The organism is Caulobacter sp. BE254 (assembly GCF_031457295.1).
Taxonomy (GTDB): domain Bacteria; phylum Pseudomonadota; class Alphaproteobacteria; order Caulobacterales; family Caulobacteraceae; genus Caulobacter.
In genome coordinates, this window is the sequence record NZ_JAVDWJ010000001.1 from 397,274 (window position 1) to 452,124 (window position 54,851).

Below are 54,851 nucleotides of genomic sequence, written 5' to 3' on the forward strand. Positions count from 1 at the left end.
CGCCGGGGAAGATGTAGCGGGTGATCCACGGATTGGTGACGCTAGGCGCGTCCGAACAGCCGATCGTGTGCAGCAGCATCACCCCGTCGTCGGTCAAACGCTCGCGGCAGGTCTTGAAGAAGGTCTCGTAGGCCCCGAGACCCACATGCTCGAACATGCCCACTGAGACGATCCGGTCGAACAGGCCCTCGACCGCCCGATAGTCGGTCAGGGCGAACCGTGTCCGGTCCGCCAGCCCGGCCGCCTGGGCCCGGCTCCGCGCGCGGGCGATCTGCTCCTCCGAGAGGGTGACACCCAGCACCTCGGCGACACCGGCCAACCCCGCCAGGTACAGCGCCAGTCCGCCCCAGCCGCAGCCGATATCCAGCACGCGGTGATGGGGCTCCAGCAGCAGCTTGGCGGCGACGTGCCGCTTCTTGGCCAATTGGGCGTCGGCCAGGCCCTGACCGGGATGTTCGAAATAGGCGCAGGAATATTGCCAGTCCGGATCCAGGAAGAGGGCGTAGAGGGCGTCGCCCAGGTCGTAGTGATGGGCCACGTTGCGGCGCGAGCGGCCCGGGTCGTTGCGCTGGCGCCAAAGCTGAGTGGCCGTGCGAAAGCGATCGAACGCCTGGACGATCGGCGACGGGTTCGCCTCGCCGCCGTTGTCGAGGATCAGGCTGAGAAACTCGTAGATCGTTCCCCGCTCCATCGCCAGCCGGCCGTCGGTGAACAGCTCGCCGGTCTTGAGGTCGGGATCGAGCAGCAGCGCCCAGACGGCGGCGTTGTCGGTCAAGCGGGCGACGATCAGCTCGCCCGCGCCGTCGCCGAACGCCAGGCGCTCGCCAGACGGCATGATCAGCGTCAGGGCGCCGCGCCGGACCAGCGGCGTCAACGCCTTGCCAAGCGCCCAGACGGCGAAACTCACGAGGCTGGGCTCGCGACCGCCGGGACGATGGCCGCCCGCCGCACCGGCAGACGGGCGAAGATCTCCGCGCCCGTGGCGGCGAAGCGCGCCTGGCCGAACCGCTCCAGCACCCGCGACCGCGCGAGCTGGCCCATCGTCGCCAGCCTGTCGGGCGTCCGCAGCAGGCATTCCAGCGCCTTGGCCAGCGCCTCAGGATCGTCGGGCGGAACCACCCGTCCCGTCAGTCCGTGCACCACGCTGTAGGGCATCTCCCCCACGGCGGTGGCCAGGACCGGAAGACCAGCCTGCATCGCCTCATGCACCGCGACGCACAGGCCTTCGCGGCGCGACGGCTGCAGATAGAGGTGCAACCCGGCAAGAAACTCGCGTGGCGTGTCGCAGAAGCCGGTGAGATGGACGTTCTCCAGGCCCGCCAGATGGAGCATGGCCTGCAGCCGCTCTCGCTGCGCGCCCTCCCCCGCGATCTTGAGCTCGAACGGCGCGGGCGGGATGAAGCCGTTGGCCCGCATGTGGGCCAGCGCCCTGATCAGCACGTCGTAGCCCTTGGCCGTGTGCAGGCGCCCCAGCGTTCCCAGTCGCAGCGTCTCGCCCGGCCGCCAGGGCACGGCCTGAGGCGCGGCCGCGTCGGCGGCGAACAGCGGCCAGGCGGCCAGGCGTTCCGGCTTCACCTTCAGACGCGCGGCGGTCAGGGCCGTGACGCTATAGGAGTCGCCGATCCATAGGCCCGACAATCTTCGGGTCGCGCGCAGCAGCAGCCGGTTGGCCGGCTTGAGGAAGGCGTTGTGCTGCCAGCTGACGACGGGCACGCGACGCCGCAGGCCGACGAGCTGGCCCAGCAGGGTGGCGCGGGTCAGCGAGGTCCACAGCAGGTCGGGCTGCTCCTCGGCGACGATCCGGTCCAGCCAGCGCAGGGCGTCGACGTGATCGCGCTCGCCGCCGGGCCGGACGCGGACATCCAGCCCCTGACGGATCATCGGCGGCAAGGCCCGACCATCCCGGCGCGTCAGGGCCAGAACCTCGACCCTGGCGCCCTGGTCGGCCAGCACCTTGGCCACGGCCGGAACCGGCAAGGCCGCGCCGCCGCCTTCGAGGGAATTGATCACGTAAAGGATGCGCATCAGAACGCCCCTGTTCCGGTCCACGCCAGGTCGGGCGTGTCGACCACCAGCTGCACCGGCGGGTCCGCCCAGGCCCGCCCCGCGAACCGCGCCACGGCGCGCGCCGCGCGCTGGGCCGAGGGCTCGCCGGTCAGGTCGAAACGTTCGTCGAACAGGGCCTCCTGCACCGGCCGCCAGACGGTCGCGTGCTCCTGACGGGAGCGGTCGATGGCCGGGCCCAGGTCGGCGGCGTCCTCGATCACCGGACCGGCGCGCCAGTGGCCGAAGTTCGGGTCGCCGGCCCAGTCGAAGTGGTGGCTGTTGAGGAAGACGCACGGCCTGGGCTTGCGCAGGAACTCGTAGATCTGACTGCTGACGTCACCCAGATAGAGGTCGGCGCGCTGGGTGTAGACCATGGTGGTCGAGGCCCGGCTGCCCAGGTCGATATGGATGTTGGGCGCGCGAAGATAGCGCTCCTCGATCCGCCCGGCGCGGTCCAGCCGCAGCTTGTCGATCGTCGCCACGAACGGCCGCTCGAACAACATTACATGGGGGGCGAAGATCAGGTGGTGGTCGTCATGCTCGACGAACCAGTCCAGCACCTGGCGGCCGGCCTCGTACCAGGACGACAGGTGCGGCGAGACGTGCGGGTTGTACAAGGTCACCGGCCGGCCGTCGTCGAGGAGCGGGTGGGTCGTAACCCCCGCCGGCAGCAGATCGAACTTCGGGTAGCCGACGATCGAGATCTTGGCCGGATCGACGCCGGTCTCGTGGATCAGCCGGTCGCGGATCTTGCGACCGGAGACCAGCACGTGGTCGAAACCGGCGCTGGCCTTGTCGAAGCCGATGGCGCGGTCGCCGGCTCCGTGGCGGGTGTGGACGATCTTCAGGTCCTTGAGCCTGTAGCGGGTCTTGAGGATCAGCGAGGTCTTCTCGGCCACCACCAGGATGTCGAGCGACCGGAAGAATTCGAGGTTGTCGCCGTAGACCAGCAACTTGATGGCCGGCAGCACCGCCTCGGCGGTGGCGGCCAGGATCTTCGACGAGCGCCGGGTCAGGCCCAGCTCGACCAGGCTGACGCCGTGGCCGATCAGGCCGCCGCTCAGGCGGATCACCTCAGCGGTCAGCCGCCGACTGGTGGTGGCGACGACGATCTCCAGGTCGCGGTCGCCACCGGCCAGGGCCAGGGCGATCGGCAGGCTGTGCGCCACCTGATGGACCTGGTCATGGTTGAAGAGAAATCCGATGCGCATGGCCCAACGACGCCACGCCCGCAAATGCCCCTCACCGATTCCTAACCGTGGGTCGGACGCTGATCAGGCCGCCCGCCGCGGCAGGACCGTGGGACGGGCGACGCGAGCCTTGAGGCGGTCCATCAGGGTTCCGAGCGTATCGCAGTCGGCGCCCACCATGTCGTCGATCTCGATGTGGAAGTGATCCTCGATCTCGACCAGCACCGCCTCGTAGGCCTCCAGCGAAAGGCGGAGATCGCAGATCCGCGTCGGACGCTGCAGCACGTCGCGGGCCAATCCCGCCTTGGTCGAGATCAGGTCGGCGACGTCGTCGTCGGTGAGAAAGGCATGCGCGAAAAGGGCGTCGATCATGGCGCGAAGCTCCCGTGAGGTCTGGTCCAATGACGCCGCGCGGCGAGCACCTCCTCACCGATTTGACGCGCCTTACGCCAGCATCCGGCCGTCCTCCATCCGCAGCACCTGGTCGGCTTGGTCGGCCAGCCGCGCGTCGTGGGTGACACAGACCACGGTGGCGCCGCTGGCGTGGGCCTCGGCCCGCAACAGGGCCGCGATCTGCCGCCCGTTCTCGGAATCCAGGGCCGAGGTCGGCTCGTCGGCGAAGATCAGGGCCGGCCGCTTGGCCAGGGCCCGGGCGATAGCCACGCGCTGCTTCTCGCCTCCCGACAGCTCACCGGGCCGGTTGGACATCCTTCGCTCCAGCCCCACCGCCGCCAGGGCCTGGACGGCCCGGGACCGCGCCTCCCGCGCCGAAGCGCCCAGCCGCCGCAGCACGATCTCGACCTGCTCGCTGGCGGTCAGGGCGGGCAGCAGGTGGAAGCCTTGGAAGATGAAGCCGGAATGAGCCAGCCGGAAGCGATCACGCTGGTCGGCGCTCATCGGGACCAAGGCGCGGCCCAGGGCCTCGACCGAACCGGCGTCGGGGCTCAGCAGGCCTGACAGGATCGCCAGCAGGGTCGACTTCCCCGAGCCGGACGGACCGGTGATCATCACCAGCTCGCCGGGCCTCAGGCTCAGGCTGACGGGATGCAGGGCGTCGATCCTTAGAGCGCCCTCGCCGTAGTGCTTCCGCACCGCCTCGGCGCGCAGGGAAATGGTCACGTCGCGTGTCCGCCCAAAGCCAGCAGCAGGTCGACATAGGCCTGGGCGCGGGCGGCCTGGGCGTTGGTCAGGGCCACGTCGGCGTCGGCGGCCCCGGCCTCCAGGGCGGCCAGGGCCAGTCCGTCGATGTCGCCGTCATCGTGCCGCATCTGGCCGGTTCCGAAGGCCCGGACGGCCCGGGTCCAGGACGTCTTCGCCATGGCTTCGGCGGTGGCGGCGTCCTGCAAGGCCGCCAGGTTCAGCCGAGCCTGGCCCCAGGCCTCGCCAACTGTCTTTCGGTAGGCCAGTTCGGCCAGCTGCGCCTCGGCCTCGGCGCCGCGCTTGCGAGCCTTGGCGGCGCCGCCGTCCAGCAGTTCGTGGGTCAGCCCGCCGGCGACCGCCCAGGCCAGCGCCCGCACGTCCAGCAGATAGAGCAGATCGGTGTCGCCGGACCCGACGCCGGCGGTCAGCGTGAATCTCGGACGCGACGCGGCGACGGCCTCGGCCCGACGGGCGTCGGCGGCCTGCAGGCGGGCGAACGCGGCCTGAATGTCGGGACGCGCCTGGACGGCTTCGGACGCGACCGTGGTCATCGATGGCGTGGCCGGAATCTCGTCGCCCGCATAGGCCGGCTCGTCGATGAGCTTGTCCTGTCCCAGCAACAAGCCCAGCCGCATCCGGCCAGCCTCCACGGCGTGCTCGGCGCGCTGGACCTCGGCGCGCGCCCGCGTCTGGGCCGTCCGCGCCGACGTCAGCTCCTCGTCACGGGCCGAGCCCTCCACCGTCTTGCGGCGGATCAGGTCCTCGATTTGTCCCGCCAGGCTCGCCCGGAGTTCGGCGGCCGCGCGATGCTCCTGATCGGCCCGCAGGCCCACATAGGTCCGAGCCACCTCGGCCAGCACCAGTTGGCGCGCGGCGGCGACGTCCTGCAGGGCGGCGGCCTCGTCCGACTTGGCCGCCTCCTGGCCGTGCTTCAAGCGATGAAAAAGATCGACCTCGTAGCCGCCCAGCACGGGCGCGCCGGCCCCGGCGCTGCTCGACGAGAAGTCGGCCCCGCCGATCGCGGCCTCGGCGCCGATCGTCAGGCGCGGCCTGCCGCCGGCCCGGGCCAGATCGACATCGGCCCGCGCCTTCTCCAGCCGCGCCAGGGCCATGCGGATGTCCAAGGAACCCAGCTCCGCGTGGGCCAGCAGGTTGGCCAGGACGGGATCGTCGAGGGTCGGCGACCAAGGGTTCGCCGCGAGCGACGCGGCGGCCGGCGCTGGTGTCGGGGCGCGCGGCGACACGGCCGACGCCGTCGCGGGCGTCACGGCCAGGACGGCGGCAAGCGCGAACCTGATCATCCGCCGATCCTCGCCAACACGCGCTGACCCAGGCGCAGGGTGTTGGGCTCGTCGAACGCCAGGACCAGGCGCAGCACCCGGCCATCGGCCCGGCCGCCGGGCTGGTCGTCCAGGGCCGCGGCCTCGAAGGACGGCGAGATTCGAAGCACCCGCGCCTTCAGCACGCGCCCCCCGCCGGCGGCGTCGGTGACCCAGGCGACAGCGCCGGGCGTGACCCGGTCGACAAAGGCCTCGTCCAGTTCGGCGCGGACGATCCGGGGTCCGTCGGGCGCCAGGATGAACAGGGGTGTTCCCGAAGCAGCCACCGCCGCCGCGCCCACCGCCGCCGTGCGGCGCAGGATCAGGCCCGACGCCGGGGCTCGAACCGTGCGGACGGTCCGTTCCAACTCGGCCAGGCGCTGGCGAGCTCGCGCTACGTCCACGGCGCGAGCCGCCTCGTCGGTCTGGGCGGCCGCCACCGCCGCCGCCTGCTTGGCCTGTTCGGCTTCGCGCCGGGTGGCGGCGTCGGCCAAGGCCAATCGCATCAGGCGCGCGGCTTCGATCGCCGCCGCCGAGGACCGCGCCTGAGCGCCTCGCCAGGCTGCCACCTGCTGGGCGGTCTCCGCCGCCGCCTGGGCCGCCAGCAAGGCGCTGCGGTCGGTGTCGAGCTCAGCCATCACCGCGCCGCGCTCGACATGCGCGCCCTCCTCGACACTGACCTGGGCGATCAGCCCGTCGCGCGGCGCGGCGATCGGGATCAGACCGCCCTCGACGGCGACTACGCCTCGGGCCACGGCGACCGGCGCGGGACGGTTCTGGGCGTCGGCGACGTCGGGGCCCTTCTGGCAGGCGGCCAGCAGCACCCCGGTCGCCAGCAGGACCGGAATCAGGACGCGGCCGTTGGGCGCGTGGCGGGGCATCGTCAAAATCCTCACAGAAGCAACACGGCCGGATCGGCCCGCGCGACTCGGCGCAGCGCCCACAGGCCCGAGCCGAAGGCGACCAGCGCCACCAGGCCGACCGCGGCGGCGACCATCGGCGCGGTCATGACCAGCGGCGTGTCCCCCAGCCGCGCCACTATCGCCAGGATCGCGGCGAAGGCGCCGGCAAGCAGCACGCCGGCCGCCGCGATCCAGGCGGTCTGGGCCAGGACGATGCCGCGCAGGGCGCCGATGGTGAAACCCAGGGCGCGCAAGGCCGCGTAGTCCTTGAGCGAGGCCGCGACCGCCGCCGCCAGGGTCTGGCTTGTGACGATCACCGCCACCAGGATCGCCACGGCGCTGCCGAACACGAAGGCCACCCCGGCCCCGGACTCAGCCAGCCAGTAGCGGACGCTGCGGTCGGCGAAGGTCTGGCTGGTCATCGGCTCGAAGCCGCGCCGGCGCCCCACCTCGCGCAGGCCGGCGGCGACGGCGCCGGCCTGCGATGGATCGTTCAGCCGGGCGGTGAAGTAGGCCGCGCCCTCCCCGACGCCGATCGCGGGATCGAGGCGCCGGGCCGTGGCGGCCGAGGCGATGACGTTGACGCCGCCCAGAGCGCGCAGGCCCTCGGTCACCCCGACGATCCTCACCCGCCGACCGTTGATCTCGGCCAGACCGCCGACGCCGGTCTCCAGCTTGGCGAGGTCGGCGCGGTCGACCAGCACCGCGTCCGGCTCGCCCAGGGCGACGCGCAGGTCGGTCGGCAGAACGTCGGACAACACCATCGCGCCGGGCGTCGGGTCCAGGCCGACGATATAGACATTGACCATGCCGTGGCGACTGGTGCGCCACTCGCCCGAGCCCCAATAGAAAGGCTCGACCCGGGCGATACGCGGGTCGGCGCGCAGAAAGAGCTCGGTCGCCCCGTCGATCGGCCGGCCCAGATCGATGCTCTGCACGCCCGGAAACCCGACCCACAGATCGGCCGAGGACTTGGTTACGTAGACGCTGGCCAGGGAGAACACGCCCAGGATCAGGCCCGCCTGCAGCAGGACCAGCAGGCCCGAGAAGCCCACGGCCACGGCGGCCGGCGCGAACCGGCGCCAGTCAAACAGCAGGGTCTTGAGCGCGACGCCGGTCATGCGATCGGTCCCGGAGGCGTCTCGCGCCCGCCCCGTCCGATCAGCCAGACGCCGACCAGGATGGCCAGGCTGCCCACGACCTGCAGCAAGCCCACGGGCTCGTGAAACACCAGCGCGCTGGCGGCGATGATCAGCACATAGCTGACCGCCGACAGCGGAAAGGCGGCGCTGAGCGGCATCTCGGCCAGCACCGTCATCCAGGCGACGAAACTTGCGACCTCGCAGACCAGCAGAATTTGGACGCTGGACAGGCGCGCGGCCGCCAGCAACCAATCGACGTCGAACCGCATCTGGGCGAGCCGGGCGGCCGAGGCTTTGGCCGCGATCTGGTAGCCCAGGGTCAGCAGTGGCAGGATGGCGAACAACACCATGGGCGCGAGGCGGCGGGGCGCGGGGGCGATGGCGGTCATGCGGCCAGCCCTTCCAGTGGATCGCCCATGACCAGCGGCGCCAGGGCGCGCAGGGCGCCGTTCAGCAGGCCGTTGCGATGGCGAAAATACATCGTCGCCGGGGTCAGCCGGCTGCCCAGCCGCACCTTGTCGCCGAGATTGGCCTGGCCGCTGCGATAGCGCTTGAGGCCCCGCGCCAGGCAGCGCTCGAGGTTGAAGAACCAACTCAGGAAATAGAGGTTGTGGGCCCGGCCGCGCTCGGCCTCCATGCAGAAGAACTTGTCGAGCAGGACCTCGCCGTCCTCCAGCAGCAGGTTGAAGGCCAGCAGGTCGTCGCCGGCGTAGTACAGCACGAAGACCGCCCGGCCGGGCATGCGCGACGCCACCTCGGTGAAGAAGGCCGGGGTCAAGGTCTCCAGCTGAGCCGAGGCCCGAGCCAGGGTCTGGTGGTAGAGCGCCATGGCCCGGGGCAAATCGGCGCCGAGCGAAGACCGCAACTCCACCCGCACGCCGGACCGCGACCTCAGCTTGCGCCGCATGTCGCGCCGCGCGCCGCTGGAGAGGCCGGCGAGATAAGCGTCAAGATCGGAAAAATCGATGGGCAGGTCGGCGATCGGCTGGCCGGGCACGGGGCTGTAGCCGGCGGCGGCGGTGGCCCGCGACCACAGCTCGGCCTGGGCGTGGTCGGCGTCCTTCACACCGGTCAGGACGCAGCCGGATCGCGCCGCGTCGTCCTCGAAGGCGCGGATCAGGGCGGTGAGAACGGCGGCGCGATCCGGCTGCGGCAAGTCGGGCGCGAAGCCGACCGTGGCGGTCTCGGTGCCGGGCGAGCCCAGGCAGGCCAGCTTGGGCGTCATCAGGCCCGGGGCCAGGCTTCTGACCCGCTCGGCGATCCGGCGCCCCTGCCCTTCGAATGTCGTTTCCAGGCGATAATCGGTGATGAAGGCCGGCGCCGCCCCGACCAGCCGGCCGTCGCGATGGACCAGGACATAGCGCCAATCAAAGCCGGCCAAGCCCGCGGCCTCGATGGCGCGCAGGTAGTCGAATCCTTCGAGGGCACCGCCGAACAATGCGTCCCACTGGCCGCGCGGCAGGTCGTCCAGCGTGGTCAGGACCCGGGTCTCAAACATGGGACCTCATCTCGAGACTCTCGACGGCGTACGGGGCGTCCTCGCCGAAGAAGGCCGCCGTCAGCGCCGCCACCCGGTCGCGCTCCTGGTCGACGTGGATCATGTGATAGCTGTCGTCGAGCAGGTGCAGCCGCGTGGGCCCGCCCAGCGCCGTCTCCAGGCGATAGGCGTTGCGCGGATGGCTCATGTCGTCGTCGCTGGCGTGCAGGATCAGGGTCGGCGTCTGGATGGTCTTGCCGATGCGCTCCAGCCGCCGGTTCATGCGGTACATCTGGTAGAGGGCGCCCAGCGGCAAGCGGTCGATGGCGCCCTCGATCAGTCCGCCCGGCGCCCGCTCGGCCAGGCCGCGCAAGCGCTCGTCCTTGAGGCCGAACGGATGGGTCTCGGCCCAGGCCAGACGGCGCACGCCGGGCAGGTTAGCGACCAGCTGGATCACCGGCGCGGCCACGGCGAAGCGCGGCATGTTCCAGCCATCGTATTCGAAGGTCATCGAATAGACCGCCGCGGCGCGGACGCTGGGCCGTTCGGCCGCCAACATCAGCCCCAGGGCGCCGCCCACGCAAATCCCGGCCACCGACACGGTGTCGACCTCTGCCGCGAACCGGTCATAGGCCTCGACCAGGCCGTCAAGCCAGTCACGCCAGGTGGTGCGCAGCAGGGTGGCCTCATCGGCCCCATGGCCGGCCAGCAGCGGCGCGTGGACCTCGAAGCCCCGCCGCGCCAGGCGCTTGGCCAGTGGCTTCATTTCGGCCGGCGCGCCGGTCAGGCCATGGACCAGCAGAACGCCGTGGCCCGAGCGGCCCGCCAGGCGCAGGGGCTGGACGCTCATGGCCGCACCGCCCGTTCCGCGTCGCGCGGCCGGCGATTGGCGCGGGCCAGAAAGCCTAGAGCGTGGGCCGGGCCGATCACGTGAACGCCGTGGGCCGCCTGCTGCTCGACCAGGGCGCGACGCAGGGCCGGGAGCCGGGTCCAGTGGACGGCTGGTCGGTAGTGGTGTTCGGCGTGGTGGCCGTTGTTGAACCAGGTGAGATTGTAGACCGGGTCGTAGCTGGAGACGCCCCAGGCGATCGGGGTCTCCGGATCGCCGTTGAAGTGCTCGTAATAGCCGTTCAGCTGCGAGAGGCATTCGCCCAGATAATAGAACGGCAGCAGGAACAGCACCGCGCGCCAGTCGATCACGGCCATGCCGATCGCGAACACCGCCACGGCGGCGAGCTCGATGCGGCCCCAGCGGGCGTCGGCGTCGCGGCCACGCGCCTTCAGCGCCTGGTAGACCGAGCCGCCGCTGTCGCGGAAGAAGCCCAGGAACACGTAGGACCAGACGCTCTCGGGCTGACCGTCCTTGCCGTGACGATAGATCGACAGCCAGTCGCGGGTCTCGCCGTCCGGGCCGGGTCGATCGCTGTTGCCCTCGTGATGGCGCAGATGGACCCAGGTGTAGAAGGTCTGGGAAAAGCCGATGGCCACTGACTCCAGCAGCGAGAAGGCGCGGTTCAGGGCCTTGGATCGGAAGTATGGCGTGTGCAGGAAGTTGTGAGACACGCCGTTGACGTTCCAGCTGATCGCCAGGGCGTAACCGAAGCCGCACAGCAGTTGGCCCCACCAGGGCCGATTGGCCGAGCCAACCACGATCCAGACCACGAAGGCCAGGTGCGCCAAGGCGGCGGCGACCGGGATCAAGTCCCACCCCGTCCAGGCCATCAGGCCCTTCGCGCGCTTCGGAAGACGGAAATCTCGCGGCGTCATCGCGCTCGCTCCTGGGTTCGAAGAGGTCACAGGCCCGACAGCCCCACGCAGGTGACGCCGGCGGCGACCAGGGCCGCGCCCGCGATCTGGACAGGGGTGAGGCGCTCCTTGAGGATCAGCGTGCCGGCCAGGGGCACGCCGGCGTAGGTCAGGGTCATGATCGGAAAAGCCAGGCCCAGCGGCGTGGTCTCCAGCACCACTACCCAGGCGACCATCTCGACGAACCAGAAGACGATCCCGGCCCACAACAGCGGCTGGGTCGCCAGGGCGGCCAGATAGGCGGGCTTGCCGTCGGCGCCGTCGGAAGCAGCCTTGAAGCACAGCTCGCGGCCGATCTCGGTGACGATGCAAAAGGCCAGCAAGCCCAGGCCAGTGGAGGTCAGGGCCGGGCTCACCGCGCGACCTCCGAAAACAGCGACAACAGGCGCAGGTTGGTCGTCTCGTTGATCCGCGACAGATCGCCCGGAGCCCTGCCGCGCGGTTGGTCGAGGAAGGCTTCGCCGCGTTTCAGCAGGTACGAAAGCAGGTCCGGTCCGTAGCGCGGCGGCGACCAGTCGCCGACCACGTCGGCCCCGATCAACCGCGCCCGTTCCGCCACCGCTCGGACCAGGCGCTCGAGTCCGTCCAGGCGCAATCGACCCTGGTCCCAGTTGGTGACGGCGTCGTCGTCGCAGAGCACGTCCTTGTCGATCGTGACGTAGACGGCGTCGGTTTCGATCCGCGAGGCCAGCAGGTGGAGAAACCCGTCCTGGCCCATCGCCTCCATCGACGGCCAACCGCAGTCGCCGATCCGCAGGATCGGGCCGCCGTCCGGCGCACGATAGGGATAGAGCTCGACCCGCCCTTCGGCGACTAGGCTCAGGTCGGCCCGCTTGGTCTCGGGGCGATCGATGTCGCCGCTGCAGACGCCGACCGTGATCACCTTGGCCACGCCCGGCAGGCGGGCGGCGCGACCGACCCACGACCCGCAGTGCAGGCCGTTCTCGAACCGCACCCAGTCGGGATGGTTGTCGAAATGGACGACCGTCACCGGCCCGGCGCCCGACGCGGCGATCGCGCGCTCGATCAAGAGCGGCGAGACGTGGTGGAAATCGCCCGAGCCGGCGAACACCAGGTCCGGCCCCGCCCCCGCCGGCGCCGCATCGCGCAGCCGGGCGGCCAACGAGGCCAGGGCCGGCGGCCGGCTCCACAGGCGAAGGGCCGGTCCGAGATCCTGGGCCTCGACCGTCAACCCGCCCTGGTCGCGCAACACCGATTGCGAGTCCAAGGCGTTGTCGAGGTTGAGGAAAACCGGGCGCATAGACCAGATCAGTCGACGCAGCGGCGCAGCACGGCGTCCAGGAGCTTCAGGGCCAGGTCGATCTCGTCCCTGCTGATCTCCAGCGAGGGGGCCAGGGTGATGACGTTCTTGTAGTAGCCGCCGACGTCGAGGACCAGGCCGTAGCGCTTGCCGTCGATCTCGATGTCGCCCTTCATCCCCTCGGCCTCCATGCGGTTGAGCAGGGCCTTGTTGGGGGTGAAGCCGTCGGCCTCGCAGATCTCGGCGCGCAGGGCCAGGCCGAGGCCGTCGACGTCGCCGATCTGCGGCCAGCGCGTCTGCAGATCCTTCAGGCCTTCGAGGAAGTAGGCGCCCTTCTCCATGACCTGGGCGCCGTAATCGACCTCGGCGGTCATCCGCAGGGTCTCCAGCGCCACGGCCGTGCCCATCGGGTTGGAATTGAAGGTCGAGTGGGTCGAGCCGGGCGGGAAGATCTCCGGGTTGATCAGCTCCTCGCGGGCCCAGACGCCGGACAGCGGATTGAGGCCGTTGGTCAAGGCCTTGCCGAACACCAACACATCAGGTTGCACGCCGAAGTGCTCGATCGACCACAGTTTTCCGGTCCGGTACATGCCCATCTGGATCTCGTCGACCACCAGCAGGATGCCGTGCTGGTCGAGGACCTTCTTCAGCTCGATGAAGAAGTTGGGCGGCGGGATCACATAGCCGCCGGTGCCCTGGATGGGTTCGATATAGAAAGCGGCGTATTCGGCCTGGCCGGTCTTGGTGTCGAGCACGCCGTTGTATTCGGTCTCGAACAGGCGGGCGAACTTGGCCACGCAGGCCGCGCCGTACTCTTCCTTGCTCATGCCCTTGGGACCGCGGAAATGGTAGGGAAATTCAATGAACTGGGCGCGGTCGCTAAAGTGGCCGAAGCGCCGGCGATAGCGGTACGACGAAGTGATCGCCGAAGCGCCGAGGGTACGGCCGTGATAGCCGCCCTCGAAGGCGAACATCAGCTGCTTGCCGTTTGATGCGTTGCGCACCAGCTTCAGCGAGTCCTCGACCGCCTGGGCGCCGCCGACGTTGAAGTGGACCCGGCCCTTGCGGCCGAACTTCCTCTCGGCGTCCTGGGCGATCAGCGCGGCGAGCTCGACCTTCTCGCGGTGCAGGTATTGGCTGGCCACCTGCGGCAGGGTGTCGAGCTGGCGGTGGGCGACGGCGTTCAGGCGCGGATTGCGGTAGCCGAAGTTGACGGCCGAGTACCACATCTGCAGGTCCAGGAACTGGCGGCCCTGGGCGTCGTACATGAACGAGCCCTCGCACCCGTCGAAGAACTTGGGATCGGGCAGGTAGTGGACGGTGTCGCCGTAGGAGCAGTACTGGGCCTCGAGCTCGCGCAGGGCCGCTTCATCGAGAATGGGGTGTTCGGCATCATACATTCTGGGAAGGCTCCGGTCAGATGGCGGCGCGACGGACCCGGCGGCCATGGGCCGCGGCGAGCGTCGTGGTGATGGTGTGGAAGTCCGAGAACTCGTGGTGCGGCATGGCGCGCGAGCGGGCGTAGGCGGCCAGCTTGTCGCGGGCGAACAGCAGGTCGGCGCGGCCCGAGACGCAGAAGTCCGAACGCCCGTCGCCGATGAAGACCATGAAGTCGTCGCTCGGCGCCTCGGCGGCGGCGACCTGGCATTTGCAGACGCCGGAACCGGCCGCGCAGCCGGCGCGCGACCAGGGCTGCTCCAGCGACCGCGCCAGCGCCGCCCCGGCCAGGCGATTGGCCACCACCGGCAGATGATCCAGGCCATGGCGACCCAGGATCCGGGCGATGAAACGGTCGACCCCGTCGCTGACCACGGTCAGCGGGACGGCGTTGGCCTGGCACCAGGCGACGAACTCGGCAAAACCGTCGGCCAGTTCGACGCTGTCCAGCACCGCGTCCAGCGCCGCCTCGTCGCCGCCGATCAAGGCGATCTGGCCGCGCATGCACGCGGCGGCCGTGATCTCGCCCCGTGTCCACCGCGCCTCGAGGTCTTCCCAGGCCGGGTCGGCCAGGCGGGTCAGCACGAGATCGGTGGTGTCGACCTTGGCGATGGTGCCGTCGAAATCGCAAAAAATCCGCATCGTCCCGACTTGGCTCCAGACGCCCCTGCGCGTTCGAGCCAATGACGCCGCGTGTGTTGGGCCCCCTCACCGATTTTTCCGTGGATGATCGTCAGGCCCGACCAAACCTCGAGTGGTTGCCTTCGCCTTGTCGCCAAGCCATGTCTCTTGAGCCTTCACCGACTCCTTCAGCGGGCCGAACGTCCTGGCCATGACCAGCAACGCCGACATTCAGATCCTCGCCCTACGTCCGAGCGCGCGCCCGTGACGATGGACGCTGCTTCGCACCTTTCGCCGCTCGCGGCCGCCTATCTAGAACGTCGCGAGGACATGCGGCGGTTCTTCCTGGCGCGGCTGGGCGGCGGCGCGGACGTCGAGGATCTGGTCCAGGAGCTCTATCTCAAGGTCCTGGGCGCGGCCGGCGAGACGATCGAGAACCCGCCGGCCTATCTCTATCGCCTGGCCTCGAACCTGATGTTGGATCGCCTGCGCCGGGCCAAGCGCTCGGGCGCCCGAGAGACCGAATGGCGGCGGACCCACCACGCCGCCATCGGCGCGCTCGACGTGGCCGACACCCCGGACGCCGAAAGCGCGGTGATCGCCCGCCAGCGGCTGGAAAAGCTGTCGAAGGCGCTGGAAACGCTGTCGCCGGTCACCCAGCGCGTCTTCCGCCTGCACAAGTTCGAGGGCCTGACCCACGCCGAGACCGCCGAGCGGATGGGCATTTCGCGCAGCGCGGTCGAGAAGCACGTCAGCCTGGCCCTGGGCCACTTGCTCAAGCGGGTGGGCCCATGACCGTGACCGATATGCCTCACCGGACCAGGATATGGGGAGGACCTTACGATCGCGTGGCGTCATTGTGGCAGCCCACGCTCCAGGCCTGGCGCAAAGGAAGCGCGAACCGTCGATGACCGAGTCCGTTCCCCACGATCCGATCCAGCAGGCGGCCGTCGACTGGTTCGCCAAGCTGCAGGGCGAGCCCGCCCTGGAGGACTGGACGACGTTCCAGGCCTGGCTGGAGGCCGATCCCGCCCACGCGGCCGCCTATGACCGGGTCGAGGCGATGTGGATCGAGCTCGATGATGTTCCCGCCAACGATGTCGAGACCGCGCCCACGGCCGAGGCGCGGCTCGCCGCCAATGTGGTTCCGCTGCGCAGCCGCCTGCAGGCCGGCACACGCCGGGGCCTGCTGGCCGGCTTGGGCGTGGCGGCGGCCGCCGCGGTCGTCGCCCTGGCCGTTGCGCCGCAGCTGACCCGTCCGACCTTCACCGACTATTCGACGCGGCGCGGCGAGACCCGCGAGGTCGCGCTGGCCGACGGCTCGCGCCTGACCCTCGGAAGCGGCACCACCCTGCGTGTCCATCTGAGCCGTAGACAGCGCGACGTGACCTTGGTCGACGGCCAGGCCAGCTTCGATGTCGCCCATCTCGAGAACCGGCCATTCGTGGTCGCCGTGGGCGAGCGCGAAGTGCGGGTGCTCGGCACGGAGTTCAGCATCCTCAGCCATGCCGAACGCCTGACCGTCACCGTGCGTCGCGGCCTGGTCGCGGTCTCGGGCGGACAGGAGGGCACGGTGCGGCTCGCCAAGGGCCAGCAGTTGATCCACCTCCCGGGCGCGACCACCAAGGTGCGCGACACCGACCCCGACGCCGCCTTCGCCTGGAAGTCCGGCAAGCTGATCTACGACCGCACGCCGCTGATCGAGGTGGTCGCCGACCTCAACCGCTATGTCGCGACGCCGATCCGCGTTGATCCTAGCGCCGCCTCGGTGACAGTCTCCGGCGTCCTGTTGGTCGACGAGGAGACCGCCATGGTCCGGCGTCTGGAATTGTTCGCCCCGGTCGTCGCCGAGACGACGCCGCGCGAGGTGGTCCTCAAGGCCAAGACGGCGCGCCGCTGACCGTGGCGGGCAAGATCGAGCGCGCCGGCGGCCGGGTCTGGGCCGCCGTCCTCGGGGCCAGCCTCGCGGGGCTGGGCTACGCCCTGCCCGTTCAGAGCGCGCCGCGCCTTTTCGCCGGCCGGCTCTCGCCCGTCGTGCGGCTGCAGATCGCCGCCAAGCCGGTCCACGCCGCGCTGATCGATTTGGCTCTGCAGTCGGAGCTTTCGCTGGGCGGTGACCTCGAGGCTTGCCAGGGTCAGGCTACGGCCCTTTCCGGTCGCCTGTCGGTCTCCAGCGCCCTGGATCGCATCCTGGCGGGCAGCGGGTGCGATTATCGCCAACCCGACCCGCGCACGGTGATCATCCACCGTCTGGCGTCCCGCGCCCGCCCCGCGACCGCGCCCTCGACTTCGGATTCGGCGGTCACGCCGCTAGGGCTCGGCGAAGTGGTGGTGACCGCCCAACGCTATCCCAACCTACCAGGCCGCACGCCCTACGCCATCTCGGTGGTCTCCGGCGGCACGCTTGAAAGCGAGTCGGTCAGCAGCCTTTATGAGCTGGCCGGCCAGGTGGCCGGCATGACGGTGACCAACCTGGGCCCGGGGCGCGACAAGGTGCTGCTGCGCGGCCTGTCGGACGGGGCCTTCACCGGCCAGACCCAGTCGATGGTGGCGCTCTATCTCGACGACGTGCCGATCACCTACAGCGCCCCAGACCCCGACTTGCGGCTGGCCGACGTCGAACGGGTGGAGATCATGCGCGGCCCGCAGGGCACGCTCTACGGCGGCGGCTCGCTGGGCGGGGTCATGCGGATCGCCACACGCAAGCCCGACCTCGATCGGTACCAGGCCAACGCCTTGGCCGGCGCGAGCCTAACCGAGGGGGGCGGATATGGCGACGAGCTGGAAGCGATGGCCAACGTGCCGCTCATTCACGGCCGCGTCGCCCTGCGCGCTGTGATTTACCGCGAGAACCAGGACGGCTACATCGCCAACCGCGCTCTTGGCCTCAAGCACGTCAACGGTTCCGAGCGCGCCGGCCTTCGGGCCAGTCTGCGCGCCGCGCTGGTCCCGGGCTGGACGGTGACGGTGGGCCTTACCAATCAGTCGATCAACAACGCCGACACCCAGTACGGCCTGCGACGGTTGGGTCCCAGGGTCCGCGACACCACGGTGCGCGAGCCGCACGAGAACGACTTCGACCACCTGTCGCTGACCCTGGCCGGCGAAGGCGATTGGGGTCGCATGACCGGCTCGATCTCGCGCCTCTCACACCATTTCGGCAGCCGCTACGACGCCACCTCGGCCTCGGCGCTCTATGGCCTGGCCGGCGCCCCCGCAGCGTTCGACGAGGACAAGGGCATTGACCTGACCGTCGCCGAGGCCACCTACGCCACGCCGGGCGAACACCGGTTGCATGGCCTGGTCGGGGCGTTCGCCTCGACAGGCTCGATCCGGCTCGACAGTAGTCTGCACGCCCTGCCCGCCCAATCGCCGGCCGTCTATGCCGAGCGGCGGCGCGACGCCATCAACGAGACCGCTGTCTATGGCGAGGTGACGTACGAGGCGACGCCGCGCCTGTCGGCGACAGCCGGGCTGCGCTGGTTCGACTTCCGGTTCGACACCGACTCGACGGTCGTCCAGCCAGCCGGCCAGCGCGCGACCCGCCAGTCCGACGACGCCACGGGCCTGTCGTCGAAACTTCTCCTCAGCTACGACGCGCGCCCCGGATTGCTCGTCTACGCCCAGGCGGCCGAGGGCTATCGGCCGGGTGGCTTCAACACCGCTGGACGGATCGGTCAGGTGTTCGACGCGCCCGAGACGCCGCCGCGCCGCTACGAAGCCGATGAGCTTTGGAACTACGAACTGGGCGTCAAGCTACACGTCTTCGACGACCGTCTGCAGGGCCGCGCAGCGGTGTTCTACGCCACCTGGGAGTCGGTGCAGAGCGACCAGTATCTGGCCGACGGCGCGGCCTACACGGCCAATATCGGCAACGGTGACAACCGCGGCGTCGAGGCCGAGGCGGCCTTCCGCGTCAGCGAGCGCCTCGACCTGCGCGCGGCGGCCCTGCTCAACGACCCGGAGGTCACCAAGCTCAATCTCGCCTTCAGCTCGCGCAAGGACGCCAGCCTGCCCGGCGTGGCGCGCGCTTCGGCCAGCCTTGGCCTGGACTATCACCGCGACCTCGCCGGCGGCCCCACCCTGCGCCTGCAGGGTCAGGCCTCCTATGTCGGCCCGTCCTACCTGACCTTCGACGCCGACAAGTCCCACGAGATGGGCGAGTATCTGGGCCTGCGCGGCGTCGCTAGCCTGACGACGCCGGGCTGGACGCTCAGCGCCACGTTGGACAATCCGCTGAACAGCCACGCCAACAGCTTCTCATTCGGCAATCCGTTCCTGATCACCCGCGACCAGATCGTCACCCCGCCGCGGCCGCGGACTTTGTCGCTGCGGCTGTCTGCCCGATTCTAGCGCCATTGAAGGACGCCCCCATGCAGACGCACTCGACCTGGCTGATGTGGGCCCTCATGTCGGCGGCCTTTGCCGCGTTGACGGCGGTCTTGGCCAAGGTCGGAGTCTCCCAAATCAACTCCGACTTGGCCACCTTCGTCCGCACCGTGGTGATCCTGATCGTCTTGGCCGCCTTCGTCACCGCCACCGGCCAATGGCAGGCGCCCAGCGCCATCACCGGCCGCACCTGGCTATTCTTGGCGCTCTCCGGCCTTGCGACGGGCGCGTCCTGGGTCTGCTATTTCCGCGCGCTCAAGGTCGGTGACGCGGCGCGGGTGGCGCCGGTCGACAAGCTCAGCGTCGTGCTCGTGGCGGTCTTCGGCGTGGCCTTCCTCGGGGAGCGCCTCAGCGCCGCCAATTGGGCGGGCGTCTGCTTGATCGCCGGCGGGGTGGTGCTGGTGACCTGGCGAGTTTAGGGCCGATAGGCGAGACAGGGGGCCCCTGTGGCCCATTGGCGTGTCCAGGTCCACTCCCCTTCCCAGGCGAGGTCCGATCGCCCGACTGTCACGCGGTCCAATGTCAGTGCTCCCAGACCTTAGAGGCCGGGGGGCGGCGCGATCGGGCGTCCCGGCCCACCCAGATGTCCGGGGTCGACCGCGTGTCCGATCGACCGCGCCAGATAGGGTCCGTATAGCCGTACGCCCTTGCGATAGGTCTTGGGGAGAAGAACCGCAGCCACGGCGAGCAGGATCACGAGGACGACCCACCCCTCCCAAGGCGCTGTCTTCGGGCTCCCCCCGGCCGCAAGCGCTAATCCCGCCACGCCGACGGCGCTGCCCAAGGCAAGGCCGGCCACGACGTCTGAGAACCAGTGGGCGCCGACATAGATCCGTGACAGGCCGGTAAGGCCGATCATCAGCGCGGCCAGGCCGCCGATCAGCCACCTGCCGTTCCTGGAACGCCCTCGGCCACAGATGAAGGCCAGCGTGATGAACAAAGCCGCCGCCGACGTGGCATGGCCGCTCGGAAAGCTGAAAGCGTCGGCTCCGGTGTAGAGCAAGGACGGTCGTGCGAAGTGAAAGGCGGTCTTCAGGCTCGGCACCAGGATCGCCGAGGCAATCATCACCGCCGACAGGGCCAAGGCATCGCGCGCACGACGGCGGTAGAGCAGAAACGTGACGATCAAGACTGTCGCCGTCGTGCGCTCGGACCCGTCCCCTAGCGCCGACACCGCGATCATCAACCTATCCGTCCACGGCGCGCGGTGGGCGAACAGGCCTTCCGATACGACCGCGTCGAGGCGGACGATCGGCCCGTGGGTCAGTATGCCGATGGCCAAGATCAGAATGATCGCGATCGGCAGCAGCATGCCGGTCGCCAGCCACCAAGATCGCCAAGCGGCACGCCCGACGCCACGACCTTGTCGGACGAAGGCCACAACGCCGAGCGTGGCGGCGACAAGCAGGGCTAGGGCGAGCCCGACCTGACACAGGGCAAGAGCGGGGATCACGCGACGCGCGTCCTATGCGGATTGGTCATCAAAGCGCTCTTGGGTCTGGGTGGGAACTGGACAGCTCCGCGGCAGCCTGATGGTCCGCAGGTTAGCGCCCTATCGCCAAAGCTATACAACTTCCCAATCTCGATCGTCTTGGGCATCAGCTCTGGCAGTGACGCCAGCCTGCCGGCGTGGCGCGCGCTTCAGCCAGCCTCGGTTTCGACGATCACTGCAATCTCGCCGGCAGCCCATCCTGCGCCTGCAGGGTCAGGCCTCCTATGTCGGCCCTTCCGAGCTGGCTTTCGACGCCGAACAGCCCACGAAATGGGCGAGTATCTGGGCCTGAGCGGCGTCGTCAGCCTGACTAAGCCGGGCTGGACGCTCAGCGCCGCCGGACAATCCACTGGACAGCCGTGCTAACAGCTTCTCGTCGGCAATCGATTCCTGATCACCACAACCAGATCGTCACCCGCCCCGGCCTCAGACCCTGCTGGCGCGTCTGACGGCCCGGGTCTAGAGCGCGCGCGATCGGCCCATGCGGTAGACGATCTGGCCAGTCAGGTCGCGGAACTCCAGATCCAACTGTTCGGCGTCCAGCCTGAGCGTCGCAAAGCCCGGCCGGGAGAGGCCATAGAGCGTGCCGTCGACCGCCTTGAGCGCATCCCTGGCCTCGGCGCCCGAGCCCGTGCAGACGTAATCGACGCGCCCGCGTCGTATGTGCTGCAAGCTGTGGTCGTGGCCATTGAGATAGACTTGGACGCCATGGGTTTCGAGCAGCGGGGCGACCTGCTCGACCAGTTCGGGGCTGTCGCCATGCCCGCCCGAATAGACCGGATGGTGTCCCATCACGATCTTCCAGGGCGCGCGCGACGCCTTCAATTCGCGCGTGAGCCAGGCGATTTGCCTTGCGGTGTCCTGGTGTTCCACGTGGCCGCGCGCCATCTGCTGCAACATTTCGTCGTAGTTGTCGCCGTCGACGATCGGAGACGTGTCCATCACGAAGATGTCCAGGAGGTCCGTTCCAAGTTCAGCGCCGCCGATCTTGAAATAGCGACTGGGCATCCGCCAGCGATGGCTGAGCGCCGAATAGTCGATCTGGGCCTGTGGCGCGCCGCGGTAGTCGTGATTGCCAAGCGCGACGTACCAGGGGGTTTGCAGAGCCGGCGCAGTGTAGACGTCTTCGAAGGAGCGCCGCCAATGCGGGTCGGCCACCGAGGTCACCCCTGCCGGATAGAAATTGTCTCCGGCCGACAGGACGAGCCGGCTCGCGATCTCTTCGGCCGTCTTCCCCATGGCCTGGGCGACCTGCCGCTGCGATTGCCGACCTTCACGCCCCCAATCGCCAATGGCAACGAACGCGAACTCACCGACCTCTCGCGCCGCCGCCGCCGTGGTCGGCCAAGCGGCGCTGGCCCCGAGGCCTTGCAGGAGCATCCGACGGTCGATGGGAGAGACGGGCAATATAATCTCCTGAACAATCGGCTTGGAGGATCCAGGCCCGTGCGTTCAGAGACGCCACCGTATCAGCCGCACCTCATCGTTTCGCCAGAATCGAAGAATGCTGACGGCGCGAAATCCGAAACATGGTCCTTGCCGAACCGCGTTTGTCAGCCCCGCGCCAGTACCGGACATGGGCGCCCCTCCAGAAACACGACCTTCAGATGGTACCCGCCCCCAACGATTGGCCTGTTGCGGACCGGTGAACCAGTTGCCGCGGTCGTTGCCTGACACGGTGGGTGTTCTATGTCTAACGCACAGCTGGACGCGGATAGCGCGTTTGTTCGCCAAGTCTCCACATTCGCGGCGGATCGAATTTCCTGACTGAGATCATCGCTGGAAGCGACATCTGTATTGCCCAACGAGCCGACCCACCGGACGGGTGAGGAATGCCATTAGTATGGATATGCATACTAAGTGTAGACATTTCATCCTTCTTGCTCAAATCGATCCAAGCCTACATTTCAATCTCTCCAAGCGGGCCGGGCTGATCCGGATTGCTTAGTTCTCGGTTGCCGCAATCCAGCTTGTCCGGATCTAGCCGCCAGGGACGAACACAGATGTTCGACAGGAGAGTTCGATGACACGACTGGATGGAAAGGTCGCCCTTGTGACTGGAGCGGGTCGAGGCATTGGCCGCGCCGTGGCGCACCGGTTCGCGGCCGAGGGCGCGACGGTCGCCGTGGTGTCGCGCACGCCGCGGAACGTCGAGGAGGTCGTCACCGGCATCCGGACCAAGGGCGGAGAGGCTATCGGGGTGATCTGCGACATTTCCGACCCGGCTCAGATCGCCGCCGCCGTCGACCAGGTCGCCAGCGCCTTCGGCCGGATCGATATCCTGGTGAACAACGCGTTCGATCCCTCCGTCGTGATGGCCCCGGTTACGGACCTGACCATCGGGCAGCTCCAGCGCAATTTCGAGGTCGGTCCGATCGCCTACCTGCGCCTGATGCAGGCCTGTTATCCTCACCTGAAGGCCAGCGGCGCGGGCCGGGTGATCAACTTCGCGTCCATCGCCGGGGTTACTGGCATGGCCGGCTACGCGCCCTATGCCATGGCCAAGGAAGCCGTCAGGGCCCTGACCCGTGTCGCCGCCCGCGAGTGGGGAAAGGACGGGATCACCGTCAACAACGTCCTGCCGATCGCCAACACGCTTGAGGAGATCCCCGAGACCGGCGTCCCGAGGGTTCAGTCCCCACTCGAACGGATGGGGTCTCCCGAGGACGATATCGCGCCGGTCGTCCTGTTCCTCGCCAGCGCCGACTCCCGCTTCATCACCGGCTACAGCCTGTCGCCCGACGGCGGGGCGATGATCGACGGCGCGCGCTGACGGGCGATCCGCCCGGCGCCCCGTCGGGCGGCGCTCGTCGAACCCTATGACATTCAGGAGGCCTCATGGCCGATCTGCCCATCACATCCCTGTTCGCCGGGGGCTTCGCGCTGGCCCTGGTCGGCCTTTCGCTCATGGTGACCCTGCGTCGTGTGAAGACGACGATCCTGCTTGGGGAGGGCGATGACATAGGGCTGCGCCGCCGCATCCGGGCGCAGGCAAACTTCATTGAATATGTGCCCCTCGGGATCATCGTGCTGACCCTGATGGAACTGCGGGGCCTGCCTGCCGTCGGCGTCCTCTCGCTGGGAACGGCGCTCGCGGTCGGCCGGCTGTTGCACGCCGTCGGCATGTACAGGGACGCCCCGGTCCTGCGCGGCCTGGGTATCCTGGCGACCTATGCGGTGCTCGCCGGCGGTGGCGTCGCGGTTATCCTTTCGGCCGTCTGATCCCGTTCACGGTCGCGCCTCCGGTCAGGCCGAGCCCTTGCGACCGGGGCCGGCCGACCTCTTGGGAAGGCTTGACCCGTACTCCAGCCACCACGCGGTCAGGGCTTCCATCGTGGGGCCCAGCGCCCGCGCCTTCGGCGTCATTTCGTATTCGACGCGGGGCGGCACCTCGGCGAAGACCGTCCGCGAGACCAGGCCGTCGGCTTCCAGCTCCCGCAGCTGGGCGGTGAGCATGTGCTGGGTGATCCCCGGTATGGCTTTGCGCAGTTCGCCGAAGCGATGGATGCGCTGGCTGAGGAGCCACATGATTTCGAGCTTCCACTTACCTGACAGCATCGCGAAGGCGCGGCGCATCTCGTCCTGCATGGTGGCGACAGTCTCGGACATCGGTCTGGTACTCCATACTTACCGCCGCAAATTCATCCTACTTGCGACGATCCATCATAGCAGACAATTTCGATACATGCTCCCGGACGATGTCGCAATTCGCCGACACGCCGGCCGCATGTTCTGCCGAACAGTCTCGCCAAAGCATAGGCGACAGGAAAAAACCGTATGGCCGTCACTTATACATACTGGATTAGCACCGCGCTCTTGTCGGCGTTGTATCTGTCATCCGCATTTCTTTATCTGATCAAGAAGGACTTCGTCCAAAAGGCGCAGGCCGACCTGGGCTACCCTGCTCCCCATCTCATCCCGCTGATGATCGTGGTGAAAATCCTCGGACCGGCGGCCATTCTGACACGCCTCAGCGTGCCGCTCAGCGACCTGGCCTATGCCGGCATGTTCTATCACCTGATCCTGTCGGGAATGGCCCACCTAGGCGTGCGCAGTTTCAAGAGCGCCGCGCCCGCGGTCATTGGGCTGGTGCTCCTGGCCGCGTCCTTCGCAACGCAGAACGATGCGCGCCAAGCGCCGTCGCCATACGCGCCCGCGGCGGCGGAGCAACCGTAACGTCCCTCGGAATGTCCGCTGGACTGAGGGGCGTCGACCGCCGGCGATGTCAGAGCCGCGCCATCAACGGACATTGGCGCAACTCCAGAAAGGCGCCCCTCCTCGAGAACGCGATTTCGAGCAAAGGTGGTCTACGCGCTCGATGAGTCGACGACCTCGCCGGCAGCAAAAGAACCGAAACATCTATCCAAGCGTCGTTTACAGCCACGGCGCCTCTGCACGGGTGGCGGGGATGTAGATCCGCGGTAAGCACTTGGACTAGACGTGGCTCTCCCGCCCCTCCGTGCTAGCGCGCGGGGGCTCGCCTCCCCTCGCGCAGCAACTCAGGCGCTTATGCCGCCATCAACAAGAATGCCCGAACCAGTAACGTAGGCAGCGCCGGGCCCGGCAAGGAAGGTGACGGCTTCAGCGACTTCTCTCGCCTGACCGTAGCGGGCAATCGACAGGCTCGGGAGGATGGCCAGCGCCAGAGCGCCATCGGCGGGGTTCATGTCGGTGTCGATCGGACCGGGGCGGACCAGATTGACGGTGATCTCCCGCGGTCCCAGTTCACGCGCAAGACCACGCGTGAAGCTTTCCAACGCGGATTTGGTGGCCGCGTAGACGGCTATGCCGGCGAACGGAACAGACAGGCCCGCATTGCTGCCGATACTGATGATGCGGCCGCCGTTCGGAATGTGCTTCAGCGCGGCCTGGGTAATCAGGAAGACGCCGCGCACATTGACGTTCAATTGCAGATCTATCTGCTCAAGCGGCTGCTCGGAAAAGTCACCCGCGAAGAGGACGCCAGCGTTATTGACCAGGATGTCGAGGCCACCGAGATCCGCGACGGTCTGCTCTACCGCCGCCATGGCGGCTTCACTGCTCGCGGCGTCGGCCTGGATGGCGACAGCCTTGCGACCCAGGGCGCGAAGTTCGGCGACCAGAGCCTCGGCCTTTCCTGCGGACTTTTCGTAGGTGATGGCGACGTCTGCGCCGTCCTCGGCCAGCTTCAGCGCTATGGCCGCACCTATGCCGCGGGCCGCACCGGTGATGAGCGCGCGTTTGCCCGCAAGACGAAGAGAGGCGGCGTTCATATGGGTATTCCTGTGTGAAATTGTTTCTGCGGTGCTCTGGAGAGAGCGGGTTACCGGCCGCTGACGTGGAGACGCATTGCGTCGACAGCGACGAGGACTTGAGCGAGGCCTAAACAGCCTGGTCAGGTCATGGCCGACCGCCTTTCCCGGGGATGGCAGGGTCGCTAGATAGCCATCCGGCGATCAGAAGACAGACAGCGATCGCAAGGGCCGCGATGCTGTAGGCATGGCCGAAGGATCCAACGTCGGTCGCCGATCCAAGCACCGAGAAGAACAATCCGCCGATCAACGCGGCCGCCAGCGCCGCACTGATCTGGAACATCGAATTGACCAAGCCAGCCGCCAGTCCCGAATGCCTCTCGTCGATGCCCCGGACAACCGTCTGGACGAGATTGGGAAGCGCGATCCCCTGCCCCACGCCGATGAAGAACAATGCGACGAACAGAAGGCGGGGAGCGCCGACTGAAATCAGAACCGCCGTGGCGACCAGACCCCCAGCTTGCACGCCCATTCCAGCAGCCGCGGCGTATCGCCCGAACACCTTGAGCACCCGCCCGCTGACAAAGGGCCCAAGAAAGAAGCCAGCAGCGGCCGGAAGGATCGCCAACCCGGCGGCGAAAGGCGTCCGGCCCAGCCCCCCTTGCTGGTAGATTGAAAAGATCAGCCAGAAGGCTGCAACGACGTAGAAGAACAGGGCGGCCAGCAGTCCGCGCATGAGTCCGGGAGCCCGAAGCAGGCTTGGCGTCACGATCGGGTCGCCACCGGCGATCTCAAGCTTTCGCTCAGATCGCCAGAACGCGAGCAAAAGCGGGACGGCGGCGGCCAGCATGACGAGCGCCCACCGCGGCCACCCCTGCTCACGACCTTCGATCAGCGGTGCGATGAGTGCGAAAAGGCCAAGCGCAAGCAGCACGGCTCCGCCGACGTCCAGCCTGCTGGGACGATCTGATCGCGTGTCCTTAACCAGGAAGAGCGCCGCCGGCGCGGCGAGTGCGATCACCGGCAGGTTGACGAGGAATATGCTTCGCCAGCCGAGCCCGAAGATATCGAGCGCAATCAGGGCGCCGCCGAGAAACAGCCCCGCCATCGACGCCAGCCCAAAGGTCATCGCATAGAGGCTCAGCGCCTTGGATTTTTCGTCTTCCGGAAAGATCGCATTGATCGAGGCCAGGGCCTGGGGCGCCATGATGGCGGCCGACACCCCCTGAAGGACCCGGCCAATGATCAAGGTCGGGGGAGCCGAGGCCCATCCGCACAAGGCCGATGAGGCCGCAAAGCCCGCCATGCCGATCAGAAAGATATTCCGGCGCCCGTAAAGGTCTCCCAGGCGGCCTCCGGTGACGAGCATCACCGCATAGGCCGTGGCGTAGCCCGAGATGATCAGCTGCATCACGGCTGTGGAGGCCTGCAGGTCCGCCCGGATCGACGGCAAGGCCACATTGACGATGAAGAAATCCAGCGGCGGCAGAAACGCCCCCGCCAGCAGGACGACCAGGGCGATCCATCTGCGAGGGTCGCGATGGGCGTCTGGGGCTAGGGCATGTATCAAGTTCGTCTCCTTCCGGTTCGCCGGCGCCGCGCGACGGTTCCGCGGCCGCGGGACCGCCTTCCCCCTCAAGCTTCCGGGAAGTCGGTGCTGATCGTGAGGTCCTCCCAAATCGCGATCTCCGCCTCGACCGCTGCGAGCTTGGCGCGCGCCCGACGCAAGGCGTCGGAGCCGAGCAGCAGGTGCAGCGGCGGATCAGGCGCATCGACGATGCGCAGCAAGGCCTCGGCCGCGCGATCCGGATCGCCCAGCTGCTGACCGGCCATCGACGAGAAAGCCTGGCTGGCCCTGCCGACCGTCGCGTCATAGCCCCCGGCCCTTGGGGCGCTCAGGCGGATCGAGTGCGTCGACAGGAAGTCCGTCCGGAAAGCGCCCGGCGCAACGGCGGTCAGCTTGATGCCCAGCGGCTCGACTTCCTGGTGCAGCGACGCCGTCAAACCCTCCAACGCGTACTTGGCCGCTGCATACAGCGCCGACGCCGCGCCCGGCGCCCGGCCCGCGATCGAAGTGATGTTGAGGATCCGCGCCTCGCCCTGGGCCCGCAGCCTGGGCAAGACCGCGCGGATCACCTTGAATGGCCCGAAGACGTCGGTTGCGAACAGGCGCTGGGCCTCCTCGTCGCTGGCGTCTTCCAGCGCGCCCAGCAGACCGTAGCCGGCGTTGTTGACCACGACGTCCAACCGCCCTTCCGCTCGGCGGAAGGCCTCAGCGACCACACGCTCGATGGCCAGGCCGTCGGTGACGTCCAATGTCAGGACATGCAGCTTGCCCGGCCCCGCCTCGATGGGGGGCGCGCCCGAGCGGACCGTGCCGACTACGGTGTCGCCCCGCGCCAACGCGGCCCGGGCCAGCGCCAACCCCAGACCGCGCGAAATCCCGGTGATGAACCAATGCTTCGTCATCGCATGCTCCTTGTCAGGCGCGTCTTGTGCGCCTGCTTATGCGACTTCAGAATGGAGCGAATTCTGCGTGAGCTTGTAAGGTGCGCTAAACAATGACCTTAAGCACTGACACACTGTTGAGCAGCGGCGACTTCGCCCATCTGCGTGCGTTCGTGGCCGTGGCCCAGGCGCTCAGCTTTACCCGCGCCGCCGAGACCCTGGGCGTCACGCCCTCGGCGCTCAGTCAAGTCGTGCGCGCCTTCGAGGACCGGATCGGGGTGCGCCTTCTCAACCGCACCACCCGTAGCGTCTCTCTGACCGACGCGGGCGAGACGCTGCTTCACCGCGTCGCCCCCGCTGTCGCCGAACTCAGCCAAGCTGTCGGCCAAGTCCGGCTCTATCAAGAGCAACCTTCGGGGACGGTGCGGGTCCACGTTTTCCGGTCGGCCGCCGACCTGTACGTCCAGCCGATCCTACCCGCATTCCGCCGCGCCTATCCCAAGGTCGTCCTGGACATCACCGTCGATGACGAGGTGGTGGACACGGTCGCGTCGGGTTTCGATGTCGCTATCCGCATCGGCGAGGTCATCGAGCGCGACATGATCGCCGTGCCTCTGGAGCCGCCGGTGCGGCAAGTCCCCGTCGCCGCCCCAAGCTATGTCGCCGAACGCGGTCTACCGGCTCATCCGCGGGACCTACTGGGCCACGACTGCATCCGCTGGCGCTGGCCGGGCCGCACCCAGCCCTATCGCTGGGAGTTCTTCGAGAACGGCGCCTGGTTCGAAGTCGAGGTCGATGGGCCGCTGATTGTCAACAGCAAGGACATGGCGCTGAAGGCCGCCATAGACGGCGCCGGCGTCGCCTTCTCGGTCGAGCGCACCGCTCGCCAGGCCATTGCCGACGGCCGGCTGGTCCCGATGTTGGAGGCTTGGTGCGAACCATTCCCGGGCCATCACCTTTGCTTTGCTCAGCAACGACAGATGAGCCCGGCCCTGCGCGCCTTCATAGACACGGTGCATCAAGGCGCTGCGGCGCCCGACTGAGCTTTCCGCTGGCGGCACAGCGCCATTTGCAGACTCTCGGATCCCTCCAGGAACCGGACAGTCAGAGGGGTGCAACCGATGACGGCCCCTCGTGGGGGAGATGTACAGGGAGGCCCGCAGCGGATCCAGCTCCACAGCGAGCGTAGAGGGCGGGAGGAGATGCCTCTAGGGATCGACAAGCTGGACCTACGGATCTAAGTTTCACCGCGATGCGGCACCTGCTTGCCTTCCTGGCCGTCCTGGCCTTGCTGATCAGCCCGGTGACCGCCGCGGCTGCGCAGGTCGAGTGCGCCAAGGCTGGACCCGAGGCTATGGCCGGCATGGCCAAGCCGATGGCCCAGTCCACGGACGGCGCCAAGGCCAGCCACGATCCTTGCTGCGACGAGAACCAGAAGTCGCCGCATGACGGCAAGGCCTGCGCTCAGATCTGCGCCGCCCTGTGCGCGACGATCGCCGCGCTTCCCACGTCGGACATCCAGCTCCCGGCCATCACGCCCATGCGCCTGACGGCCGCGCCCGCTGATCCGCTGCGCACGCACGCGCCACCGCGCGACGAACGACCACCCAAACTGATCGCCTGATCCTGACCCGCGTCTGACGCGGGTCCATCCCGTGCCGTGTCGCCGGGGTCGCGCACCCGCGCCTGCCTGTCGTCACGCCCGGGATCCGAGCACCGCCTTCGCGCGGTCTCCGAACCCTATCAGGACGTATCAGTATGCAAATCTCCAAGACCCTCGCCGCCGCCTTCGCCGCGGCCGCTCTCACCGCGATGGTGAACTCACCCGCTCTGGCCTCGCCCCTGACCGACGCCGGCGTCACCTATCGGGCCTCGCCCCCGTCATCGAACCCGCATGACGTCTTCCGCCGCAACATCAGGATCGATGACGCGGAGGCCAAGACCGCCGTGGCGATGAAGGACTGTGACTGCCCGATGATGAAGGGCGCCGCCGCGTCCAAGTCGGGCCACGGCGGCTAACGCGCTCATCGTCCGCGCCAAGCCCTGGCGCGGACGATGGAAGCCTGGCGGGGCCCCTCCCCGCCAGGCCTTCGCCTCCAGCCGCCCAAGTTCCACAGTCCATCGTGATCGGATCCCCGATGCGTATCGCCATCACCCTGGCCGCGGCGTTGTTCGCCAGCGCCGCCCAGGCCGCGCCCCTGACCTACGGCCAGGCCCTCGACACCGCCGCCGCCAACGCCCCGGCGTTGCGAGCCGCCGCCTTGCAGATCGAGGCCGCCAAGGCCTCGGCCAAGGCGGCCGGCGCCCTGCCCGACCCCAAGCTGGCCTTGGGCCTGGACAACTTCCCCGTCTCCGGACCGCCGGCCGGCCGGTTCGGCGCCGACGAGATGACCATGGGCCGGGTCGGCTACAGCCAGGACATGCCCAGCGCCGCCAAGCGCCAGGCGCGGATCGGCCGGGCCCAGGCCGACATCGTCGCCGCCGGGGCCGAGGGCGCCGTCGAGGCGCGGCAGGTCCGGGTCGCCGCCGCTCTGGCCTGGATCGAACTGCTCTACGCCCAGCGCAAGCTCGCCGCCCTCGACGGCGTGATCGCCCAGCTTGACCCGCTGTGGACCGCCGCGCCGTCCGGCGTCGCCTCCGGGCGTTCGCGGCCGGCCCAGGCGCTCGAAGCCGCCCAGATGCGCGCGGCCCTGGAGGATCGCCGCAGCGAGGCGGTTTCGGAACTGGGACGGGCGCGCGCGGTCCTCACGCGCTGGACCGGCGATCCTGATCCGCAGGCGGTCGGCCAGGCGCCCGACCTTGATCTGGAGCCCGCGACCTTGAGGGCCGCGATCGACCGCAATCCCACCCTGCTGGCCCGCGACGCCGCCGCCCGCCAGGCCCAGGCCGATGTCGCCCTGGCCAAGGCCGACAAGCGCCCCGACTGGAGCTGGGAGGTGGCCTATCAGCGCCGCGACCCAATGTTCGGCGACATGGTCTCGGCCGGGGTCAGCGTCAGCCTGCCGTTGTGGGGTAAGAGCCGCCAGGACCCGATGATCGCCGCGCGCGCCGCCAGCGCCAGCCGGGCCGACGCCCAGCGCGAAGACGCCCGCCGCGCCTTGGCCGCCCAGCTCGAAGCCGACCTGGCCGATCACGTCATGCACCACGAGCAATGGCTGCGCTCCCGCGACACACTACTGCCGCTGGCCAAGCAGCGCGCCGAGCTGGAAACCGCCGGCTACGGCGCCGGCACGGCCGCCCTGCCCGACGTTCTGACCGCCTTCGCCGGCCTCTCCGACGCCCAACTCACCACCCTCGACCGCGAGGCCGCCGTCGTCCTCGACGCCGCCCGCCTTTCCCTGACCTACGGAAGCGACGACCAATGAGCGCCTCTCCCCCGACGAAGCTTCTCCTGGCCGGCGCCGCGGCGCTGGTCGTGGTCGCCGGCGCTGGCGGCTACGGTCTGGCCCGGCTGACCACCAAGCCGGCGATGTCCGACGCCCCCGCCGACGGCCGCAAGGTCCTCTACTGGTACGACCCGATGGTCCCGGCCCAGCGCTTCGACAAGCCGGGCAAGTCGCCGTTCATGGACATGCAACTGGTCCCCAAATACGCCGGCGAGGCGGACACCAGCGGCTCTTCAGCCGGGGTGCGCATCGATCCGGCCATCGCCCAGAGCCTCGGGGTGCGCACCGTGGAGGCCCGCCAGGGCGTCCTGGCCGGCGGCTTGACCGCCACCGGCGTCGTCGATTTCAACCAGCGCGACGTGGCCGTGGTGCAGGCCCGTTCCGGCGGCTTCGTCCAGAAGGTCTACGGCCGCGCGCCGGGCGACGTGATCGAAGCCGGCGCGCCCCTGGCCGACCTGCTGGTCCCCGAGTGGGGCGGCGCCCAGGCCGAGTATCTGGCGGTCAGGAGAACCGGCGACGCGGCCTTGATCGCCGCCGCCCGCCAGCGCCTGCGGCTGCTGGGGATGTCCGAGGGCGTGATCGCCGCCATCGACCGCGATGGCCGGGCCCGCACGACCATCACGATCAGCACGCCGCTGGGCGGGGTGATCACCAAGCTCGACGTCCGGGCCGGCATGACCGTGACCGCCGGTCAGGGCCTGGCCGAGATCAATGGCCTATCGCGCGTCTGGATCACCGCGGCCGTGCCCGAGGCCCAGGCCGGCCAGCTGCGCCAAGACCAGCCGGTCGGCGTGGCCCTGGCCGCCTATCCCGGCGAGACCCTGCGCGGCGCGGTGCAAGCGATCCTGCCTCAGGCCCAAGGCGACAGCCGAACCCTGCAGGCCCGCATCGAGCTGGCCAATCCCGGCGGCAAGTTGCGCCCCGGCATGTTCGCCACCGTCAGCTTCGACAGCGACGCGCGGCCGGCCCTGCTGCTGCCGTCCGAGGCGGTAATCCGCACCGGGCCGCGCGCGATCGTCATGCTGGCGGGCGAGAACGGCCGCTACCAGGCTGTCGAGGTCAAGATCGGCCGCGAGGCCGGCGGCCAGAGCGAGATCCTGGCGGGCCTGAACGCAGGCCAGAAGGTCGTCGCCTCAGGCCAGTTCCTGATCGACTCCGAAGCCAGCCTGGCGGGCCTGAACGTCCGCCCGCTGCCCGCGACAGGACCCGCGATGTCGACTATGCCGCCCGCCGCCGCCAAGCCCGGCTTGGCCGAGGCCACCGGCCGCGTCGAACAGGTGAACCAGGACAGCGTCACCCTCTCCCACGGGCCGGTGCCGGCGATCGGCTGGCCGGCCATGACCATGGCCTTCCGCGCCGATCCGATGCTGGTCAGGGGCCTCAAGCCCGGAGACCAGGTCAGTTTCGCCTTCGATCAGCCGCCGGCCGGCCCGACGGTGCGTAGGACCGCCAAGACCGGGGGCGGCGCATGATCGCCGCCCTGATCCGCTGGTCGGTCAAGAACCGGTTCTTCGTCCTGCTCGGTGCGATCGGCCTGATCGTCGCCGGCGGCCTGGCGGTGCGCTCGACCTCGATCGACGCCCTGCCCGACCTTTCCGACACCCAGGTGATCATCCGCACCAGCTATCCAGGCCAGGCCCCGCAACTGGTCGAGAACCAGGTCACCTATCCCCTGGCCACCACCATGCTGTCCGTGCCGGGCGCCAAGACGGTGCGCGGCTACTCGTTCTTCGGCGACAGCTTCGTCTATGTGATCTTCGACGACAAAACCGACCTCTATTGGGCCCGCTCGCGGGTCCTGGAATACCTGAACCAGGTCCAGGCCCGCCTGCCCGAAAGCGCCAGGCCCGCGCTCGGCCCCGACGCCACCGGGATCGGCTGGGTCTACGAATACGCCCTGGTCGATAAGACCGGCGGCCATGACCTCAGCCAGCTCCGAAGCCTGCAGGACTGGTTCCTGCGCTATGAGCTCAAGACCCTGACGGGCGTGGCCGAGGTCTCGGCAATCGGCGGCATGGTGCGCCAGTACCAGGTCGTGCTCGATCCGGTGAAACTGGCCAGCTTCGGCGTCACCCACCAGCAGGTTGTCGCGGCCCTGAAGGGCGCCAACGCCGAGACTGGCGGCTCGGTGCTCGAACTGGGCGAGGCCGAATACATGGTCCGCGCCACCGGCTACCTGAAGACCCTGGAGGACTTCCAGGCCGTGCCGCTGAAGACCGCGACCGGCGGCGTCCCGGTGCGGCTGGGCGATATCGCCACCATCCAGATCGGCCCGGAAATGCGGCGCGGCATCGCCGAACTCAATGGCCAGGGCGAAGTGGCCGGCGGGGTAGTGATCCTGCGCTCGGGCGAAAACGCGCGCACCACCATCGCGGCGGTGAAGACCAAGCTGGCCGAACTGCAGAAGAGCCTGCCGCCCGGCGTCGAGGTGGTCACCACCTATGACCGATCTGCCCTGATCGACAGGGCTGTCCACAACCTGACCGGCAAGCTCTTCGAAGAGTTCCTGGTCGTCGCCCTGGTCTGCGCCCTGTTCCTGGGCCACCTGCGCTCGGCGCTGGTGGCGATCATCTCGCTGCCGCTGGGGGTGCTGGCCGCCTTCCTGGTGATGAAGAGCCAGGGCGTCGACGCCAACATCATGTCGCTGGGCGGCATCGCCATCGCCATCGGGGCCATGGTCGACGCGGCCGTGGTGATGATCGAGAACGCCCACAAGAAGCTGGAGCGCTGGGGTCACGACCACCCCGACCAGGTCCTGGTCGGCGAGGCGCGCTGGAAGGTGATCACCGAGGCCGTCGCCGAGGTCGGGCCGGCGCTGTTCTTCAGCCTGCTGATCATCACCCTGTCGTTCATCCCGGTCTTCACCCTGCAGGCCCAGGAAGGCCGCCTGTTCCGCCCGCTGGCTTTCACCAAGACCTACGCCATGGCCGCGGCGGCCATCCTGTCGGTGACTCTGATCCCGGTGCTGATGGGCTATCTGATCCGCGGCAAGATTCCCGACGAAGCGTCCAACCCGATCAATCGCGTCCTGACAGCCGCCTACCGGCCGGCCCTAGAATGGGTGATGCGCAAGCCCAGGACGACCCTGGTCATCGCCGTGCTGGCCTTCGCCACCACGGCCTGGCCGCTGGCCCATCTGGGGGCTGAGTTCATGCCCAACATGGACGAGGGCGACCTGCTCTACATGCCCTCGGCCCTGCCGGGGCTGTCGGCGGCCAAGGCCGGAGCGCTGCTCCAACAGACCGATCGGATGATCAAGACGGTGCCGGAAGTCGACAGTGTGTTCGGCAAGGCCGGCCGCGCCGAAAGCGCCACCGATCCGGCCCCGCTGGAGATGTTCGAGACCACCATCCGCTTCAAGCCGCGCGATCAGTGGCGGCCGGGCATGACGCCCGACAAGCTGGTCGCCGAACTGGACGAGCGGGTGAAGGTCCCGGGCCTGACCAATGTCTGGGTGCCGCCGATCCGTAACCGCATCGACATGCTGGCCACCGGCATCAAGAGCCCGATCGGGGTCAAGGTCTCCGGCGCCAACCTGGCCGAACTGGACCGCATCGCCCGCGAGGTCGAGGGCGTCGCCAAGGGCGTGCCCGGCGTCAGCTCGGCCCTGGCCGAACGGCTGACCGGCGGGCGTTATGTCGACGTCACCATCGACCGGGCCGCCGCCGCCCGGTTCGGCCTCAACATCGACGACGTCCAGTCGATCGTCTCGGGGGCGATCGGCGGCGAAACTATCGGCCAGACGGTCGAGGGTCTGGCCCGCTATCCGATCAGCGTCCGCTATCCGCGCGAACTGCGCGACAGCTTGGAGGGTCTGCGGGCCCTGCCGGTGCTGACGCCGGGCGGCCAGCAGATCACCCTGGGCACGGTCGCCGACGTGCGCATCGCCGACGGGCCGCCGATGCTCAAGAGCGAGAACGGCCGTCCCACGACCTGGGTCTATGTCGATGTCCGGGGCCGCGACCTGGCCTCCGTGGTCGGAGACCTGCGCCAAGCCGTCGATCAGCGCGTGAAGCTCTCGCCCGGCGCCAGCCTCTCCTATTCGGGGCAGTTCGAATATCTGCAGCGGGCCGCCGACCGCCTGAAGGTCGTGGTGCCGGCCACCCTGACGATCATCTTCGTCCTGCTCTACGTGATCTTCCGCCGCTTCGACGAGGCGGGCCTGATCATGGCCACCCTGCCCTTCGCGCTGACCGGCGGCATCTGGACGCTCTATCTAGCTGGCTTCCACCAGTCGGTGGCCACCGGGGTCGGCTTCATCGCCCTGGCCGGGGTCTCGGCGGAGTTCGGGGTGGTGATGCTGATCTACCTCAAGCACGCCATGGAGGCCCTGGGGCCGGACCCGACATCCGTCCAGATCGTGGCGGCGGTGCGCGAAGGCGCCCTGCTGCGCGTGCGGCCCAAGGCCATGACCGTGGCGGTGATCCTGGCGGGCCTGGCCCCCATCCTCTGGGGCCATGGCGCCGGCTCCGAAGTGATGAGCCGCATCGCCGCCCCGATGATCGGCGGAATGCTCACCGCCCCTCTGCTGTCGATGTTCGTCGTCCCGGCCGGCTACCTGCTGCTGCGCCGCCGACGGACCCGGACGTCCCTTTCCACTCCCCCTCAGCCCAAGGAGATTAGCTGATGAAGACCCTGTCCCTGACCCTCGCCGCCCTGCTGGCGACGACAAGCCTGGCCGCCTGCGGCCGCAAGACCGAGGCGCCCGCCGCGCCGGCCGCGCCCGCCCCAGCCGCCGCGCCCGCCCCGACGGCCGGCGGCGACATGGCCGGCATGGACATGGCGCCCGCCGACAAGATGGCCAAAGGCGTCGGCGTCGTGACGGCGATCGACAAGACCGCCGGCACGATCACCCTGGACCACGACGCCATCCCCGAGGCCGGCTGGCCGGCCATGACCATGGGCTTCAAGGCCGCGCCGGCCCTCCTGGACGGCGTGGCGGTCGGCGACAAGGTGGCCTTCGACCTGAAGCTTCATGACGGATCGGGCGAGGTCACGGCGATCGCCAAGCAATAACGCGGCGCGGCGAGCCGCTCGATCCGCCGCTACAACTGCGACAATGCCCCGAGAACGACAGTCCATCTCCCGATGGGCTGTCGTGGCGAGGCCGCGCCAGAACGCCGCATTCCAATTCAACTGCGCGCAGCCGGTGGAATAGCCTGGTCGAGCTTCCGCTCGTCCAAACCGAAAAGGCTAGCGTTGTAGGCCCAAGTAACGAACCGTTCGAGCAATGCGTCGTTTTGATCAGTCAGCCGCCTATTTTCTGCTTCCACACGTTCGATCCGCTCAAGAGCCGTCCTTAGTTCACCCGTAGCTTGGAGCCGCGGACGAGCGGCAGAAAGTTCCTCCCTGCGGCGGCTAAAGGCGTGAGCGATATCGGGATAGCGGTGAAGAGCCTGGCGGACGTAGGTGACGTGAAGCACGCCGGTAATGCGTCGGATCAACGCGCTCCAGGTTAGTGGCGCCGTCGCCCAGCCATCAATGATCCCAAGAACGGCCTTCACGTCCTCTGGCTTTAGGTTCGGTGCCCGTCTTTTCATTGCTGCGGCAACGTTTTGCGCAAGGAGTTCGCACTCAATCCTTCACCGTCAGGGAGGGTGACACCATGGTCGCCGACCAAGGCTCCATCAGGGACACTGGGATCGGAAAGCAGGGCGGCAATTCGCTCGCCACGACGCACGGTCCGTTCCTGATGCGCCTTCCAACGGTCAGCGCCTTCGTACCCCTCGTCGCTTCCTGCTTCCGCGAGGAGAAGGAGCCGCTTCGCATCAGCTAGAAACTCGATCACGAGTGAATATCGACGACGCCGAGCAACTGGTCAGCATCGTCCAGCGCAATAAACTCCTGGTCTCGTAGACGCTCAAAGCGAGGAGGCAGATAAAGTTTATCCGGATGGTGCTCGTACCAGGCAGCGATCCTTCGCGCCTCGGCGGTGACTTCCCTGATCACAGCAACGGCGGTACGGGCGGTCAGGACCATCGGAGGCGGGATCCAACGGACTTCGGGGTCGATGCCCTTCTCCGTCCACCACCTCAAACCATAGGCCGACGTTCCCGACAAAGTGCGATCTTCCACCTCGCAGTTCTCGCGCATCCTTAGGATTTCACCGATGCGGACGGGCGCGCAGCAGAGAAGCGCGGCGGTTGCCGCAGCGAGCCGATCCGCAGGCAGTGAAGCCCGGCGAAAGGCGAGCGCCACTGCATCTAAGGTTGCGCCTGCGGGTAACCGCTCCGCGCGTTTGCGTTCATGTTCTGGCCCCACCCTTACTTGATCACGTGGCCGTCTGATCGGGTTTGCATCATCAGCAAAGCCTCGTTTGAGCGTTTGATGATGTGGCGACGATTGTATCGCTGGGCAGACCCGGTCCAGGTCCAACCTTGAAGGTACATGCGCAGGCGCTGTTCATCGCCTGGCTTCACCCCCTTTGTATCCATCAAGGCTGAAAAGCGGTCGTTCCAGTCGTGCCTTAGCACGTGACTTGTAAGGTCCGCTGGCAAACCGTCGACCGTGCGAAACTGGGTAAAGATCTTATCGAGACCTGAAGCAGAAAGCGGCGCTCCATGTCGGGTGTCGATGAACAGGAACCCATGCTTGCGAGCTGCCGGCAACGCCTGACGAGATGCAAGGATATAGCGGGAAAGATCAGCGGCTAGGTCGGGCTGAATCTCCAGTATCCGCTCTTCGGTTTTCGCAACAGGTTGCCGCCGCCTCGGATCCTTTGGGTTGTCGGGGCGGCGCCTAACGCTCAGGCGGCACTGGCGGACATCGATGTCTTCCAAGCGCACTGCGAGGAGCTCGCCGCGACGAATACCTAAGTCATAAAGCAGCCGGAGGATCAGAAAGTTGCGAGCCCGGCAGGCTGCACTACCCCATGGGTTACTCATGCTCGCAGGCTCGATCGCGCCTAGAAATCGGACGCGCTGTTTTTCCGTAAGGCCGGATCGTTGCCCGCCATTTAGCCGGACGGATGGCACCCGAGCCTTAAGCTCCGCCAGCAGCCGCTCCCGCTCGACCCTATAGCGTCCTGGAAACACGTCGCCGGACGATAGCTGGTGCAGCCGACGGGCCGTGAGCCACGCTAGGTAGGCGCGTATTGCACGCAACCGGTTCGCGCTTGTCTGGCGAGACAAGCGCTGCGGAGTAGACCGTCGTACGCTGCGCTGGCGATGCCGCTCGGTCGAAGAAACAAGCCCGTCGAGCTCCGCAAAGGAAAGAAGCTCGCCGGTCCGAACGCGGTCGGCGAGGTCGATGCGACGTTCCGAACAGAAGTCGAGCAAGACCTGAAGGCCGACAAGGTGCTGCTGCACCGTGTTGGCGGCGCGACCGCGCAGACGGCTTACGACATAGACCAGTGGATCGAACAGCGGCTGTTGTCGAGCGCGATCGAGAAGGACGGGAAGTCGCTCTCCGCCCTTTAGAATGAGCACTCGAATGGTCGTTGAGCCATTCATTTACGGTCGATCCTGGTGGGTTTTACCCACGCTAGTTCGACTAATCGAAAATGGGCAGATGCAATAAAAAAGTGACCGATTCCAAAGGGAAGCGGCCACTTATTTACAACTGATTGTTAGGTAAAAATTAGAACGGAATTTCGTCGTCCAGGTCGGCCGAGAAGCTCTCGCGCGGGCCGCTGGGCTGGCTGCGCGGGGCGCCGCCGCCGAAGTTGCCGCCGCCACCGCCGCCGCCGGCGTAGCCTTCGTCATAGCCGCCGCCCGACGAGGCGCCGGCGTTGTCGCCGCGGCCGCCCAGCATGGTCAGCTCACCGCGGAACTTCTGCAGCACGATCTCGGTCGAATACTTCTCGACGCCCGAGGCGTCGGCCCATTTGCGGGTCTGGATCGCGCCCTCGATATAGACCGTCGAACCCTTGCGCAGATAGCTTTCGGCCACCTTCACCAGGTTGTCGTTGAAGATCACCACCCGGTGCCATTCGGTCTTTTCCTTGCGCTCGCCCGAGGTGCGGTCGCGCCAGCTTTCCGAGGTGGCCAGGCGCAGGTTGGCGACGCGGTCGCCCGAGCTGAGGGTGCGGATCTCGGGATCGGCCCCCAGGTTGCCGACCAGAATGACCTTGTTGACGCTGCCCGCCATGGGGAAGATTCCTTTTCACGCCCGGCGACCAACGCGCCGGCATCTGGGGCGGACGTTAACGGGTTCTTAAGTCGGAACGCAAGCTTTGTTCTCGTAACGTTCCTGTGGACCGAGGCGGTTATCCCCGGGTTTGAAGGCGGCCCTACTGGGCCGGCATCGCCCCCGGCACCGCCAGGCGGCCGTCGCCGGTGCGCACCAGCGACATGAAGCGGGCCCCCTCGTAGGTGTCGCCCAGATAGATGCCTTCCTTCTGCAGGAAGATGAATTTGCCCTGGTAGGCGCCGGTCATTTCGCGGCTGGGACTGCCCAGGCGCGCGAAGCGCAGGCGCATGCCCTCCAGTTCGGCCGCGCAGAGTTCCAGGCTGGGCACGTTCTGGGCCACCGGGTTGAACTTCAGCGTGCCGTCCTTCTGCTCGATCACATGCAGGCAGACGCCGGCCTGGAACGGAGCCTTGGTCTGTTTCTCGCAACCGGTCAGGCCGAGGGCGGCGGTCGCGGCGACGAGCGAGAGGGCGACGATGGGAAGGCGCATGGTCTTGAGCTCTCTCTAGGCCGAGGGGACCGAACAGTTGGGCCCCAGGTCGATGATCGGATGGAAGGTGCGGTTGTCGGACGAGGATTCGACCTTGCCCGGCACCAGGCGGATGGTCTCGTCGCCCCAGCGGCCGTAGGTGGCCCCGCCGGCCTTCTCGCACTTGCCGCTGGAGATCTGCTGGGCGCAGGCGTTGACTGTGATCTCGCCGGGCAGCTTGCGCCACTCGCCGCCCGCGTAGCGCCAGCAGACGGCCAGCGGCGTGCTGGACACGGCCGGGGGCGAGATGGCGGCGGGCGCGGCGGGCGCGGACACGGTCGGCGCCTCGGCGGGCGGCGGCAGCGGCGTCAGCACCAGGCCAGCCTGGTCGGCGGCGGCCAGGGCCCCGGTCTCGTCGACGCCGACGTCCAGGGCCCCGGTCGCCACGCCGTTCTTCTTGGCGCACTCGGCCAGGGTGGTCTCGCCGACGAACTGGCCGCCGACGAAGCAGCGCAGCGGGCGGTTGGCGTCGAGCTTGGTGTCGTCGGCTCTTCCCGTCTCGACGATCAGGCCCGAGCGCGAGGCCGGCGGGTCCTCGGTCGGCGGCTTGGCGCCGTGCATCAGGGCCAGGGCGATGCCGAGACCCGCGACCAGGGCCAGGGCGGCGCCGCCGGCCAGCAACACGCGTCGATCTTTGAGAAGTTCCATGATCCCTGGCTACGACGCGTCGATGACGCTTTCAAGTCCAGGCGCGCAGAAGGCAAGCGAGGCTTGAGGAGGTCGGCGCCGATCGCGCCCTAGCCGCCGCCGGTCAGGCGGTTCAGGGCGGCCTGGTAGTTGGCGATCTGGTTGGTCAGATAGGCCGGGACCGGGCCGTCGACATGGCCGGACGAGGCGGTCGCGTCGGCCCGCTTCACGCCGTTGGCGGTGTCGGCCATCTCGCGGTAGGCGGTGCGCACCGCCGACAGGGCCTTGGTCATGGCGGCCACGGCGGCCTTGCGGCTGACGTCGTCGGTGAGGTCCAGGCCGGTGTCCAGCGAGAAGCCGTAGATCGGCCCCTTGCCGTCGGCCGAGACGGTCTGGCCGTGGTCGATCTTGGTGTTGCGCACGACGCCCGGCTTCAGCCCCAGCGACTCCAGCACGTCGGTGCCGCCCTTGCCGGGCAGGATCTCGACGGTCGAGGTGGTCTGGGAGGGGCTGATCCGCAGGGTGCGATTATTGCCGACGCTGCTGAACTCGACCTTGGCCGCATAGCCGGTGGCCTTGCGGATCTTGTCGGCCAGGGTGTCGAGCGTGTCGTTGGCGGCGATCTTGATCGTGGTCAGGGTTCCGCGCGCTCGCGTGCGGACCTGGAAGGTGTCGCCGGCCCGCGCCGAGGTCGCCGAGACGATCTTGTCGGTCTGGGTGAAGTCCATCTTGCCGCGCGGGATGCCGAAAAGGTCCAGCGCGCTGGAGCCGGAAGCGTCGACCGCGATCGAGGTCGCCGTGGCGTAGCCGTCCTTGCCGGTCAGCCGCTGCTCCCAGGTCGCCGCGCCAGTGGCGACGTCGATCTGGGCGACATAGCCGTCCTTGTCGCCGACGGTCGGCAGGCCCGCCAGGTTCTTGCCGGCCGAGCCCGCCAGCCAGGCCTGGCCGTTGGAGACGGCCATGCCGGTGACCGTGTCGTCGCCCGTGCCGCCGTAATAGGCCAGGGTGTCCTGGCTCTTGTCGGTCAGGTCCAGGGACATGCGGGCCACGAAGCCGTCGGAACCGCCCGACGCGGCCTTGGTCTTGTTGTTGACGTCCAGGGCGCCGTTCGTGGTCGAGCCGCCGATGTAGAGCTGGCCGTTGTCGATCGTCAGGCCGGCGATGTTGCCGCCCTTCAGCGTGCCCAGGTCGCGGGTCGCGCCTGCTGTGAACGTCGCCGCCTTGGTGTAGGTGACCGGCGCTGTGACCCAGACTTCCTTGTCGTTCAGATAGGTGCGGTTCTCGGTCACGACGCTGGTGGCGACGTCGAAGCTGCGAAGCATCGCCTCGCTGCCTTCCTTGCTGGCGACCACCACCTTGCCCCCGTCGACGACGATGCCGGCGACCGTGTCGTCGTTCTCACTGCCGAAATGGGTGGTGAACAGCGCCTTGGGCGTGCCCGAGATGTCGGTGGCGAAACCGGTCAGATAGCTGTCGTAGCCGCCCGCCGTGGCGCCGGTGGCCGAACCTGGGATGTCGGACTTGGCGCGGCCGCCCACATAGACCACCCCGTCATCGCCGAAGGCCACGGCCGTGGCGGCGTCCTCGAGCATGCCACCGCGGCGGACCGTCCAGGTCTCGTCGCCCTTGGCGTCGTAGAGCGTGACGAAGCTGTCGGTCAGCGTGCCGGCCGGGTCGGAATTGATCGGGCCGTTCGTGGCCCCGGAAAGCCCGCCGGCCACCGAGCCGGCGATGGCCACCTGGCCGTCGTCGGAGATGGCCATGTTGTAGCCGGTGGCGGTGTTCGATGCGCCGAGGGTGCGGGCGTAGAGCAGCTTGCCGGACGAGTCGTATTTCAGCAGGGCGACGTCCTGGTCGCCCTTGATGGTCTGGCTGCTGGTCGCGCCGTCGACGTCGGCCAGCACATAGAGCGAGCCGTCGGGCCCGGTCATGGTCTTGTGGACGGTGCTGACCGTGCCTTCCAGCGTGTCGGAAAACACTTTGGTTCCCGGCGTGACGCCCGCGCCCGGCCCGTACTTGGTCAGGGTGTTCTCGATCACCGCGTCGTCGGTGGAGGTGTTCTTGTCCGGATCAGGATTGCCGGCCGCCGTGGTGATGTAGACCGCCGGCTTCGGGGCCGGGGCCGAGAAGGTCAGGGTCTCGGTCAGGTCGCCCTTCACCTGCAGGGCGAAATCGTCGCCCGTGGCCGGCAGCTTGACGGTCTGGCCGTTGACGGTGGTGGTGCGCTCGGCCCCCACCGTGCGCGAGACCGCGAACTGGGTGTCGAAACCGGCGGCGGCCAGCTTGTCGTTGAAGAAGCTGACGACGTTGGCCATCGTCCGCTTCGTCGCGCCCATTTCGGACAGGTCCATGGTCACGTCGGTGGCGACGCCGAACTTCTTGATGTTCATCGTGAAGCTGACGGCGCCCTTGAACGCGGGGACCTCGTCGTCGATCTGGCCGCTGTAGATCTTGTTGGTGACGTAGGTGTAGTTGCTCTTGGGCACGCCGACCGTCGACTTGTCGCTGGTCATGACCGCGCCGGTCGTCAGGCGCATGCCGTCGGTGCTGAGGTTCTGGACGTAGCTGTTGACCTCGTTCAGCCCCTTGCTGAACACCGTCTGCAGCCGCTTGATCTCGCTGTCGGTGACCCCTTTTTCGTCCGACCGGTTGGCGATGGCCGACAGGGTGTTGAGCGCCTGGTAGGCGGCGAAAAGCTTCTTGTAGTCGCCGGAGATGGTCGGGGCGGCGGCGACGGCCGCGCCCTCGTCGACGAACTTGCGGCCGTTCAGGGCGGCCTTGACCAGGTCACTGGGCTCGGTGGCCACGCCGGTCCAGGGCGCGCTGGGCACGGTCTTGGTGGTCGAGGAAGACGAGGACGAGGACGAGACGCCGCTGGTCGACGACGCGGTCGCGTTCGCGGCCAGGCCGGCGGTCTTGGCCTGGTAGTAGCCGAGCAGCAGACTGGAATCGAAAGTGATCACAGCGGGTCCCACCGGGACGCAATACGCCCCTTGAGTCGTTTATCGGCGATGAACGCTGACGTTTCGTTAAGAGGTATGAAGACGCGCCGGATCAGGCGGCGATCAGGTGGGCGTCCGTGAGAGAGCGGCGGACTTCGCCGCGCAGCTCGCGCCATTCCTCGGCCAGTATGCCCAGCAGGACCACGTCGCGCGGCTGGCCGTCCTTGAGGACATGGCCGCGCAGATAGCCTTCGCGCCGGAAGCCGGACGCCGCCTGGGCCTTCAGCGCCGCGTCGTTGTCGGCCATGACCTCGGCGAACACCTTGTGCAGGCCCAGCTCGCCGAAGGCCCGGTCCAGCCCCAGCACCTGGGCGGCGCGACCCACGCCCCTGCCCCGCGCCTCGGCCGAACCGAGGAACCAGTTCCAGCCCGCCCGGCGGTGATGGCTGAGCAGGCCGGTCAGGGTCAGCAGGCCCGACGCCTCGCCCGAGCGGACGATCATCCAGCCGCGCATGTCAGGATCGGTCCGCAGGGCGTGAAACCAGGCGGCATGGGCCTCGCGGCTCGGGAAAGCCGCGTCGGACATCCACCGGTCGACCTCCGGCTCGCCCCGCCATTGGAACAGGACCGCCTCGTCGCCGTCCGTCAGATCGCGAAGCTCGATCATACCGGGTCGATTCTCCCAACGCTGGTGTCGGAAAGTCTAGCGCGCCGGCGGCCTCAGGCCTAGAGCAAGCCGCGCGATAGGAAAATCGCTCGACTTGCCCTAGCTTTTTGTTTTCGCATCGCTTTTGCGGAAAACCGGCATCCACTTTTCCGCGCGATGCTCTTAGTTGCCGCCGTTGAACAGCGACAGGATGATCTGCGGCGCCTGGTTGGCGATCGACAGGGCCTGGGCGCCGAGCTGCTGCTTGACCTGCAAGGCCTGCAGCCTCGCGCTCTCCTTGGCCATGTCGGCGTCGACAAGGTTGCCCACGCCGGTCTCGAGCACGTCGTTCAGCTTGGAGACGAAGGTGTTGTGGGCGTCGATCTGCTTGGCTTGCGAGCCGATCGAACCGACCGCCTGGTTCACCCGCGTCATGGTGGAGTCCAGACGGGTCAGCACGGCGGCCGCCTGGGTCATGGTGAGGATCTTGTCGGTCGTGGACAGGGTGTTGATCGCGCCGCCCAGCGAAAGGTTCTGCAGGTTCAGCGTGATGACCGTCGCGGCGTCGGCGTCGGCCAGGAAGGTGATATTGGCCGGTTCGCTGCCGTTGAGGATGTTGGCGCCGTCGAAGGTGGCGCTGTTGATCACCTGGGTCAGGTTCTTCAGCAACCCCTGGAAGTCGGCGTTCAGGGCGGTGCGCGACGAGGTCGACAGCGAGGTGTCCTTGGCCGCGACCACCTTCTCGCGCATCTGGGTCAGCAGGTCGGAGACCGATTCACCGCCGGCCAGGGCCACATCGGTGATCGAGGTGGCGCGGTCCAGGCTCATCTTCACGGCGTTCAGGGCCGAGCGGTCGGCGCGCTGGTCCTGGGCGATCGACCAGACGGCGGCGTTGTCCTTGGCGCTGGAGATCGCCAGACCGGTGTTGATGCGGGACTGAACGCCCGACATGTCGTCGTTGGTCTTGTTCAGATTTTGCAGGGCGATCAGCGCGGGCTGATTGGTGTTCACGCTCAGCGTCATCACGGTCTCCGAACGGCGGTTCTTGCCAGTTGGGCTCGGGACGCGATTCGGCGGCCGAGCAGGTCGACCGCGAAGATGGGACTGAGGGAGTAAGAATATGGTTAACGCGCGTAAACCATGTTTCGCCTGCGACGCCAGGCCGCGGCGAGCATGGTCCGAGCCCGGCCGGCTCAGGTCAAGCCGTCGAAGACCTCGCCAGGGTCGTAGTGCTCGGCCTGCTTGAAGCGCAGGACCTCCTCGCGCGGAAACTGCTGCAGGATGTCGCCCGTCCGACGGTCCACGGTCTTGTAGACATAGGTGCCGGTCTTGCTGTCCTGCTCGATCACCAGGCGCAGGTCTCCTGGCTGGGGGCCGTCGGCCGCGGCGGGCTTTTCCGCGGGCGCGGCTTCCCGGGGCGACGACGCAAAAAGGCCGCCCGCGGGATGGCCCGGGACGGTGGACGCGGTGTTCGCGGGGAGCGTGGACGGCTCGGGTATGATGGACGTCAACGCGACTTTGTTTTCCATGACTCCTATCGCGGCCGGTTCGCGGCGGCGCCTCTAGTGACCCCTCCTCTCGCGCCCAGGCCCGGGAGAAAGGCGGAGGCGGACCCGAAGGCCCGCCCCCTTCTTCGTTCCTATCGGAACAGGCTGAGAATCGACGACGAAGACTGGTTGGCGATCGACAACGCCTGGATGCCCAGCTGCTGCTTGGTTTGCAGCGACTGCAGCTTGGCGCTTTCCTTGGCCAGGTCGGCGTCGACCAGGTTGCCCACGCCGGCGTCGAGGCTGTCCTGCAGCTTGCCGACGAAGGTCAGGTGGGTGTCCAGGCCGGTCGAGCTGGTGCCCAGCGAGGCCAGCTTGTTGGTCGCCGTGCCCAGGGCCTTGCTGACGAGATCGATCATCGACTTGGCGGTCGCGGCGGTCGTGAACGACGCGTTGGCCGACAGACCGATGCCGACCAGCGACAGGGTCTTGGCGTTGACCGTGAACTGCGAACCATCCGAATTGGCCAGGAAGGCCAGCTTGGTGGTCGTGCCGTCGGCGATCGAGACGCCGTTGAACTTGGCGTTGGTGACGGCCTTGGTGATCTGGTCGCGCAGCGAGGTGAAGTCAGACTTCAGGGCGTTGAACGAGGCGGTGTTCAACGAGGTGTCGGAAGCGGCCAGGGCCTTTTCCTTCATCTTGCCCAGCAGGTCCGTGACCGTGTCGCCGGCGGCCAGGGCCACGTCGATGGTCGACTGGCCGCGTTGCAGCGAGTCCTTGACGGCGTTCAGGGAGTTGGCGGTGGTCGACTGGTTCTTGGCCATCGCCCAGATCGCGCCGTTGTCCTTGGCGTTGCCGACCTTCTTGCCGGTGTTGATCCGTTGCTGGGTGACCTGAAGCTCGCTGTTGGTGGCGTTCAGGTTTTGCAGGGCGATCATCGCGCCAGCGTTCGTGTTGATGCTATTCAGCGGCATCGCGACAGTTCCTATTCAAGGGTTCCGGCGTCATTTTGACGGCCGGGAGCATTTTGCTCGGGGAACTAGGCAGCAAGGATCGGGCCAAAACTGCCCAGTAGGCAGAAATTGCCAAGGCCCTGAAATATCTAGGTTATGCTTTGATTTACCATAAATTCAGCCGGCATTATTTGCCGAGCTCGGCGCGACTGGGAAAATTCTGCCGGGCAAATCCAGGTTGAATTCGGACAATTCAACGAATACGGGACCGCCAAAAAAAGAAATGCCGGACGGTCCTTGGACCGTCCGGCTTTGATCGCTTCTTGAAGCCTAGTCGCCGATCACTTGAACAGCGAAAGGATCGACTGAGGCGTCTGGTTCGCGATCGACAGGGCTTGAACGCCCAGTTGCTGCTTGGTCTGCAGCGATTGCAGCTTGGCGCTTTCCTTGGCCAGGTCCGCATCGACCAGGTTGCCCACACCCGCGTCCAGGCTGTCCTGCAGCTTACCCGTGAAGGTCAGGTGCATGTCCAGGCCCGTGGAGCTGGTGCCCAGGTTCGCCAGTTTGTTCGTCGCCGTCGTCATCGACTTGGTGACGATGTCGATCATCGACTTGGCCGAGGCGGCGGTCGTGAACGACGCGGCGACCGACAGGCCCAGACCGACGAGCGACAGAGTCTTGGCGTTCACCGTGTAGGCGACACCGTCCGAGTTGCTGAGGAACTGCAACTTGGTGGTGGTGCCGTCGACGAGGCTGACGCCGTTGAACTTGGCGTTGGTGACAGCCTTGGTGATCTGGTCGCGCAGCGAGTTGAAATCCGCCTTCAAGGCGTTGAACGAAGCGGTGTTCAGCGAGGTGTCGGAAGCGGCCAGGGCCTTTTCCTTCATCTTGCCGAGCAGGTCGGTGACGGTGTCGCCAGCTGCGAGGCCCACGTCGATCGTCGATTGTCCGCGCTGGAGCGAGTCCTTCACGGCGTTCAACGAGCTCGACGTAGCGCTTTGCATCTTGGCCATCGACCAGATCGCGCCGTCGTCCTTGGCGTTGGAGATCTTCTTGCCGGTGTTGATGCGTTGTTGAGTGCTTTGGAGCTCCGAGTTGGTGGCGTTCAGGTTTTGCAGCGCGATCATGGCGCCGGCATTGGTGTTGATCGAGTTCAGCATGGTGTTTCTCGCCATTTTGGGAGGATTGCCCCGGCGTTTTGCCGGTCGGGCGTTTTGCCCGCGGAACCCATCGCAAGCGGCGGGCCACTCGGCGCCACCTCGGTAGTTTTTATAAAATGCTGATTTTTCTCGTAATTTCCTGGACGACCGCCAGACACGAAACCGCCCGGCGAATGCAGAATTCGCCGGGCGGCAGGTTTTACCGGAAAGGTTTGCCGGAGGGGCCAAGCGCCCTCCCCGCCTGGGTCAGGCGGCGTCGGCGCGGCCGGCCAGGCCTTGCATGATCATGCGGTTGATCTCGATCAACGGCTCGAAATCCTCCTCCTTGCGCATCACGGCGCTGGAGTGGCGTCCGACCCAGAGGCTGAGCGAGATGATGCTGGCGCGCAGCTGCACCGGCAGCGTGTTCTCCGGCAGCGAACAGTCGGTCGCTAGGGCCGACCACACGCGGCGGTTCCAGTCCAACGCGTCGATGCGCGTGGCGATGTCGTCGGCCGGAGCCTCGGACGCCACCATCAGCGCGCGGGTCACCTGACCGAACAGACGGTACTCCATCTCGCGCGGGTTTTCGGTCCGCGTCGCCGTCTGCTGATAGGCCCTAAGAGACATGCCCCAACCTCTGATCTTCGTATTCGATTAGCTTACGGCTCAGCATGAGCGCCTTGTAGTACTCGCGCGCCATCACGTGCTTGGAGATGGCGATGCAGTCGCTCAGCACGTCGGGATTGCGCACCACGCCCATGAACTCTGTCAGGCGGGTGGCGAATTCCTCGTACTGACGCTCGGCGGAGGCCTCGTCCAGGTACATCATCATGACCGGGAAATAGATCCGGCGCGCCGGGGTGGTGGCTTCGTCGGGCTGCATGATGTCCTTCTCACGCAGCACGGAGGCCTTGTTCTGGAGCACCAGGACGCCGCGGCGGTCGCCGTTCTGGACCACCGCGCCGTTCAGCACGAATTTCTCGCCGGGTTTCAGCGACAGCTTCAATGGCACAAGGCCGCTCCCTCTTGCATCGCTGCGTCGCCCCACCCGCCGAGATGACGGTTTCGAAGCAGAAGCTAGGCGGAGGCGGTTAACGTCTCCTTGCCAGGCCTGCGACCGTGAGCCGCAGCTTAGGACTCAATTAAGCATACTACCCCAGAGCTACTGCCTCAGACGATGACTCTCTCAAATCGCCAAGGCCTCAATTGATGTCCCGCAGCAGCGCGCCCCAGATTTCGACCAGCGCCATGATCGCGGCCCAGGAATCGACCGTCCAGCCCGTCCATGCCGGCTTCAGGGATTCGATCGCCGGCGACTCGGCCTCGGCCGCGGCCCTGGCCCGCCTGACCCGCGAGGCGCACGAACTCCGCAGCGACCAGGCCGCCAAGCTTCTCGACCAGACCATCCGCGCCATGCAGAAGGGCGACTTCGCCAAGGGCGAGAAGCTGGCGCTGAAGGCCTTGAAGCACGACGACAAGCTGGCCCTGGCCTGGCACGCCCTGGCCATAGCCCGCGAGAAGATCGGCGACTTCGCCAATTCGATGCACTGCTACGAAGCGGCGCTGAAGCTGATGCCCGAGCACGGCGCCGCCGCCGGCGACCTGGGGCGGCTGGCCCTGCGCATGGGCATGGCGGACATCGCCGCCAAGCTGTTCATCCACTATCTGGAATTCCGCCCCGACGACCTGGAGGCCATCAACAACCTGGCCAGCGCCCTTCGCGACCTGAACCGCAACGAAGAGGCCATCGCGATCCTGCGGCCCGCGATCCAGGACCATCCCGAGGTGCCGTTGCTCTGGAACACCCTGGGCACGGTGATGTGCAGCATGGGCGACGCCAAGACGGCCGTCACCTTCCTGGACGAGACGATCCGGCTGGAGCCGACCTACGGCAAGGGCTACCACAATCGCGCCTACGCCAAGCTCGACCTGGGCGACGTCCAAGGCGCCCTGGACGACGGCGAACTGGCCCTGGCCTACACCACCGCGCCCGAAGAGCTGGCGACCATGAAGTTCGGCCGCGCGACCGCCCTGCTGGCGCTGGGCCGGATCGAGGAGGGCTGGAAGGCCTACGAAGCCCGCTTCTCCAAAGACCTGGTCGAAGCTCCCCGGTTCAACATCCCCGCCCCCCGCTGGACGCCGGGCCAGCCCCTGGCCGGCAAGCACCTGATGATCTGCGCCGAACAGGGCCTGGGCGACGAGGTGATGTTCTCCAACCTGCTGTCGGACGTCGTCGAGGCCCTGGGTCCGGACGGCAAGCTGTCGCTGGCCGTGGAGCGCCGGCTGATCCCGCTGTTCGAGCGCTCCTTCCCCCAGGCGAGCATCACCGCTCACCGGACGATCGCCTTCGAGGGTCGCATCTATCGCGGCGCGCCGTTCATCGAGGACTGGAGCGGCATCGAGCTGTGGGCGCCGATGGGCGCGCTGCTGGAGACCTTCCGGCCCAGCATCGCTTCGTTCCCGAGGCGTCCCAGCTTCCTGGCCGCCGATCCGGACCGGGTGGAGCATTGGCGGCGCGTACTCGAGGACGCGCCCAAGGGCCCCAAGGTCGGCGTGCTGTGGAAGAGCCTCAAGCTGGACGGCGAGCGCGCCCGGCAGTTTTCGCCCTTCCTGCTGTGGCGGCCGGTGTTCGAGACGCCCGGAGTCACCTTCGTCAACATCCAGTACGGCGACTGTTCCGAGGAGATCGCCATGGCCCGCGAAGCGTTCGGGGTGGAGGTCTGGCAGCCGCCGGGCATCGACCTGAAGCAGGACCTCGATGACGTGGCGGCGCTGTGCTGCGCCATGGACCTGGTGGTGGGCTTCTCGAACGCCACGATCAACCTGGCCGGGGCCTGCGGCGCGCCGATCTGGATGCTGGGCGGCGCGGCGGCCTGGCCTCGCCTGGGCCAGCCCGACTTCTATCCCTGGTACCCGCAGGCGCGGTGCTTCGTCACGGCCGACTACAACGACTGGAACCCGACCATGCAGGCGGTCGGCGCGGCCCTGCGCGAGCGCTTCCCGGCCGGTTGACACGCCTGAGCCGTTGAACGGAAAGGCCGCGCCACGCGGACACCGCATTTCGACGCTAGACGAACGCCGGTGTCCGGGCTTCAAAGATCCCGTCCCAACCTCGGATACGCCCTTGCCGCTCGCCATTCTCCAAGCTCGCATGTCGTCGACGCGGCTGCCCGGCAAGGTCCTGGCCGAGGTGGCCGGGGCCCCGATGATCCTGCGGCAGATCGAGCGACTCCAGCGGGCTGCCCGGCTGAACCGGATCGTGGTCGCCACCTCGGACCAGGCCAGCGACGACTCGTTGGCTGTCTGCCTGATCGCCGCGGGCGTGCCGGTGTTTCGTGGACCACTGGACGACGTTCTGGCGCGCTATATCGGGGCGATGGAGGCCTTCGGACCGGTTCGGACCGTGGTGCGGCTGACGGCCGACTGTCCGCTGGCCGATCCGGAGCTGGTCGACCAGACCCTGGACCTGCACCAGCGTTCGGGCGCCGACTACACCTCCAACACCCCGGCCCGGCGCAGTTTCGCCAAGGGTCTGGACGTCGAGGTCTTCGAATCCGTGGCGCTGAAGATCGCCGCCGAGGAAACCGCCGATCCCTACGACCACGAGCACGTCACGCCGTTCCTCTACCGCCATCCCAACCGCTTCAAGGTCGAGGGTCTGGAGCAGGCGGCCGACGAGGGCGCGGTGCGCTGGACGGTCGACCGACCCGACGACCTGGACTTCGTCCGCGCCGTGTACGATGGACTCTACGCCGCCAATCCGGCCTTCACGTCCGACGACGTGCGCGCCTTCGTGCGGAGCCGGCCCGACCTGGCCGCCCTGGGGGGAGATCGCCGCGTATGAGCACCCAAGCCGCGGACAGTCCCGCCCACGCCGTCGTCCTGCGCGACGTGACCGAGGCCGACCGCCAAAGGCTGCTGGACTGGCGCAACAGCCCCGAGGTGGCGGCCTTCATGTATTCCGACCACACGATCGGCCAGGCCGAGCACGACCGCTGGTTCGACGGCATGGCCGGCGACGCCCGCCGGCGCTACTGGGTGATCGAGGTCGACGGCGAGCCGGTGGGCCTGGCCAACCTGGCCGACATCGACGCGCGCAACCGCCGTTGCGCCTGGGCCTACTACCTGGCCAGCCCGTCGGTCCGCGGCCTGGGCGTGGGCTCCTATATCGAGTTCTGGGTCATCGAGTACGTGTTCAAGGTCCTGGGCTTCGACAAGCTGTGGTGCGAGGTGCTGCTGTCCAATGAGGGCGTCTGGAAGCTGCACGAGCGCTATGGCTTCCAGCGCGAGGCCCTGTTCCGCCATCACGTGATCAAGGACGGCGCGCCGGCCGACGTGGTGGGGCTGGGCCTGCTGGCCCAGGACTGGCCGGCCCGGCGCGAGGCGATGGCCCAGCGCCTGATGGACAAGGGCTACGCCCTGCCCTTCGCCTGATCGATCGACGGAACAATCGTCACGGACGACGGGTTGAATCCGGGACCGCGAGGGCGCGCCGCCCTCGCTTCTCGAGTTCAGGGAGCCCGCCATGCCCACCGACATCGACTACGACGACCAGGACGGCGCCGAAGCCCTGGACGAGACCAACCTGACCGACGACGGCGAGGATATCGCCAATTTCGACGAGCTGGACGACGTCTATGACGTCACCCAGGCCGACGGCGACGCGGACGAGGATGACGAGGACGTCGACGACCTGCTCGACGACGAGGACCTCGAAGACATCGACGACGACGTCGAGGGCGAACGCGACGACGAGGGCCTGGACATCGAGCGCGAGCCGCTGGCGGCCATCGCCGGCGACGACGAGGACCTGGAGGACTCGGTCTCGGACGACGACGACAGCGCCGCGGACTTCGAATCCACCGAGCTGGCCGAGGACGACATCGAGTCGCTGGGCTACGCGAAGGAAAGCTGAGATCTTCAAGACCGGCGGCCCGTTGTCGAAGCTGGATCGCTCGACGCCCGAATCCGCCGGGCGACAGGAGCGCGACCATGCCCGACGCCACGCCGAATGCTCACAGCGACGACCAGGCCGAAGATCTCGATGACCAGCTCGAAGAGGGGCTGGAGGACAGCTTTCCGGCCAGTGACCCGCCCTCGGTCGTCCGCCGACGTCGCAAGCCGTCGTCCGGGCAAACCCAGCCGAATGACGAGGACTGACGATAAGCCGGCTTGATCCGGCCGACCCTTGGTCTGTAGGTTAGCCCTGATTTGAACAACTGTTCGAGGCGGCTCGCCGGAGCCGCCGTCAGGAAACCGAATGAGCTCGCGCTTCGAAGGCACCGCCGACTACGTCGCCACCGACGACCTGAAGGTGGCCGTCAACGCCGCCGTGGCCCTGGAACGTCCCCTGCTGATCAAGGGCGAGCCGGGCACCGGCAAGACGGTCCTGGCCTACGAGGTGGCCAAGGCGATGAACGCGCCCCTGCTGACCTGGCACATCAAGTCGACCACCAAGGCCCAGCAGGGCCTCTACGAATACGACGCGGTGACCCGCCTGCGCGACAGCCAGCTGGGCGACGAGCGGGTCAAGGACGTCCGCAACTACATCAAGAAGGGCAAGCTTTGGGAGGCCTTCGAGGCCCCGGTCCGGCCGGTCCTGCTGATCGACGAGATCGACAAGGCCGACATCGAGTTCCCCAACGACCTGCTGCAGGAACTGGATCGCAACGAGTTCTACGTCTACGAGACCAACGAGACGATCGCGGCCAAGGTGCGGCCGATCATCATCATCACGTCCAACAACGAGAAGGAACTGCCGGACGCCTTCCTGCGCCGCTGCTTCTTCCACTACATCCGCTTCCCCGAGGAGGCGACGATGCAGGCCATCGTCGACGTCCACTTCCCGGGCATCAAGCAGAAGCTGGTCGCCGAGGCCCTGCGGATCTTCTACGACATGCGCAAGGTGCCGGGCCTGAAGAAGAAGCCCTCGACATCCGAGCTGCTGGACTGGCTGAAGCTGCTGCTGGTCGAGGACATCGACGAAACCGTCCTGCGCGAGAAGGATCCGACCAAGCTGATCCCGCCGCTGCACGGAGCCCTGCTGAAGAACGAGCAGGACGTCCACCTGTTCGAGCGCCTGGCCTTCCTGGCCCGCCGCGAGGGTTCGGGCCTCCGTCCGGGGCAGTAACGCTCGCCGAAAGATTGCATCTGGACGTCCGCGCCCGGCTCGGCCAACCTCTGGCCGAGTTGGGGGAGCGCGCGGCATGAGATCCTGGATTTGGGTGATACTGGGCCTGGTCATGACGGCGGCGCCGGCGGCGGCGCGCGAGGCCTGCCCGGCGCGACCGCCGGTGCAGGCGATCGCCATGCCCTCGACCAACATGCAGAGTGATCTGGTCACCCTGATCTCCCTGGGTCCGGCGATCGCTGACAAGACGCTTCAGCGCAAGGCGCTGTTGAAGGCCAAGCCCAAGTGCGAGGAGCTCGCCCTGGAGACCGGCGGCGCGACCTATGCGCTCTTCGAGACCTCGGCCGCCTCGCCGGTCCTGGTGGCGCGCACCGCCAATCCCGACGCGCCGGTCTTCTTCGTGGCCCCGTTCGCCGACATCACGGCCGCGGTCATGGCCGAGATCGAGAAACGTCCCGTCCCTCCGGCCAAGGCCAGCTACGTGCTGGGCGTCTCCACCAAGACGGGCGCCTCGGCCTTGCGGCTGTACCCGTCCGTTCCCGACAGCGCGACGTTCAAGGCCGACATCACCACGGCGCTGCTGGGGCGGATCCCGCCGCTGGTCAGTCGCGACGAGCGGACCAGGGCGATCCAGATCAACGTCCAGGCCGACGCCTACGAAGGTCCCAAGTCGACTCCCGGGGCGACGCCTCCGCCCGGCACAGGTCCCGGCTCACCGGCCGTCAGCGCGACGCCACAGAACGACAGCTTCCGCGACCAGCCGGACGGCGGGGCCCTGCACACGGCCTCTGGCTTCACCTGCCCCGCCGCGATCGACGGCTTCAAGCGCGACCGGCTGACCGTCTACGACGCCGCCCAGGGCGGCCGCGACGTCAGTTGCGGCTATGCGTCGTCCCCCGCGACGGCCACGGCGACCCTCTACCTGACCAAGCTGCCCGCCCAGTACACCCTGACCCGTGTGTTCGACACCTATGTCGA

At 67.8% G+C, this 54,851-nt stretch carries 59 protein-coding genes (2 of these 59 running past the window's edge); 23 read left to right on the plus strand and 36 right to left on the minus strand.

Annotated elements, in window-relative coordinates; translation table 11 throughout:
• From J2X41_RS01810 to J2X41_RS01885, 16 genes are all read right to left on the minus strand, one after another.
• Positions 1-907, minus strand: partial view of a cyclopropane-fatty-acyl-phospholipid synthase family protein gene (locus tag J2X41_RS01810; protein ID WP_310079180.1) — the 5' portion only. It extends 350 nt beyond the left edge of the window; the window shows 907 of its 1,257 coding nt (coding positions 1-907); it begins with the start codon at positions 905-907; the stop codon falls past the left edge of the window.
• Positions 904-2,025 (minus strand): glycosyltransferase family 4 protein, encoded by a 1,122-nt coding sequence (locus J2X41_RS01815; RefSeq protein WP_310079181.1) that lies wholly within the window; start codon positions 2,023-2,025, stop codon positions 904-906. The genes J2X41_RS01810 and J2X41_RS01815 overlap by 4 nt, the downstream gene beginning before the upstream one ends.
• A complete protein-coding gene (locus J2X41_RS01820; RefSeq protein ID WP_310079182.1) occupies positions 2,025-3,257 on the minus strand; it encodes a hypothetical protein in 1,233 nt (410 codons plus the stop codon). Before J2X41_RS01820 ends, J2X41_RS01815 begins: the two co-directional genes overlap by 1 nt.
• A gap of 63 nt (positions 3,258-3,320) precedes the next feature.
• Positions 3,321-3,608, minus strand: a complete 288-nt coding sequence (locus J2X41_RS01825; protein WP_310079184.1) for a hypothetical protein — start codon at positions 3,606-3,608, stop codon at positions 3,321-3,323.
• Between the two features lie 72 nt (positions 3,609-3,680).
• Positions 3,681-4,355 carry an ABC transporter ATP-binding protein gene (locus tag J2X41_RS01830; RefSeq protein ID WP_310079186.1) on the minus strand — a complete coding sequence of 225 codons (675 nt, stop codon included), beginning with the start codon at positions 4,353-4,355 and terminating at the stop codon, positions 3,681-3,683.
• On the minus strand, positions 4,352-5,677 hold the full coding sequence (locus J2X41_RS01835) for a TolC family protein (RefSeq protein WP_310079189.1): 1,326 nt from the start codon (positions 5,675-5,677) through the stop codon (positions 4,352-4,354). The genes J2X41_RS01830 and J2X41_RS01835 overlap by 4 nt, the downstream gene beginning before the upstream one ends.
• Positions 5,674-6,576 (minus strand): HlyD family efflux transporter periplasmic adaptor subunit, encoded by a 903-nt coding sequence (locus J2X41_RS01840; RefSeq protein WP_056757732.1) that lies wholly within the window; start codon positions 6,574-6,576, stop codon positions 5,674-5,676. The genes J2X41_RS01835 and J2X41_RS01840 overlap by 4 nt, the downstream gene beginning before the upstream one ends.
• An 11-nt stretch (positions 6,577-6,587) precedes the next feature.
• The gene (locus J2X41_RS01845) at positions 6,588-7,718 is read right to left on the minus strand and encodes an ABC transporter permease (RefSeq protein ID WP_310079191.1); all 1,131 of its coding nucleotides are present in this window, start codon (positions 7,716-7,718) and stop codon (positions 6,588-6,590) included.
• Entirely contained in the window at positions 7,715-8,128 is a 414-nt protein-coding gene (locus J2X41_RS01850; RefSeq protein ID WP_310079192.1) for an EamA family transporter, read from the minus strand. The genes J2X41_RS01845 and J2X41_RS01850 overlap by 4 nt, the downstream gene beginning before the upstream one ends.
• Positions 8,125-9,237: a GNAT family N-acetyltransferase gene (locus J2X41_RS01855; protein ID WP_310079194.1), complete on the minus strand. Its 1,113-nt coding sequence runs from the start codon at positions 9,235-9,237 to the stop codon at positions 8,125-8,127. Before J2X41_RS01855 ends, J2X41_RS01850 begins: the two co-directional genes overlap by 4 nt.
• The gene (locus J2X41_RS01860; protein ID WP_310079195.1) at positions 9,230-10,066 is read right to left on the minus strand and encodes an alpha/beta fold hydrolase; all 837 of its coding nucleotides are present in this window, start codon (positions 10,064-10,066) and stop codon (positions 9,230-9,232) included. The genes J2X41_RS01855 and J2X41_RS01860 overlap by 8 nt, the downstream gene beginning before the upstream one ends.
• Positions 10,063-10,938: a fatty acid desaturase gene (locus J2X41_RS01865; protein WP_310079196.1), complete on the minus strand. Its 876-nt coding sequence runs from the start codon at positions 10,936-10,938 to the stop codon at positions 10,063-10,065. The genes J2X41_RS01860 and J2X41_RS01865 overlap by 4 nt, the downstream gene beginning before the upstream one ends.
• 71 nt (positions 10,939-11,009) lie before the next feature.
• The gene (locus J2X41_RS01870; RefSeq protein WP_310079197.1) at positions 11,010-11,378 is read right to left on the minus strand and encodes a permease; all 369 of its coding nucleotides are present in this window, start codon (positions 11,376-11,378) and stop codon (positions 11,010-11,012) included.
• On the minus strand, positions 11,375-12,283 hold the full coding sequence (locus tag J2X41_RS01875; RefSeq protein WP_310079198.1) for a hypothetical protein: 909 nt from the start codon (positions 12,281-12,283) through the stop codon (positions 11,375-11,377). Before J2X41_RS01875 ends, J2X41_RS01870 begins: the two co-directional genes overlap by 4 nt.
• Before the next feature lie 8 nt (positions 12,284-12,291).
• Positions 12,292-13,683, minus strand: coding sequence for an aminotransferase class III-fold pyridoxal phosphate-dependent enzyme (locus tag J2X41_RS01880; RefSeq protein ID WP_310079199.1), 1,392 nt, complete (start codon positions 13,681-13,683; stop codon positions 12,292-12,294).
• A gap of 16 nt (positions 13,684-13,699) precedes the next feature.
• Entirely contained in the window at positions 13,700-14,362 is a 663-nt protein-coding gene (locus tag J2X41_RS01885; RefSeq protein ID WP_310079200.1) for an MtnX-like HAD-IB family phosphatase, read from the minus strand.
• A gap of 249 nt (positions 14,363-14,611) precedes the next feature.
• Here J2X41_RS01885 and J2X41_RS01890 point away from each other — a divergent pair, with 249 nt between their 5' ends.
• The 4 genes from J2X41_RS01890 to J2X41_RS01905 all read left to right on the plus strand — a co-directional run bounded on the left by J2X41_RS01890 (position 14,612) and on the right by J2X41_RS01905 (position 19,149).
• Positions 14,612-15,136 (plus strand): RNA polymerase sigma factor, encoded by a 525-nt coding sequence (locus J2X41_RS01890; RefSeq protein WP_310079838.1) that lies wholly within the window; start codon positions 14,612-14,614, stop codon positions 15,134-15,136.
• A 112-nt stretch (positions 15,137-15,248) separates the two neighbouring features.
• Positions 15,249-16,241, plus strand: coding sequence for a FecR domain-containing protein (locus J2X41_RS01895; RefSeq protein ID WP_310079201.1), 993 nt, complete (start codon positions 15,249-15,251; stop codon positions 16,239-16,241).
• Positions 16,242-16,243: 2 nt separating this feature from the next.
• The gene (locus J2X41_RS01900; protein WP_310079202.1) at positions 16,244-18,694 is read left to right on the plus strand and encodes a TonB-dependent receptor; all 2,451 of its coding nucleotides are present in this window, start codon (positions 16,244-16,246) and stop codon (positions 18,692-18,694) included.
• Between the two features lie 20 nt (positions 18,695-18,714).
• Positions 18,715-19,149: an EamA family transporter gene (locus J2X41_RS01905; protein WP_310079203.1), complete on the plus strand. Its 435-nt coding sequence runs from the start codon at positions 18,715-18,717 to the stop codon at positions 19,147-19,149.
• A 119-nt stretch (positions 19,150-19,268) separates the two neighbouring features.
• On the opposite strand, the gene J2X41_RS01910 is transcribed toward J2X41_RS01905, so the two are convergent.
• Positions 19,269-20,042, minus strand: a complete 774-nt coding sequence (locus J2X41_RS01910; RefSeq protein ID WP_310079204.1) for a phosphatase PAP2 family protein — start codon at positions 20,040-20,042, stop codon at positions 19,269-19,271.
• A gap of 639 nt (positions 20,043-20,681) precedes the next feature.
• Positions 20,682-21,629, minus strand: coding sequence for a tartrate-resistant acid phosphatase type 5 family protein (locus tag J2X41_RS01915; RefSeq protein WP_310079205.1), 948 nt, complete (start codon positions 21,627-21,629; stop codon positions 20,682-20,684).
• A gap of 616 nt (positions 21,630-22,245) precedes the next feature.
• Here J2X41_RS01915 and J2X41_RS01920 point away from each other — a divergent pair.
• On the plus strand, positions 22,246-22,995 hold the full coding sequence (locus J2X41_RS01920) for an SDR family NAD(P)-dependent oxidoreductase (RefSeq protein ID WP_163232147.1): 750 nt from the start codon (positions 22,246-22,248) through the stop codon (positions 22,993-22,995).
• Between the two features lie 65 nt (positions 22,996-23,060).
• Positions 23,061-23,444: an MAPEG family protein gene (locus J2X41_RS01925; protein ID WP_163232149.1), complete on the plus strand. Its 384-nt coding sequence runs from the start codon at positions 23,061-23,063 to the stop codon at positions 23,442-23,444.
• 24 nt (positions 23,445-23,468) lie between these two features.
• Here J2X41_RS01925 and J2X41_RS01930 read toward each other — a convergent pair whose 3' ends face one another.
• Entirely contained in the window at positions 23,469-23,831 is a 363-nt protein-coding gene (locus tag J2X41_RS01930) for a helix-turn-helix domain-containing protein (RefSeq protein ID WP_163232151.1), read from the minus strand.
• Positions 23,832-23,999: 168 nt separating this feature from the next.
• Between J2X41_RS01930 and J2X41_RS01935 the strand changes: the two genes are divergently transcribed.
• Positions 24,000-24,398 (plus strand): DoxX family protein, encoded by a 399-nt coding sequence (locus J2X41_RS01935; RefSeq protein ID WP_163232153.1) that lies wholly within the window; start codon positions 24,000-24,002, stop codon positions 24,396-24,398.
• Positions 24,399-24,721: 323 nt separating this feature from the next.
• On the opposite strand, the gene J2X41_RS01940 is transcribed toward J2X41_RS01935, so the two are convergent.
• The 3 genes from J2X41_RS01940 to J2X41_RS01950 form a co-directional block, all read right to left on the minus strand.
• On the minus strand, positions 24,722-25,474 hold the full coding sequence (locus J2X41_RS01940; protein ID WP_310079206.1) for an SDR family oxidoreductase: 753 nt from the start codon (positions 25,472-25,474) through the stop codon (positions 24,722-24,724).
• A gap of 127 nt (positions 25,475-25,601) precedes the next feature.
• Positions 25,602-27,023, minus strand: a complete 1,422-nt coding sequence (locus tag J2X41_RS01945) for an MFS transporter (RefSeq protein WP_310079207.1) — start codon at positions 27,021-27,023, stop codon at positions 25,602-25,604.
• A gap of 65 nt (positions 27,024-27,088) precedes the next feature.
• Positions 27,089-27,922 (minus strand): oxidoreductase, encoded by an 834-nt coding sequence (locus J2X41_RS01950; RefSeq protein WP_310079208.1) that lies wholly within the window; start codon positions 27,920-27,922, stop codon positions 27,089-27,091.
• Positions 27,923-28,014: 92 nt separating this feature from the next.
• On the opposite strand from J2X41_RS01950, the gene J2X41_RS01955 reads away from it, so the two are divergent.
• The 7 genes from J2X41_RS01955 (at position 28,015) to J2X41_RS01985 (ending at position 36,303) form a co-directional block, all read left to right on the plus strand.
• Positions 28,015-28,944, plus strand: a complete 930-nt coding sequence (locus J2X41_RS01955; protein WP_310079209.1) for a LysR family transcriptional regulator — start codon at positions 28,015-28,017, stop codon at positions 28,942-28,944.
• Between the two features lie 209 nt (positions 28,945-29,153).
• Entirely contained in the window at positions 29,154-29,525 is a 372-nt protein-coding gene (locus J2X41_RS01960) for a hypothetical protein (RefSeq protein ID WP_310079210.1), read from the plus strand.
• A 134-nt stretch (positions 29,526-29,659) separates the two neighbouring features.
• Positions 29,660-29,920, plus strand: coding sequence for a hypothetical protein (locus tag J2X41_RS01965; RefSeq protein WP_310079211.1), 261 nt, complete (start codon positions 29,660-29,662; stop codon positions 29,918-29,920).
• 119 nt (positions 29,921-30,039) lie between these two features.
• Complete coding sequence (locus J2X41_RS01970; RefSeq protein WP_310079212.1) at positions 30,040-31,266, plus strand: TolC family protein; 1,227 nt, start codon at positions 30,040-30,042, stop codon at positions 31,264-31,266.
• Positions 31,263-32,759: an efflux RND transporter periplasmic adaptor subunit gene (locus tag J2X41_RS01975; protein WP_310079213.1), complete on the plus strand. Its 1,497-nt coding sequence runs from the start codon at positions 31,263-31,265 to the stop codon at positions 32,757-32,759. Before J2X41_RS01970 ends, J2X41_RS01975 begins: the two co-directional genes overlap by 4 nt.
• The gene (locus J2X41_RS01980) at positions 32,756-35,914 is read left to right on the plus strand and encodes an efflux RND transporter permease subunit (RefSeq protein WP_310079214.1); all 3,159 of its coding nucleotides are present in this window, start codon (positions 32,756-32,758) and stop codon (positions 35,912-35,914) included. Before J2X41_RS01975 ends, J2X41_RS01980 begins: the two co-directional genes overlap by 4 nt.
• The gene (locus tag J2X41_RS01985) at positions 35,914-36,303 is read left to right on the plus strand and encodes a copper-binding protein (protein WP_310079215.1); all 390 of its coding nucleotides are present in this window, start codon (positions 35,914-35,916) and stop codon (positions 36,301-36,303) included. Before J2X41_RS01980 ends, J2X41_RS01985 begins: the two co-directional genes overlap by 1 nt.
• 116 nt (positions 36,304-36,419) lie before the next feature.
• Here J2X41_RS01985 and J2X41_RS01990 read toward each other — a convergent pair whose 3' ends face one another.
• Positions 36,420-36,791: a hypothetical protein gene (locus J2X41_RS01990; protein WP_310079216.1), complete on the minus strand. Its 372-nt coding sequence runs from the start codon at positions 36,789-36,791 to the stop codon at positions 36,420-36,422.
• 101 nt (positions 36,792-36,892) lie between these two features.
• On the opposite strand from J2X41_RS01990, the gene J2X41_RS01995 reads away from it, so the two are divergent.
• Positions 36,893-37,063, plus strand: coding sequence for a hypothetical protein (locus J2X41_RS01995; RefSeq protein WP_310079217.1), 171 nt, complete (start codon positions 36,893-36,895; stop codon positions 37,061-37,063).
• Between the two features lie 8 nt (positions 37,064-37,071).
• Here J2X41_RS01995 and J2X41_RS02000 read toward each other — a convergent pair whose 3' ends face one another.
• Both J2X41_RS02000 and J2X41_RS02005 read right to left on the minus strand, forming a co-directional pair.
• Positions 37,072-37,380, minus strand: coding sequence for a hypothetical protein (locus tag J2X41_RS02000; protein ID WP_310079218.1), 309 nt, complete (start codon positions 37,378-37,380; stop codon positions 37,072-37,074).
• A 170-nt stretch (positions 37,381-37,550) separates the two neighbouring features.
• Complete coding sequence (locus J2X41_RS02005) at positions 37,551-38,321, minus strand: site-specific integrase (protein WP_310079839.1); 771 nt, start codon at positions 38,319-38,321, stop codon at positions 37,551-37,553.
• A gap of 132 nt (positions 38,322-38,453) precedes the next feature.
• On the opposite strand from J2X41_RS02005, the gene J2X41_RS02010 reads away from it, so the two are divergent.
• A complete protein-coding gene (locus J2X41_RS02010) occupies positions 38,454-38,705 on the plus strand; it encodes a hypothetical protein (protein ID WP_310079868.1) in 252 nt (83 codons plus the stop codon).
• Positions 38,706-38,865: 160 nt separating this feature from the next.
• Here J2X41_RS02010 and ssb read toward each other — a convergent pair whose 3' ends face one another.
• The 11 genes from ssb to flbT all read right to left on the minus strand — a co-directional run bounded on the left by ssb (position 38,866) and on the right by flbT (position 48,755).
• On the minus strand, positions 38,866-39,375 hold the full coding sequence (gene ssb, locus J2X41_RS02015) for a single-stranded DNA-binding protein (protein WP_310079219.1): 510 nt from the start codon (positions 39,373-39,375) through the stop codon (positions 38,866-38,868).
• A 142-nt stretch (positions 39,376-39,517) separates the two neighbouring features.
• Complete coding sequence (locus J2X41_RS02020) at positions 39,518-39,907, minus strand: hypothetical protein (RefSeq protein WP_310079220.1); 390 nt, start codon at positions 39,905-39,907, stop codon at positions 39,518-39,520.
• A 15-nt stretch (positions 39,908-39,922) separates the two neighbouring features.
• On the minus strand, positions 39,923-40,594 hold the full coding sequence (locus J2X41_RS02025; RefSeq protein ID WP_310079221.1) for a hypothetical protein: 672 nt from the start codon (positions 40,592-40,594) through the stop codon (positions 39,923-39,925).
• A gap of 89 nt (positions 40,595-40,683) precedes the next feature.
• Positions 40,684-43,536, minus strand: coding sequence for a hypothetical protein (locus tag J2X41_RS02030; RefSeq protein ID WP_310079222.1), 2,853 nt, complete (start codon positions 43,534-43,536; stop codon positions 40,684-40,686).
• A gap of 91 nt (positions 43,537-43,627) precedes the next feature.
• Positions 43,628-44,182, minus strand: a complete 555-nt coding sequence (locus J2X41_RS02035) for a GNAT family protein (protein ID WP_310079223.1) — start codon at positions 44,180-44,182, stop codon at positions 43,628-43,630.
• Positions 44,183-44,344: 162 nt separating this feature from the next.
• Positions 44,345-45,184 carry a flagellin gene (locus tag J2X41_RS02040; protein WP_310079224.1) on the minus strand — a complete coding sequence of 280 codons (840 nt, stop codon included), beginning with the start codon at positions 45,182-45,184 and terminating at the stop codon, positions 44,345-44,347.
• Positions 45,185-45,354: 170 nt separating this feature from the next.
• Positions 45,355-45,510: a hypothetical protein gene (locus tag J2X41_RS02045; protein WP_310079225.1), complete on the minus strand. Its 156-nt coding sequence runs from the start codon at positions 45,508-45,510 to the stop codon at positions 45,355-45,357.
• A 290-nt stretch (positions 45,511-45,800) separates the two neighbouring features.
• The gene (locus J2X41_RS02050; RefSeq protein ID WP_310079226.1) at positions 45,801-46,622 is read right to left on the minus strand and encodes a flagellin; all 822 of its coding nucleotides are present in this window, start codon (positions 46,620-46,622) and stop codon (positions 45,801-45,803) included.
• 320 nt (positions 46,623-46,942) lie between these two features.
• Positions 46,943-47,761 (minus strand): flagellin, encoded by an 819-nt coding sequence (locus J2X41_RS02055; protein WP_310079227.1) that lies wholly within the window; start codon positions 47,759-47,761, stop codon positions 46,943-46,945.
• 246 nt (positions 47,762-48,007) lie between these two features.
• A complete protein-coding gene (gene flaF / locus J2X41_RS02060) occupies positions 48,008-48,370 on the minus strand; it encodes a flagellar biosynthesis regulator FlaF (protein WP_310079228.1) in 363 nt (120 codons plus the stop codon).
• Positions 48,360-48,755, minus strand: a complete 396-nt coding sequence (gene flbT / locus J2X41_RS02065; RefSeq protein WP_310079229.1) for a flagellar biosynthesis repressor FlbT — start codon at positions 48,753-48,755, stop codon at positions 48,360-48,362. Before flbT ends, flaF begins: the two co-directional genes overlap by 11 nt.
• Positions 48,756-48,952: 197 nt before the next feature.
• Between flbT and J2X41_RS02070 the strand changes: the two genes are divergently transcribed.
• The 7 genes from J2X41_RS02070 to J2X41_RS02100 all read left to right on the plus strand — a co-directional run.
• A complete protein-coding gene (locus tag J2X41_RS02070) occupies positions 48,953-50,755 on the plus strand; it encodes a tetratricopeptide repeat protein (RefSeq protein ID WP_310079230.1) in 1,803 nt (600 codons plus the stop codon).
• Between the two features lie 112 nt (positions 50,756-50,867).
• Positions 50,868-51,587: a glycosyltransferase family protein gene (locus J2X41_RS02075; protein ID WP_310079232.1), complete on the plus strand. Its 720-nt coding sequence runs from the start codon at positions 50,868-50,870 to the stop codon at positions 51,585-51,587.
• A complete protein-coding gene (gene pseH / locus J2X41_RS02080; RefSeq protein ID WP_310079233.1) occupies positions 51,584-52,177 on the plus strand; it encodes a UDP-4-amino-4,6-dideoxy-N-acetyl-beta-L-altrosamine N-acetyltransferase in 594 nt (197 codons plus the stop codon). The genes J2X41_RS02075 and pseH overlap by 4 nt, the downstream gene beginning before the upstream one ends.
• 91 nt (positions 52,178-52,268) lie before the next feature.
• A complete protein-coding gene (locus J2X41_RS02085) occupies positions 52,269-52,658 on the plus strand; it encodes a primosomal protein (RefSeq protein ID WP_310079234.1) in 390 nt (129 codons plus the stop codon).
• Between the two features lie 77 nt (positions 52,659-52,735).
• On the plus strand, positions 52,736-52,903 hold the full coding sequence (locus tag J2X41_RS02090; RefSeq protein WP_310079235.1) for a hypothetical protein: 168 nt from the start codon (positions 52,736-52,738) through the stop codon (positions 52,901-52,903).
• A 100-nt stretch (positions 52,904-53,003) separates the two neighbouring features.
• Positions 53,004-53,873, plus strand: coding sequence for a MoxR family ATPase (locus J2X41_RS02095; protein ID WP_056752143.1), 870 nt, complete (start codon positions 53,004-53,006; stop codon positions 53,871-53,873).
• 76 nt (positions 53,874-53,949) lie between these two features.
• Positions 53,950-54,851 carry the 5' portion of a hypothetical protein gene (locus J2X41_RS02100; RefSeq protein ID WP_310079236.1) on the plus strand. It continues 256 nt past the right edge of the window, so only the first 902 of its 1,158 coding nucleotides appear in the window; it begins with the start codon at positions 53,950-53,952; the stop codon falls past the right edge of the window.

Excerpts from the sequence above, each read along its gene's own strand:
- ssb (WP_310079219.1), bottom strand. The coding sequence starts at position 39,375 with ATGGCGGGCAGCGTCAACAAGGTCATTCTGGTCGGCAACCTGGGGGCC.
- J2X41_RS02000 (WP_310079218.1), bottom strand. The coding sequence starts at position 37,380 with ATGCGCGAGAACTGCGAGGTGGAAGATCGCACTTTGTCGGGAACGTCG.
- J2X41_RS02095 (WP_056752143.1), top strand. The coding sequence starts at position 53,004 with ATGAGCTCGCGCTTCGAAGGCACCGCCGACTACGTCGCCACCGACGAC.
- J2X41_RS01855 (WP_310079194.1), bottom strand. The coding sequence starts at position 9,237 with ATGTTTGAGACCCGGGTCCTGACCACGCTGGACGACCTGCCGCGCGGC.
- J2X41_RS02090 (WP_310079235.1), top strand. The coding sequence starts at position 52,736 with ATGCCCGACGCCACGCCGAATGCTCACAGCGACGACCAGGCCGAAGAT.
- J2X41_RS01910 (WP_310079204.1), bottom strand. The coding sequence starts at position 20,042 with ATGCTGCTGCCGATCGCGATCATTCTGATCTTGGCCATCGGCATACTG.
- J2X41_RS02020 (WP_310079220.1), bottom strand. The coding sequence starts at position 39,907 with ATGCGCCTTCCCATCGTCGCCCTCTCGCTCGTCGCCGCGACCGCCGCC.
- J2X41_RS02035 (WP_310079223.1), bottom strand. The coding sequence starts at position 44,182 with ATGATCGAGCTTCGCGATCTGACGGACGGCGACGAGGCGGTCCTGTTC.
- J2X41_RS01970 (WP_310079212.1), top strand. The coding sequence starts at position 30,040 with ATGCGTATCGCCATCACCCTGGCCGCGGCGTTGTTCGCCAGCGCCGCC.
- J2X41_RS01955 (WP_310079209.1), top strand. The coding sequence starts at position 28,015 with ATGACCTTAAGCACTGACACACTGTTGAGCAGCGGCGACTTCGCCCAT.
- J2X41_RS01845 (WP_310079191.1), bottom strand. The coding sequence starts at position 7,718 with ATGACCGGCGTCGCGCTCAAGACCCTGCTGTTTGACTGGCGCCGGTTC.
- J2X41_RS02025 (WP_310079221.1), bottom strand. The coding sequence starts at position 40,594 with ATGGAACTTCTCAAAGATCGACGCGTGTTGCTGGCCGGCGGCGCCGCC.
- J2X41_RS01905 (WP_310079203.1), top strand. The coding sequence starts at position 18,715 with ATGCAGACGCACTCGACCTGGCTGATGTGGGCCCTCATGTCGGCGGCC.
- J2X41_RS01860 (WP_310079195.1), bottom strand. The coding sequence starts at position 10,066 with ATGAGCGTCCAGCCCCTGCGCCTGGCGGGCCGCTCGGGCCACGGCGTT.
- pseH (WP_310079233.1), top strand. The coding sequence starts at position 51,584 with ATGAGCACCCAAGCCGCGGACAGTCCCGCCCACGCCGTCGTCCTGCGC.
- J2X41_RS01875 (WP_310079198.1), bottom strand. The coding sequence starts at position 12,283 with ATGCGCCCGGTTTTCCTCAACCTCGACAACGCCTTGGACTCGCAATCG.
- J2X41_RS02010 (WP_310079868.1), top strand. The coding sequence starts at position 38,454 with ATGCCGCTCGGTCGAAGAAACAAGCCCGTCGAGCTCCGCAAAGGAAAG.
- J2X41_RS01895 (WP_310079201.1), top strand. The coding sequence starts at position 15,249 with ATGACCGAGTCCGTTCCCCACGATCCGATCCAGCAGGCGGCCGTCGAC.
- J2X41_RS02085 (WP_310079234.1), top strand. The coding sequence starts at position 52,269 with ATGCCCACCGACATCGACTACGACGACCAGGACGGCGCCGAAGCCCTG.
- J2X41_RS02050 (WP_310079226.1), bottom strand. The coding sequence starts at position 46,622 with ATGCCGCTGAATAGCATCAACACGAACGCTGGCGCGATGATCGCCCTG.
- J2X41_RS02040 (WP_310079224.1), bottom strand. The coding sequence starts at position 45,184 with ATGACGCTGAGCGTGAACACCAATCAGCCCGCGCTGATCGCCCTGCAA.
- J2X41_RS01835 (WP_310079189.1), bottom strand. The coding sequence starts at position 5,677 with ATGATCAGGTTCGCGCTTGCCGCCGTCCTGGCCGTGACGCCCGCGACG.
- J2X41_RS01880 (WP_310079199.1), bottom strand. The coding sequence starts at position 13,683 with ATGTATGATGCCGAACACCCCATTCTCGATGAAGCGGCCCTGCGCGAG.
- J2X41_RS01885 (WP_310079200.1), bottom strand. The coding sequence starts at position 14,362 with ATGCGGATTTTTTGCGATTTCGACGGCACCATCGCCAAGGTCGACACC.
- J2X41_RS01935 (WP_163232153.1), top strand. The coding sequence starts at position 24,000 with ATGGCCGTCACTTATACATACTGGATTAGCACCGCGCTCTTGTCGGCG.
- J2X41_RS01920 (WP_163232147.1), top strand. The coding sequence starts at position 22,246 with ATGACACGACTGGATGGAAAGGTCGCCCTTGTGACTGGAGCGGGTCGA.
- J2X41_RS01825 (WP_310079184.1), bottom strand. The coding sequence starts at position 3,608 with ATGATCGACGCCCTTTTCGCGCATGCCTTTCTCACCGACGACGACGTC.
- J2X41_RS01985 (WP_310079215.1), top strand. The coding sequence starts at position 35,914 with ATGAAGACCCTGTCCCTGACCCTCGCCGCCCTGCTGGCGACGACAAGC.
- J2X41_RS01960 (WP_310079210.1), top strand. The coding sequence starts at position 29,154 with ATGCGGCACCTGCTTGCCTTCCTGGCCGTCCTGGCCTTGCTGATCAGC.
- J2X41_RS01975 (WP_310079213.1), top strand. The coding sequence starts at position 31,263 with ATGAGCGCCTCTCCCCCGACGAAGCTTCTCCTGGCCGGCGCCGCGGCG.
- J2X41_RS01865 (WP_310079196.1), bottom strand. The coding sequence starts at position 10,938 with ATGGCCTGGACGGGGTGGGACTTGATCCCGGTCGCCGCCGCCTTGGCG.
- J2X41_RS01965 (WP_310079211.1), top strand. The coding sequence starts at position 29,660 with ATGCAAATCTCCAAGACCCTCGCCGCCGCCTTCGCCGCGGCCGCTCTC.
- J2X41_RS01995 (WP_310079217.1), top strand. The coding sequence starts at position 36,893 with ATGGTCGCCGACCAAGGCTCCATCAGGGACACTGGGATCGGAAAGCAG.
- J2X41_RS01850 (WP_310079192.1), bottom strand. The coding sequence starts at position 8,128 with ATGACCGCCATCGCCCCCGCGCCCCGCCGCCTCGCGCCCATGGTGTTG.
- J2X41_RS01940 (WP_310079206.1), bottom strand. The coding sequence starts at position 25,474 with ATGAACGCCGCCTCTCTTCGTCTTGCGGGCAAACGCGCGCTCATCACC.
- J2X41_RS01980 (WP_310079214.1), top strand. The coding sequence starts at position 32,756 with ATGATCGCCGCCCTGATCCGCTGGTCGGTCAAGAACCGGTTCTTCGTC.
- J2X41_RS01925 (WP_163232149.1), top strand. The coding sequence starts at position 23,061 with ATGGCCGATCTGCCCATCACATCCCTGTTCGCCGGGGGCTTCGCGCTG.
- J2X41_RS02055 (WP_310079227.1), bottom strand. The coding sequence starts at position 47,761 with ATGCTGAACTCGATCAACACCAATGCCGGCGCCATGATCGCGCTGCAA.
- J2X41_RS01820 (WP_310079182.1), bottom strand. The coding sequence starts at position 3,257 with ATGCGCATCGGATTTCTCTTCAACCATGACCAGGTCCATCAGGTGGCG.
- J2X41_RS01890 (WP_310079838.1), top strand. The coding sequence starts at position 14,612 with ATGGACGCTGCTTCGCACCTTTCGCCGCTCGCGGCCGCCTATCTAGAA.
- J2X41_RS02070 (WP_310079230.1), top strand. The coding sequence starts at position 48,953 with ATGTCCCGCAGCAGCGCGCCCCAGATTTCGACCAGCGCCATGATCGCG.
- J2X41_RS01815 (WP_310079181.1), bottom strand. The coding sequence starts at position 2,025 with ATGCGCATCCTTTACGTGATCAATTCCCTCGAAGGCGGCGGCGCGGCC.
- flaF (WP_310079228.1), bottom strand. The coding sequence starts at position 48,370 with ATGTCTCTTAGGGCCTATCAGCAGACGGCGACGCGGACCGAAAACCCG.
- J2X41_RS01930 (WP_163232151.1), bottom strand. The coding sequence starts at position 23,831 with ATGTCCGAGACTGTCGCCACCATGCAGGACGAGATGCGCCGCGCCTTC.
- J2X41_RS01840 (WP_056757732.1), bottom strand. The coding sequence starts at position 6,576 with ATGCCCCGCCACGCGCCCAACGGCCGCGTCCTGATTCCGGTCCTGCTG.
- J2X41_RS01950 (WP_310079208.1), bottom strand. The coding sequence starts at position 27,922 with ATGACGAAGCATTGGTTCATCACCGGGATTTCGCGCGGTCTGGGGTTG.